53 protein-coding genes are annotated in these 57,671 nt (G+C 64.3%); 11 read left to right on the plus strand and 42 right to left on the minus strand.

Annotation, left to right across the window (positions count from 1 at the left end; translation table 11 throughout):
- Positions 1–163: 163 nt before the first annotated feature.
- From nagA to C1878_RS02420, 5 genes are all read right to left on the minus strand, one after another.
- Complete coding sequence (nagA, locus tag C1878_RS02400; RefSeq protein WP_114600128.1) at positions 164–1,291, minus strand: N-acetylglucosamine-6-phosphate deacetylase; 1,128 nt, start codon at positions 1,289–1,291, stop codon at positions 164–166.
- A gap of 129 nt (positions 1,292–1,420) precedes the next feature.
- Positions 1,421–2,158 (minus strand): glucosamine-6-phosphate deaminase, encoded by a 738-nt coding sequence (nagB, locus tag C1878_RS02405; protein ID WP_114600129.1) that lies wholly within the window; start codon positions 2,156–2,158, stop codon positions 1,421–1,423.
- A 103-nt stretch (positions 2,159–2,261) separates the two neighbouring features.
- Positions 2,262–4,451: a cytochrome C oxidase Cbb3 gene (locus tag C1878_RS02410; RefSeq protein WP_114600130.1), complete on the minus strand. Its 2,190-nt coding sequence runs from the start codon at positions 4,449–4,451 to the stop codon at positions 2,262–2,264.
- A gap of 106 nt (positions 4,452–4,557) precedes the next feature.
- Positions 4,558–5,184 (minus strand): adenylate kinase, encoded by a 627-nt coding sequence (locus tag C1878_RS02415; RefSeq protein ID WP_114600131.1) that lies wholly within the window; start codon positions 5,182–5,184, stop codon positions 4,558–4,560.
- A 312-nt stretch (positions 5,185–5,496) separates the two neighbouring features.
- The gene (locus C1878_RS02420; RefSeq protein ID WP_114600132.1) at positions 5,497–6,927 is read right to left on the minus strand and encodes a helix-turn-helix transcriptional regulator; all 1,431 of its coding nucleotides are present in this window, start codon (positions 6,925–6,927) and stop codon (positions 5,497–5,499) included.
- Positions 6,928–7,247: 320 nt separating this feature from the next.
- On the opposite strand from C1878_RS02420, the gene C1878_RS02425 reads away from it, so the two are divergent.
- The 5 genes from C1878_RS02425 to C1878_RS02445 all read left to right on the plus strand — a co-directional run bounded on the left by C1878_RS02425 (position 7,248) and on the right by C1878_RS02445 (position 13,981).
- Positions 7,248–9,491 (plus strand): molybdopterin-dependent oxidoreductase, encoded by a 2,244-nt coding sequence (locus C1878_RS02425; protein WP_114600447.1) that lies wholly within the window; start codon positions 7,248–7,250, stop codon positions 9,489–9,491.
- A gap of 2 nt (positions 9,492–9,493) precedes the next feature.
- Entirely contained in the window at positions 9,494–9,829 is a 336-nt protein-coding gene (locus tag C1878_RS02430; protein WP_114600133.1) for a 4Fe-4S binding protein, read from the plus strand.
- A gap of 143 nt (positions 9,830–9,972) precedes the next feature.
- Positions 9,973–11,256, plus strand: coding sequence for a CynX/NimT family MFS transporter (locus tag C1878_RS02435; RefSeq protein ID WP_114600134.1), 1,284 nt, complete (start codon positions 9,973–9,975; stop codon positions 11,254–11,256).
- 139 nt (positions 11,257–11,395) lie between these two features.
- A complete protein-coding gene (locus tag C1878_RS02440) occupies positions 11,396–13,645 on the plus strand; it encodes a molybdopterin-dependent oxidoreductase (protein ID WP_114600135.1) in 2,250 nt (749 codons plus the stop codon).
- A 3-nt stretch (positions 13,646–13,648) separates the two neighbouring features.
- Positions 13,649–13,981, plus strand: a complete 333-nt coding sequence (locus C1878_RS02445; protein ID WP_114600136.1) for a 4Fe-4S binding protein — start codon at positions 13,649–13,651, stop codon at positions 13,979–13,981.
- A gap of 187 nt (positions 13,982–14,168) precedes the next feature.
- Here the strand turns inward: C1878_RS02445 and C1878_RS02450 are convergent, their stop codons facing one another.
- The 23 genes from C1878_RS02450 to rplB form a co-directional block, all read right to left on the minus strand.
- Complete coding sequence (locus tag C1878_RS02450; protein ID WP_114600137.1) at positions 14,169–14,357, minus strand: zinc-ribbon domain-containing protein; 189 nt, start codon at positions 14,355–14,357, stop codon at positions 14,169–14,171.
- 12 nt (positions 14,358–14,369) lie between these two features.
- The gene (locus C1878_RS02455) at positions 14,370–15,734 is read right to left on the minus strand and encodes an MFS transporter (protein ID WP_114600138.1); all 1,365 of its coding nucleotides are present in this window, start codon (positions 15,732–15,734) and stop codon (positions 14,370–14,372) included.
- Positions 15,735–16,071: 337 nt separating this feature from the next.
- Positions 16,072–16,440, minus strand: coding sequence for an oxidoreductase (locus tag C1878_RS02460; protein WP_241963580.1), 369 nt, complete (start codon positions 16,438–16,440; stop codon positions 16,072–16,074).
- Positions 16,441–16,456: 16 nt separating this feature from the next.
- Complete coding sequence (locus tag C1878_RS02465; RefSeq protein ID WP_114600140.1) at positions 16,457–18,838, minus strand: molybdopterin-dependent oxidoreductase; 2,382 nt, start codon at positions 18,836–18,838, stop codon at positions 16,457–16,459.
- A 329-nt stretch (positions 18,839–19,167) separates the two neighbouring features.
- Positions 19,168–20,658 (minus strand): response regulator transcription factor, encoded by a 1,491-nt coding sequence (locus C1878_RS02470; protein WP_158539670.1) that lies wholly within the window; start codon positions 20,656–20,658, stop codon positions 19,168–19,170.
- 268 nt (positions 20,659–20,926) lie between these two features.
- Positions 20,927–22,207, minus strand: a complete 1,281-nt coding sequence (gene secY / locus C1878_RS02475) for a preprotein translocase subunit SecY (protein WP_114600142.1) — start codon at positions 22,205–22,207, stop codon at positions 20,927–20,929.
- Complete coding sequence (gene rplO / locus C1878_RS02480; protein WP_114600143.1) at positions 22,201–22,650, minus strand: 50S ribosomal protein L15; 450 nt, start codon at positions 22,648–22,650, stop codon at positions 22,201–22,203. The genes secY and rplO overlap by 7 nt, the downstream gene beginning before the upstream one ends.
- Positions 22,651–22,835: 185 nt before the next feature.
- Positions 22,836–23,027, minus strand: a complete 192-nt coding sequence (rpmD, locus tag C1878_RS02485; RefSeq protein WP_114600144.1) for a 50S ribosomal protein L30 — start codon at positions 23,025–23,027, stop codon at positions 22,836–22,838.
- Entirely contained in the window at positions 23,027–23,554 is a 528-nt protein-coding gene (rpsE, locus tag C1878_RS02490) for a 30S ribosomal protein S5 (protein ID WP_080142451.1), read from the minus strand. Before rpsE ends, rpmD begins: the two co-directional genes overlap by 1 nt.
- Positions 23,555–23,569: 15 nt before the next feature.
- The gene (gene rplR / locus C1878_RS02495) at positions 23,570–23,938 is read right to left on the minus strand and encodes a 50S ribosomal protein L18 (RefSeq protein WP_114600145.1); all 369 of its coding nucleotides are present in this window, start codon (positions 23,936–23,938) and stop codon (positions 23,570–23,572) included.
- Between the two features lie 40 nt (positions 23,939–23,978).
- Positions 23,979–24,521, minus strand: a complete 543-nt coding sequence (gene rplF, locus C1878_RS02500) for a 50S ribosomal protein L6 (protein WP_114600146.1) — start codon at positions 24,519–24,521, stop codon at positions 23,979–23,981.
- A 19-nt stretch (positions 24,522–24,540) separates the two neighbouring features.
- Positions 24,541–24,939, minus strand: coding sequence for a 30S ribosomal protein S8 (gene rpsH / locus C1878_RS02505; protein WP_114600147.1), 399 nt, complete (start codon positions 24,937–24,939; stop codon positions 24,541–24,543).
- Between the two features lie 111 nt (positions 24,940–25,050).
- Positions 25,051–25,236, minus strand: coding sequence for a type Z 30S ribosomal protein S14 (locus C1878_RS02510; RefSeq protein WP_041239446.1), 186 nt, complete (start codon positions 25,234–25,236; stop codon positions 25,051–25,053).
- 71 nt (positions 25,237–25,307) lie between these two features.
- Positions 25,308–25,856, minus strand: a complete 549-nt coding sequence (rplE, locus tag C1878_RS02515; protein WP_114600148.1) for a 50S ribosomal protein L5 — start codon at positions 25,854–25,856, stop codon at positions 25,308–25,310.
- Between the two features lie 162 nt (positions 25,857–26,018).
- Positions 26,019–26,333: a 50S ribosomal protein L24 gene (rplX, locus tag C1878_RS02520; protein WP_199519284.1), complete on the minus strand. Its 315-nt coding sequence runs from the start codon at positions 26,331–26,333 to the stop codon at positions 26,019–26,021.
- A gap of 25 nt (positions 26,334–26,358) precedes the next feature.
- A complete protein-coding gene (gene rplN / locus C1878_RS02525) occupies positions 26,359–26,727 on the minus strand; it encodes a 50S ribosomal protein L14 (RefSeq protein ID WP_015539828.1) in 369 nt (122 codons plus the stop codon).
- A gap of 48 nt (positions 26,728–26,775) precedes the next feature.
- Positions 26,776–27,036, minus strand: coding sequence for a 30S ribosomal protein S17 (gene rpsQ, locus C1878_RS02530; protein WP_114600150.1), 261 nt, complete (start codon positions 27,034–27,036; stop codon positions 26,776–26,778).
- 25 nt (positions 27,037–27,061) lie between these two features.
- Entirely contained in the window at positions 27,062–27,256 is a 195-nt protein-coding gene (rpmC, locus tag C1878_RS02535) for a 50S ribosomal protein L29 (RefSeq protein ID WP_015539830.1), read from the minus strand.
- Positions 27,257–27,679, minus strand: a complete 423-nt coding sequence (rplP, locus tag C1878_RS02540) for a 50S ribosomal protein L16 (protein WP_114600151.1) — start codon at positions 27,677–27,679, stop codon at positions 27,257–27,259.
- On the minus strand, positions 27,680–28,393 hold the full coding sequence (gene rpsC, locus C1878_RS02545) for a 30S ribosomal protein S3 (RefSeq protein ID WP_114600152.1): 714 nt from the start codon (positions 28,391–28,393) through the stop codon (positions 27,680–27,682). It abuts the gene before it with no gap.
- Between the two features lie 5 nt (positions 28,394–28,398).
- Positions 28,399–28,740: a 50S ribosomal protein L22 gene (gene rplV / locus C1878_RS02550; protein ID WP_015539833.1), complete on the minus strand. Its 342-nt coding sequence runs from the start codon at positions 28,738–28,740 to the stop codon at positions 28,399–28,401.
- 15 nt (positions 28,741–28,755) lie between these two features.
- Positions 28,756–29,028 (minus strand): 30S ribosomal protein S19, encoded by a 273-nt coding sequence (rpsS, locus tag C1878_RS02555; protein ID WP_041239448.1) that lies wholly within the window; start codon positions 29,026–29,028, stop codon positions 28,756–28,758.
- A gap of 21 nt (positions 29,029–29,049) precedes the next feature.
- On the minus strand, positions 29,050–29,880 hold the full coding sequence (gene rplB / locus C1878_RS02560) for a 50S ribosomal protein L2 (RefSeq protein ID WP_114600153.1): 831 nt from the start codon (positions 29,878–29,880) through the stop codon (positions 29,050–29,052).
- Positions 29,881–30,201: 321 nt separating this feature from the next.
- On the opposite strand from rplB, the gene C1878_RS02565 reads away from it, so the two are divergent.
- The 3 genes from C1878_RS02565 to C1878_RS02575 all read left to right on the plus strand — a co-directional run bounded on the left by C1878_RS02565 (position 30,202) and on the right by C1878_RS02575 (position 34,408).
- Positions 30,202–31,695, plus strand: a complete 1,494-nt coding sequence (locus tag C1878_RS02565; RefSeq protein ID WP_114600154.1) for a LuxR family transcriptional regulator — start codon at positions 30,202–30,204, stop codon at positions 31,693–31,695.
- A 155-nt stretch (positions 31,696–31,850) separates the two neighbouring features.
- Entirely contained in the window at positions 31,851–33,536 is a 1,686-nt protein-coding gene (locus C1878_RS02570; protein ID WP_114600155.1) for an FAD-dependent oxidoreductase, read from the plus strand.
- Between the two features lie 458 nt (positions 33,537–33,994).
- Positions 33,995–34,408: a response regulator transcription factor gene (locus tag C1878_RS02575; protein ID WP_114600156.1), complete on the plus strand. Its 414-nt coding sequence runs from the start codon at positions 33,995–33,997 to the stop codon at positions 34,406–34,408.
- Positions 34,409–34,611: 203 nt separating this feature from the next.
- Here C1878_RS02575 and C1878_RS02580 read toward each other — a convergent pair whose 3' ends face one another.
- From C1878_RS02580 to C1878_RS02610, 7 genes are all read right to left on the minus strand, one after another.
- Positions 34,612–35,802 carry a nitrate/nitrite transporter gene (locus C1878_RS02580; RefSeq protein WP_158539672.1) on the minus strand — a complete coding sequence of 397 codons (1,191 nt, stop codon included), beginning with the start codon at positions 35,800–35,802 and terminating at the stop codon, positions 34,612–34,614.
- Positions 35,803–36,101: 299 nt separating this feature from the next.
- Entirely contained in the window at positions 36,102–38,675 is a 2,574-nt protein-coding gene (locus tag C1878_RS02585; RefSeq protein WP_147272890.1) for a LuxR C-terminal-related transcriptional regulator, read from the minus strand.
- A 190-nt stretch (positions 38,676–38,865) separates the two neighbouring features.
- The gene (locus C1878_RS02590) at positions 38,866–39,108 is read right to left on the minus strand and encodes a hypothetical protein (RefSeq protein WP_114600159.1); all 243 of its coding nucleotides are present in this window, start codon (positions 39,106–39,108) and stop codon (positions 38,866–38,868) included.
- Between the two features lie 9 nt (positions 39,109–39,117).
- Complete coding sequence (locus tag C1878_RS02595) at positions 39,118–39,555, minus strand: peptidylprolyl isomerase (RefSeq protein WP_158539674.1); 438 nt, start codon at positions 39,553–39,555, stop codon at positions 39,118–39,120.
- A gap of 81 nt (positions 39,556–39,636) precedes the next feature.
- Positions 39,637–40,137, minus strand: coding sequence for an oxidoreductase (locus C1878_RS02600; protein WP_114600161.1), 501 nt, complete (start codon positions 40,135–40,137; stop codon positions 39,637–39,639).
- A complete protein-coding gene (locus tag C1878_RS02605) occupies positions 40,137–42,500 on the minus strand; it encodes a molybdopterin-dependent oxidoreductase (protein WP_199519273.1) in 2,364 nt (787 codons plus the stop codon). The genes C1878_RS02600 and C1878_RS02605 overlap by 1 nt, the downstream gene beginning before the upstream one ends.
- Positions 42,501–42,794: 294 nt before the next feature.
- Entirely contained in the window at positions 42,795–44,873 is a 2,079-nt protein-coding gene (locus tag C1878_RS02610) for a YgiQ family radical SAM protein (protein WP_114600162.1), read from the minus strand.
- 209 nt (positions 44,874–45,082) lie between these two features.
- Here C1878_RS02610 and C1878_RS02615 point away from each other — a divergent pair, with 209 nt between their 5' ends.
- Positions 45,083–45,976: a DUF5996 family protein gene (locus C1878_RS02615; RefSeq protein ID WP_114600163.1), complete on the plus strand. Its 894-nt coding sequence runs from the start codon at positions 45,083–45,085 to the stop codon at positions 45,974–45,976.
- A gap of 13 nt (positions 45,977–45,989) precedes the next feature.
- Here the strand turns inward: C1878_RS02615 and C1878_RS02620 are convergent, their stop codons facing one another.
- Both C1878_RS02620 and C1878_RS02625 read right to left on the minus strand, forming a co-directional pair.
- The gene (locus C1878_RS02620; RefSeq protein WP_114600164.1) at positions 45,990–46,910 is read right to left on the minus strand and encodes a diacylglycerol kinase family protein; all 921 of its coding nucleotides are present in this window, start codon (positions 46,908–46,910) and stop codon (positions 45,990–45,992) included.
- 131 nt (positions 46,911–47,041) lie between these two features.
- Positions 47,042–48,226 (minus strand): FprA family A-type flavoprotein, encoded by a 1,185-nt coding sequence (locus C1878_RS02625; protein ID WP_114600165.1) that lies wholly within the window; start codon positions 48,224–48,226, stop codon positions 47,042–47,044.
- Between the two features lie 261 nt (positions 48,227–48,487).
- Between C1878_RS02625 and C1878_RS02630 the strand changes: the two genes are divergently transcribed.
- On the plus strand, positions 48,488–50,443 hold the full coding sequence (locus C1878_RS02630; protein WP_114600166.1) for an EAL domain-containing protein: 1,956 nt from the start codon (positions 48,488–48,490) through the stop codon (positions 50,441–50,443).
- 98 nt (positions 50,444–50,541) lie between these two features.
- Here the strand turns inward: C1878_RS02630 and C1878_RS02635 are convergent, their stop codons facing one another.
- On the minus strand, positions 50,542–51,246 hold the full coding sequence (locus tag C1878_RS02635) for a DUF5714 domain-containing protein (RefSeq protein WP_114600167.1): 705 nt from the start codon (positions 51,244–51,246) through the stop codon (positions 50,542–50,544).
- Positions 51,247–51,439: 193 nt separating this feature from the next.
- On the opposite strand from C1878_RS02635, the gene C1878_RS02640 reads away from it, so the two are divergent.
- Positions 51,440–53,140 (plus strand): CdaR family transcriptional regulator, encoded by a 1,701-nt coding sequence (locus tag C1878_RS02640; protein ID WP_158539676.1) that lies wholly within the window; start codon positions 51,440–51,442, stop codon positions 53,138–53,140.
- Here C1878_RS02640 and C1878_RS02645 read toward each other — a convergent pair.
- From C1878_RS02645 to C1878_RS02660, 4 genes are all read right to left on the minus strand, one after another.
- Positions 53,137–53,337: a zinc ribbon domain-containing protein gene (locus C1878_RS02645; RefSeq protein ID WP_158539678.1), complete on the minus strand. Its 201-nt coding sequence runs from the start codon at positions 53,335–53,337 to the stop codon at positions 53,137–53,139. The genes C1878_RS02640 and C1878_RS02645 overlap by 4 nt on opposite strands.
- Before the next feature lie 81 nt (positions 53,338–53,418).
- Positions 53,419–54,693 carry a CynX/NimT family MFS transporter gene (locus C1878_RS02650; RefSeq protein WP_114600170.1) on the minus strand — a complete coding sequence of 425 codons (1,275 nt, stop codon included), beginning with the start codon at positions 54,691–54,693 and terminating at the stop codon, positions 53,419–53,421.
- Between the two features lie 134 nt (positions 54,694–54,827).
- Positions 54,828–55,175: an oxidoreductase gene (locus C1878_RS02655; protein ID WP_114600171.1), complete on the minus strand. Its 348-nt coding sequence runs from the start codon at positions 55,173–55,175 to the stop codon at positions 54,828–54,830.
- A gap of 12 nt (positions 55,176–55,187) precedes the next feature.
- Positions 55,188–57,587, minus strand: a complete 2,400-nt coding sequence (locus tag C1878_RS02660; protein WP_114600172.1) for a molybdopterin-dependent oxidoreductase — start codon at positions 57,585–57,587, stop codon at positions 55,188–55,190.
- Between the last annotated feature and the right edge of the window lie 84 nt (positions 57,588–57,671).

Here is a 57,671-nt window from a genome sequence, read left to right on the forward strand (position 1 = left end):
GCAAGGGCGAAGGGCCATCCGGGGCTGGTCGGCCAGCAACCCCGCAGGGTCAACTCCCATCGTAATCCGCACAGGGGATCAAAGGAAAGAGTTAGACCCAGCAAGAGCTGGGTCTAACTGTAATGGGGCGACTCCCGTTCGCTCAGGATGACAGGAGCATTCGCTATGCGAGCGGCTTGCCGCGCAGGACGACCTGCTTGACCTCCAACGTCTCCTGGTCCAGCAGCACGGCGTCGGCCACGCAGCCGGCGTCGAGGGAGCCGTAGCGGCCCTCCAGACCCAGCGCGCGGGCCGGGTTGGCCGACGCGGCCTTCACGGCGCTCGCCAGCGGGATGCCCATGTCGCGCACCGCCACGTACAGGCAGCGCATGAGGTCGCTCACCGAGCCCGCCAGCGCCCCGTTCTCGATGGTGGCCACGGGGCCGCGCACCGTGACGTCCTGGCCGCCCAGGTCGTAGGTGCCGTCCTCGAGCCCGGCGGCGCGCAGCGTGTCGCTGATGAGGATCATGCGGTCGTCGCCGAACATATTGAAGGCCAGGCGCACCATGGCGGGGTGGATGTGCACGCCGTCGGCGATGATCTCGGCCGTCACGTCGTCGCGCTCGGCCGCGGCCGGAATGGGGCCGGGCTTGCGGTGGTGCATGGGGTCCATGGCATTGAACAGATGCGTGAGCTGGCGCGCGCCCAGCTCGAAGGCGCGCGCGGCCGTGTCGTAGTCGGTGCAGGTGTGCGCGAGCGAGATGCGCACCTCCCCGGCCATCTCCTTGATGAACTCGTCGGCCCCCGGCTCCTCGGGAGCGATGTCCACGAGCTTGAACAGGCCGTCGGCGGCCTGCTGCAGGCGGCGGAACTCGTCGACGCCGGGATTGCGCACGTAGTCGGGGTTCTGCGCCCCCACCTTGCTCGGCGAGATGAAGGGGCCCTCCATGTTGATGCCCACGAGGTCCGCCTCGTCCTCGGCGGGCTCGTAGGCCGCCGCCGCCTGCGCCGCGCGCGCAAGGACGTCCTCGGGCAGCGTCATGGTGGCCGGGCACATGGCCGTGACGCCCCGCGACGCCTCGTAAGCGCCCATCTTGTGCAGGCCCGCGAGGTCGCCGTCGCTGATGTCGGCTCCGGCGCTGCCGTGGAAGTGCAGGTCCACCAAGCCGGGGATCACGTAGCAGCCGCTCGCGTCGACGACCTCGTCGCCGCCCGAGGCGTCCTCGCAAGCCGCGAAGACCCCGTTTTCGATTACGATATCGCGCTCGGCGAACCCTTCGCCGTCGAAAGCCTTGCCGCCAACAATGCGCATAGTCCCGTCCTTTCCTTTTTTCAACCATTCTGCCATGTCGCCGGAAGAAGCAGAAGGGCCTCCACCAAGCAAGCAGAGACCCTTTGAGCCGTCGTGCCGATCAGGGCCTCGCGGCCCACCGCCGTGAAGCTACCCGAGGTCGCGACAGAGCTCGCCCGCCGCAGGGTCCACGATGACGGTGGCGTTGGGGTGGAACTGGAGGATGGAAGCCGGCACCTGCGGCGTCACGGGGCCGAAGAACGCCCGCTTCACGATCTCGGCCTTGTGGGAGCCCTCCACCACCACGAGCACGCTGCGCGCCGCCATGATGGTGCCGATGCCCATGGTGTACGCCTGGCGCGGCACGTCGTCGATGGAATCGAACAGGCGGCTGTTGGCCTGGATGGTGCTCTCGGTGAGGTCGACGCAGTGCGTGGTCTTCGGGAACGTGTCCTCGGGCTCGTTGAAGCCGATGTGGCCGTTCGGCCCCAAGCCCAGAAGCTGCAGGTCGATGCCGCCCGCCTCTTCGATGGCCCGCTCGTAGGCGGCGCACACCGCGTCGGCGTCGGGATTCGAGCCCTCGGGCACGTGCGTGCGCTCCTGGTCGATGTCCACGTGGTCGAACAGGTGCTTCTTCATGAAGTAGCGGTAGCTCTGGTCGTGCTCGGGAGCCAAGCCGCGGTACTCGTCCAAATTGAACGTGGTGACGTCGGCGAAGCTGATCCTGCCCTTCGCGCAATCCTCCACGAGGTCGGCGTACAGGCCGATGGGGGTCGTGCCGGTGGCAAGGCCCAGCACGCAGGCGGGATCGGCCTCGACGAACGAGGCGATGCGGTCGGCCGCTTGGCGGCTCATGTCCTCCGTGCTCTCGGCGATGATGAATTCCATGGGACCTCTCTTCTCTTGCGTTCTTACCGTACAAGCCGCGCGCCCTCGGAGGCGCGGCGGCGCGGCCCGCAGGCGCTCGGAGGGCGCCGGGCGGGAGTGAAGCCTATGTCCAGAACTGGGCCGTTTCGATGACGTTCTGGTACGCCCACGGGTACACGTCGGAGTACCAGCCCGTCTCAGGGACGAAGCACAGAAGCACGCTGTACAGCACCGAAACGGCCACCAGCGCGAGCAGCACCTTCATGAACAGGTTCTGCGCGGTGGAGCCCGGCGCGAGGTTCTCGTTCACGATGAACACCAACAGCACCACGGCCGCCAGGAACATGAAGCTGAAATCGGCGAAGTAACGTTGCAGGATGCCGGCCATCTCGGCGTCGAGCAGCGCCACGATCACCCCCGATACGAGCAGCACCACGATCACGCCCATGATGGTGCGTGTGGAGCGCTGGCGCATGCGCAGCGACAAGATGCGCTTCGCGAACGGCAGCACCCACAGCACGGGCAGGCACGCCAAGATGCCGCCGAACGTGACCTCTTTGATGGTCTGCCCCATGTAGGTGGTGTCGAACGGCGCCGGTTGGATGTAGGGGAACACGCCCGTGGCGCTGGGCGGCTGCAGGAAGTAGGCGAACAAGGCCGGAGCGAGGCGCCCCAGCTTCCAGCCGCGCTTCGTCATGTCGTTCACGGTGAGGTTGTAGTTCGCCCCGAAGTCGGTGAGCGAGCCGAAGCGCGCGTAGTTGTACCCCATGAGGCCGGCGGCCACCACCACGTACGGGGCTGCCAGGCAGGCGAACTCGCGCGCGCCGCGCGCCGAGAGCAGGCGCTTCTCCGTGATGTACGTGCGCCAGAACAACGGGAAAGCCAAAAGAGACAGCACGACGAGCTGCGGGCGGCATCCTACCACGAGCGCCATGCAGAGCGAACCGGCCAAGTACCACTTCTCCGGACCGGTGGAACGCGCCGCCGCCGCACGGCCGCGCATCCAGAAGTACAGCCCCCACACCGAGAACGCCAAGCCCAGCATGATGGGCAGCGAGTAGAACGTGGGGAACTTGAGCAGGTACAATATGCCGCAGCAGGTGACCAGCGGTATCTGCAGCAGCAGGTACAGCCCCAAGCTCACCCGCTTGAAATGGTAGCGCGCGAAGCGGTCGAGCAGCGCCGAGCAGCCCAGCACGAAGGCGATGCACGCCAGCAAGACCCCGATGGCCGTGGGGAAGTTCGCCCCCGTGAGCAAGTAGAACGGCAGGTAGAACAGCACGACCGGAACCACCCCGAAGTAGACGTAGTAGTGCCCGTCGTGGTAGGCCACGTCGAACAGGTACGGCTCCCCCGTCTCCTTCTGAGCCTCGTCGCGCGCGCCCTTGTCGTAGGGGTCGGACATGTCCTGCAGCCACTGCGGCGGCTCCTCCTCGAGATAGAGCTGGCCGTGCGCCATGGCCTTGGCGAGCTCCGCGTACTGCTGGGCGTTGTCGCCGCCCACCTCGAACGCGTTCACGATGCTGTGACCGTCCCACGAACCGCTGTTGTAGTTCTGCGTGGCGACGCCCACCAGGTTCGAGCCCATGAACAAGAACGAGGACATGAGGCTCACCTCGATGACCACGGCGGCGATGATGGCCGCTTTCGACTTGCGCGGCTCGTCCACGATATGGATGCGGTAGATGGCCGACCGCGGGCGGAACGCGAACGCCAGCAGGAGGATGCCGGCCGTGGCCAGGAAGCGCCCCCCGTTGAAGTCGAACGGATGGCGCGCGTTGAGGACGACGTCGGTGAGCTTGATGGGGTAGCTCACGTCGTCGCCCGTGATCTCGATCTTCAGGTTGTCCACGAGGCCCGACGTGTTCAGGTTGATGTACTCGCTCTGGTCGCACAGCGTGGACACCGACACGTCGGGCACGCCCACCGTGTACTCGGTCGAATCGAAGTAGGTATGGTGGGCCTCGTCGGTGAACTGGATCTTCACCTTCAATTCCTGCGCGGGCTGCCGGTAGTCGAAGTTGAGCCAGATGTTGTGCACCTCGGTGTTGAGGTTGGAGAACTCCAGCGTGTGGTTAACGGCCGTGAGCTTGTACTGCTCGTCCACCGTCTCCTGCAGGTTGAGCTTGCCGTTCAAATTGATGGGATGGTAGCCCGCCGACGTGAAGTAGTTGATGTTGAACAGGAACGTCTCCAGCAAGAAGGCCAGCGCGAGGATGGCGAGGACGCTCTTCGCCAGGTGGCGCGCCGCCGGCCGATGCGCGCGCATGAAGCTCGTGTAGGCGTAGGATATGTTCTGGCGAACCGTGGGCATACTGGTAACGAATTATACGGCATGGACAGGCCCGGTCCCGCTAGAAAAAAGGAACGGACGAACATGGTGTTCGTCCGTTCCGCGCATGCTTTGCGTGCTCGCCCGATTACAGGTTGAGAGCCTTCTTCACGTCGGCGTACACGACGTCGGGATCGCGGTCGCCGTCGATGGAAACCAGCAGGTCGCAGCCGCGATAGTAGTCGATGAGCGGGGCCGTGGACTTCTCGTACACGTCCAGGCGGTTGCGCACCGTGGCTTCGTTGTCGTCGTCGCGCTGGTACATCTCGCCACCGCACTTCGGGCAGGTCTTGTCGGCAGCGGTGCCGATGTAGTTGCAGTCGCGGCACATGCGGCGCGACGTGAGGCGCTTGACGATGACCTCGGGGTCCACGTCGACCAGCAGCGCCGCGTCCAGCGGGCGCTCCAGCTTCGAGAGCTCGGCGTCGAGCGCGACGGCCTGGGCGGACGTGCGCGGGAACCCGTCGAGGATGAAGCCCTTCTCGGTGTCCGGATCCTGCAGGCGCTCGGTCACGAGGCCGATGATGACATCGTCGGGCACGAGCTCGCCGGCGTCCATGTAGGACTTGGCCTTCTTGCCCAGCGGCGTGCCGGCCTTGACGGCCGCGCGCAGCATGTCGCCCGTCGAGATGTGCGGCGTGGCGAACTCCTCGACCAACTTGGCCGCCTGCGTGCCCTTCCCGGCACCCGGCGCCCCCAACAACACGATATTCATGATGTGATTTCCTTTCGACATACAATCGATGCCCCGTATTGTAGCAAACTGAGAAGCACGCCGATCATATTTCAAGAGAAAGACTGACGAACATCAACGGCTCTTGCCGGTTGAGCCTCGCCCCCACCTGCGAACGATCGTGCTTCGTCCGCCGCAATTCCCGCTTTCGGCGGGAAGTCGAACCCGCACCGCGAGCACACGACGGCATCGGGTCCGTTGTCGAACCCGCACAACGGGCACACGCCGAAGGTGCGGGGCCGCTTCAGCTCGCACTGACCGCAATGGCGACACGGATAGCACACGGAGGACTCCTTACATCTCGTCGCGCTTCTTCAACAGCTCCTGCTTCGAGTTCACGCCCATCTTCTTGTAAATGTGATAGGTGTGGGATTTCACGGTATGGGGCGACACGAACAGTTTCTCTGCAATGGAGTTCGTGTCGTAGCCGCGCATGAGCAGGATCAAAACGTCGAGCTCCCTTCGCGACAAATCGTAGTCCTCGGCCAAAACCGTACATTTTGCAAGATCATCGTCGACGTGACCTTCCTCGGAAGAGGCTGCAGTGGCCAATCCCAGCCCATCGGGCAGCGCCTTGATTTCACCGCTCGCCGCCACCATGATGAACAAGAACACCACCAACACCAGCGGAACTAAGAACAAGTTGTCTTGGGACAAATCAAGGAAGTCGGCCAGCACCAGGTTCGCCGTACCTGCCAGCGCCATGCCCAACTGAATGCGTATCCTGCCGCGCGCAATACTCTTGATGGGCGTCAATCGCAACCTGTTTGTAAGCTCGAACAGAAAGCAGAAACCCGACACGTCGAACACGGTTAGAAACATCAACAACATCAGGTACAGTACCCATCGCCCCATCCCCGTGACGAACGTGAGTAGCGTCAACACGACGGCGATAACCGGCAATAGCGCCATAACGAGCTCGTTAAAGGAGAAAGACCGCTCCGTGAGCACGTTCACCAACAGCAGAACCCCCACTCCTAAACCCAAAGCAAGCCCCGTCAGCGGATAGCTTAGATACACTGGCAGGTCGGGCGCCATGCAGGCGTAGATTCCCACGCCGAACACCGCGCCGTAGATGACCAAAACAATGCTGCTTTTGTGCAGCAACTTGGAAAGCTTGCGTGACAAGGGCTGGTCTCCCAACGTGCGCGCAGGCCAGAACTGATGGGTGAACACGTAGCATACCAACGAGAGAAAGGCAAGTAGCAAAGCCATGTACAACCCCGCTGAGCCGGCCACCAACGTCGTGACCACAAACACCGCCGCTCCGACGACGACCGACATTTGCATGCATCGTTTGGCGCTGTCCATGTCTAGATAGACGCACGCTTCCGACCAGAGAATGTGAAATACGCCCTGCCACAAGCCAGCAGCGAGCATCAACACCGAACGCACCCATCCGTTCAGCCCGGCTCCCGTCGCGCACACCACCACCAACGCAACCAATACGACGTACGCCGCTACCGCCAAGGGCACCCGAAACCGAAATGAGCGCACCCTGTCATACAAAGCGTAAATGAGCACTTCGAACAACACGACGCCCCAGAGATAGCACATGCGCCCGACATCGCGCTGAGCGACGGTGAGTTCGTCGAGCGGTGTGAAGATGAAGCTGTAGGCGAATATGTAGGTTACCGCCCAGCACAGCGCGAAACCAACCACGACAAAAGGCATAAACTGGCCGTATAAGGTCTCTTCGGCGCCTGATTCTGCCTTCCCCTTCATGAAGCCCCCTTGGCATCAACGGAGATTCGATTATATCCAAAACCGGAAAAAGGCCAGCTGACATACATCAGACGAATCGTATGAATTGCCGAAGTTGCCGATATGAATTCTTCCTTATCCTCGTTTGGCTATAAATAAAAACGCTTGAAAACCCGGTTCACCCGCAAAGTAAGTAGACGCTTGCCAACGGCGCCGCATACACTCGATGCGCTTCATCTCCTGTTCGGACGGGAGAAAGGAGGGAAGCGCATCCGATCGAGGAGAAGCATCGCACGGGCGCAGGCGACGCGCCAAAGAGGACGAAACGAGGGGATGTGAACGTGGACGAGAAGAGAGCATACGTATTCGTGGACCACGACAAGCCATGGCGCTACGAGGAGGACGGCTTGACGGTGACGCGCGGAAGCGCTTGGTCCGGCCCCGGATGCCACCTCGGGTGCGGCGTGAAGCTGTACACCGACGAGGAGGGAGCGCTCGTGAAAGTGGAGGGCGACCGGGAGAACCCCTTCAACCAAGGCAGGCTCTGCATTCGCTGCCTCGACCTTCCCGAAGTCGTGTACAGCGACCGCAGGCTGCTCCATCCTATGAAGCGCGATCGCGCGGATCGCGGGAAGGACGTGTGGCAGCGCATTTCCTGGGACGAGGCCTACGACGAGATCGAAGCGCGGCTGAAGGACATCCGCGAGCGTTACGGGGCCGAATCGGTGCTGTTCATGCAGGGCACCGGGCGCGACATCGCCACGTGGATATCCCGCCTTGCCTGGTCGTACGGCAGCCCGAACTACGGGTTCCCGCTCTCCGGGCTGGCATGCTATCTGCCCCGCGTGTCGGGCATGTACTCCACGACGGGGTCGTTCTGGGTGTGCGACTGCTCGCAGGAGTTCCCCGACCGCTACGACAACCCCGAATACGAGGTTCCCGAGGTCATGGTGCTGTGGGGCAACAACCCCATCGTCTCGAACTCCGACGGGTTCTTCGGTCATTGGGTCGTCGACCTGATGAAGCGGGGCATGGAGATCATGGTCGTCGACCCGCGCATGACCTGGCTCGGACGCCGTGCGGCCCTGCAGCTGCCTATCCGCCCCGGCACGGACGCCGCGCTGGCGCTCGGCATGCTCAACGTCATCGTGAACGAGGACCTGTACGACCACGATTTCGTGGACAAATGGACTTACGGCTTCGACAAGCTGGCCGAGCGGGTGCAGGACTATCCGCCCGGCAAAGTGGCGAACATCACCTGGATCCCCGAAGAGAAAATCGTCCAGGCGGCACGACGGTTCGCCACAGCTGAGCGCGCGTGCATCCAGTGGGGTCTCGCCGTCGACATGACGCGCGAAGCGCTGCCTGCCATCCAGGCCATCGCCGCCCTCACCCAGATCACCGGCAACATCGACCGTCCCGGCGGCATGATCATCCCGCCCGAGATCCTGTTCTACGGCGGCGGTTTCGGCGCCGATCTGCTGAGCGACGAGCAGACGGCCAAGCGCATCGGGCTCGAGAAGTACCCGCTGCTCAAGTTCGGGTTCGCAACGCTGCAGCCCGACGAGATGGTCAAGCAGATGGAAACGGGAGACCCGTACGCGCTGCACGGCATGTGGATGCAGACCACGAACCCCTTGGCCTGCATGGGCGCCGACCCGGACCGTTTCTACAACGCGGCCAAGGACTTGGACTTCATCGTGGGCGTCGACCTGTTCGTGACCCCCACCATCATGGCGTTGGCGGACTACGTGCTGCCCGCCGCCACCTACCCCGAGCGCGACGGCCTGCGCATCGGCGACGGCCCGCAGCGCGGGGAGACCATCAACAAGGTGTGCCAGGTCGGGGAATGCAAATCCGACATGGAGATCAACCTCGAACTGGGACGCCGCCTCAACCCCGACGCCTGGCCCTGGGCCGACGTCAAGGAGATGTTCTCCAGCATCATCGGAGAAACCGGGTACTCGTTCGACGAGCTGCGCGAGATCGCGCCAGCGTATCCCCAGTACGTGTACCGCAAGCACGAGAAGGGCCTGATGCGCCCCGACGGGCAGCCCGGCTTCAACACGCCGACCGGCCGCATAGAGCTGTGGTCGACCCAGTACGCGGGCGCCGGCCTCGACCCCCTGCCCTACTTCGAGGAACCGGAGCCCGGCCCCGGTTCGACCCCCGAACTCTTGGACGAGTACCCGCTCGTGCTCACCACGGGCGCCCGCAACTGGGGTATGTTCCACTCCGAGCATCGCAACATACCGCGCTTGCGCGCCCTGCGCCCCGACCCGATCATCGAGGTGCATCCCGACACGGCCCTCGACCTGGAACTGCGCGACGGCGATTGGGTGTGGGTCGAGAATCAGCGCGGACGTGCGAAACGACGCGTTCAGGTGACCCCGGTGCTCTTGGACCCGCGGTTCTGCTCGACCGACCACGCCTGGTGGCTGCCCGAGGAGGACCCCGAGGACCTGTTCGGCGTGCGCGATTTGGCCATCAACAACCTGGTTCCCTGGGCATGTGGCAAAAGCGGGTTCGGATCGAACTACAAGTGCATGCTGGTGAAGCTCTACAAAGTGGAGGACGGTGAGTAGCCATGGACGGGAAATACGGGATATTGGTCGATTACGACTGGTGCACCGGATGCCACAGCTGCGAGATGGCCTGCCAGATGGAGCACGGCTTTCCCATCGGGCAGAGCGGCGTCCAAGTGTGCACGATGGGCCCTTGGCTCATCGAAGGGGAAACCTGGCAGTACGACTTCGCGCCGATATTCGGCGACCAATGCGACCTGTGCGCCGATCGCACGGCGAAAGGGGAACTTCCGACCTGTGTGCACCACTGCCAGGCGAACTGCATGACCTACGGACCGCTTGACGAACTGAGCGCCCTGCTGGCCGACCATCGCAAGCAGACGCTCTACGCCTTGTAGCCGATCAGCGGTGCAAGCTCGATGCATCCCGTGCATCCGAGCTTGCACCGAAATTTCAAACGGATCATTTGTTGGAAACGCGGCGTCGAACGCCGTGCAAGCGAGACGCTGTCTCGAAATCAGACAACAAGGAGGGAAATCGCATGGCTCAAACAGGCATTGCCGCCTTCGGCGTGCAGAACCGCCAGCTGACGCAGACCGAAAGGTGGATCTGTTTCAGCGCCCTGTTCTTCTTCGGTTTCACCGCAGCCTTCAACCTGTTCAAGGCGGCTCCGGCTATCGCCTTCATCGGCGCCGACCTCGGGTTCGACGAGGCGGGGCTGGGCTACATCATGTCGTCCTATGCCATCGCCGCGCTCGTGCTCGCCTATCCCGGCATGCTCATCATGCAGAAGATCGGCGTGAAAGCCTCAGTGCTCATCTCTTGCGTGCTCATGCTGATAGGATCGGTTATCGGATCCTTCGCGCCAAACGCGGCGCTGTTCTTGGTGGGCCGCGCCATCGAAGGCTGCGCCTACGGCCTCATATGCGTTATCGGACCCAACATCATGCCGCGGTTGTTCCCGTTAAAGAATCAGGGCCTCGTCATGGGCATCTGGTCGCTGTGGATTCCCGTGGGCACCATCATTGCCTTTTTCTTGGCTCCCGTCATCTTCGAATCCGCCGGCTGGCGTCCCATCTGGTATGTGTCGCTCATCATGGAGGTTGTGTCTCTGGTTTGGATGTTCGTCAGCGTGAAGATGCCCCAAGTGCCCGAGAACGAGCTCGTTGACGGCGATGTGACGCGGCGCAAGAAGCCAGGCAAGTGCTTTATGTTCGCCGCCATCATGATGTCCGTGGCATTCCTCGCCTGGGTTTACGTGTACGTCGACAACATTAACACGTTGTACCCGACCTTCTTGCAGCAAACTAAGGGCATGTCGGTGTTCGACTCGTCCATGCTGCCCAACTGGATCGCCATCATCACCATCCCCGTGGGCATTTTGTTCGGCGTACTGTCGGACAAGTGGAACGCGCGCAAATACTTCGTCGCCGTCCCCTACCTGGTAGTAGCGCTGCTCATGTTCTTCTGCGCCTTCACGCCAGGCGAGGATCTGGTGGGCCCCTGGACGTTCTGCATCCTCATGGGCGTATGCGCGGCCGGCATTCCCATGGGAACGCGCGCCATCATACCCGTGCTGGTGCCCGATCCCAAGAAAACCGATTTCGCGCTCGCGACGATGGCGTTCGCAACCGGCCTCGCCCAGTGCATGGGATCGCTGGCCTCGCTCTCGATCGCCGAAATAGGTTGGACGGCGAACGGGCAGTTCATCCTTGCCCCGTTGGCGCTGATAGCGTCGCTCATCGTGTTCATCTGCGTCAAATCCGACCGCAAGGTACTAGCCATCCGCAAGCAGGAAGAGGCCGACGAAGCGGCCGCGAACTAAGTCCGCCCGGCGCTCCGCCATGGCGGAGCGTGAACCCATCTCGAACCGCAGTGCGCAGACCGCGAGCTTGTTCTCGCACTGCGGTTCGGCACAGCGGGTTATAGACGAAGCGGAAGCAGACGAGTGAGAGGAAGAGAGCATGACCGAAAACGGATACCATCTGGTAGAGCACGAGAAGCCGTTCCGGTACGACGAGAACGGCCTGCACGTCACGCGCGGCAGCGCGTGGTCGGGGCCCGGCTGCCACATCGGATGCGGCGTGCTGCTGTACACCGACGACGACGGCAAGCTGGTCAAGGTGGAAGGAGACCCGGAGAACCCCTACAACAAGGGGCGCCTGTGCAACCGATGCCTCGCGCTCACCGAGGTCGTGTACAACCCCGACCGCATCACCACGCCGATGAAGCGCGACCCCGCGCATCGCGGCGAGGACAAGTGGGAGCACATCACCTGGGACGAGGCGCTCGACCTCGTGTACGAGAGGTTCACCGAGATAAAGGAGAAGCACGGGGCGTGGTCCATCCCGTTCGTGCAGGGCACGGGCCGCGACATCGCCGCCTGGATCACGCGCCTGGCCTGGTCGTTTGGAAGCCCCAACTACATGTTCAACATGTCGGGCATGGCGTGCTACCTGCCGCGCGTGGCCGGCTGCGCCGCCACGACGGGCAACTTCTGGGTGGGCGACTTCTCCCAGCAGTACCCCGACCGCTACGACAACCCGGAATGGGAGCCCGCCGAGTACGTCATGGTGTGGGGCAACAACCCCCTCATTGCGAACTCGGACGGCTTCTACGGCCACTGGATGGTCGACGTCATGAAGCGCGGCTCGAAGCTCATCGTGGTCGACCCGCGCCTGACGTGGCTCGCCTACAAGGCGGAGTATTGGCTGCAGATCCGCCCCGGCACCGACGCCGCGCTGGCGCTGGGCATGCTCAACGTCATCATCTCCGAGGACCTGTACGACCACGACTTCGTGGACCGCTGGTGCTACGGCTTCGACGAGCTGGCGCAGACCGCGGCCGCCTACCCCGTCGACAAAGTGGCCTCCATCACCTGGGTGCCCGAGGAGAAGATCGTCGGCGCGGCCCGCACGTGGGCCAACGCCCGCTGCGGCATCGTGCAGTGGGGCCTGGCCGTGGACACCACGAAGGAGTCCCTGCCGGCCGCCCAGGCCATCGGCGCGCTGTGGCAGATCTGCGGCTTCTGCGAGAAGCCGGGCTGCATGATCGTGCCGCCCGAGATCCTGGCCTACTCCGGCGGGTTCGGCGGCGAGCTGGTCACGCCCGAGATGGACGCGCACCGCATCGGCTTGGACAAGTACTCGCTGTTGAAGTTCGGGTTCCAGGTGGCCTCCTCCGACGAGGTCATGAAGACGCTCGAGACGGAGAAGCCCTACAAGCTCCACGGCGCCTGGCTGCAGACGACGAACTTCCTCACCTGCACGGCCCCCGACCCCGAGCGTTCCATGAAGGCCTGGCGCACGCTTGACTTCATCGTGGTGGTGGACATGTTCATGACGCCCACGGCCATGGCGCTGGCCGACGTGTTCCTGCCGGCCTGCACCTACGCCGAGCGCGACGGCATCCGCGTGGGCGACGGCGCGCAGCGCGGCGAGACCATCAACAAGGTGTGCCAGGTGGGCGAATGCAAATCCGACATGCAGATCAACCTCGAACTGGGCCGGCGCTTCAACCCCGAGGCGTGGCCGTGGAAAGACGACAAGGAGATGTTCAGCTACGTCATCGAGTGCACCGGCTACACGTTCGAAGAGCTGCAGCAGGCCGCGCCCGCCTACATCCCCTTCGAGTACCATCGCCACGAGAAGGGCTTGCTGCGCCCCGACGGCCAGCCCGGCTTCAACACGCAGACCGGGCGCATCGAGCTGTGGTCGACGTTCTACAACAACGCGGGCCTGAGCCCGGTGCCCTACTTCGAGGAACCCACCGAGAGCCCCGAGTCCACGCCGGACCTTTACGAGGAGTACCCGTTCGTGCTCACCACCGGCGCCCGCAACTGGTTCATGTTCCACTCAGAACATCGCCAGGTTCCCCACCTGCGCGCCGGCCGCCCCTGGCCCATCGTGCAGATAAACCCGAAGGCCGCCGAAAGGGTCGGCGTGCACGACGGCGAGTGGGTGTGGCTCGAGAACGAGCGCGGCCGCTGCAAGCGCGTGGTGGAGTGCACCGAGATCATGAACGAGCGCGTGATCATGTCCGACCACGCCTGGTGGTTCCCCGAGGCGCCGGGCGAGGAGAAGGACGGCCTGTTCGGCATGCTCGACCTGAACGTGAACAAGCTGCTCAACTCGTACCTGCCGGGCAAGTCGGGCTTCGGCGCGAACTACAAGTCCATGCTGTGCAAGGTATACCCCGTGAAGGACGGTGAATAGACCATGGCTGATTACGGAATCCTCGTCGACTACGAGTGGTGCACCGGTTGCCACACCTGCGAGACGGCCTGCCAGATGGAGCACCATCTGCCGGTGGGGCAGTTCGGCATCAAGCTGAACGAGGTCGGCCCCTACGAGTACGCCCCCGACCGCTGGCAGCTGGCGTACATCCCCGTGCCCACCGACCAGTGCGACTTCTGCGCGGAGCGGCTGGGGCAGGGAAAGCTCCCCACCTGCCAGCACCATTGCCAGGCGCAGTGCATCGAGGTCGGCCCCATCGAGGAGCTGGCGAAGAAGGCGACGTCGAAGAAGAAGCTCGTGCTGTTCCACAACTAGGAGCGCGCACGGGCGAAACGACGGGAGGGCCGGCGCCGCGAACGGCGCCGGCCCTCCCTTTACCGAAAGGAGCGGATCATGTCATGCGGATACGCCTGCGTGGGATGCGGCCGCTGCCGGGGCAAGCCGCGCGAGCTGAACATCACCTCGACCTGCTTCCGCTGCGGGCACGAGAACCCTCCGGGGGCTAGCGCGTGCGAGCGCTGCGGCCTCGAGCTGCCCCGGCTGCCGGGGCCAACGGCGAGCCGCACTTCGAGCACGTGCGGCTCTCGGGCGGATTCGCCTCATGGCACACCGGGCACTCCCCCGGCTTCATGAGCGGGCGCGACTCGCCCTTGCACTTGCCGCAGTTGACGCATGCGTACCCGCAACTCATAGCGGCCCTCCCCTACGCCTTGCTCGCAACGGCGCCGTCCGGTGCGGACGCCGGGGAAGGCACGCGATCCGATGCGGGCTCGGGGTCGACGGCGACGCCGGCCTCGACGAGGTTCAACCGATCCTCCTCGGCGCGCAGCGCCACGACCTTGCGGTCGTCCTTGACGAGGACCAGCACGCAGAACGCCGCCACGAGGGCCAAGGGAGCGCACACGTACTGGGCGTTGGCGAACCAGCCGATGCTCGCCACGCTCATGGAGGCCACGACCGCCGCCACCTGCGCAAGGCCCGTGACGAACGCCATGGTGCCCAGCGCCATGTCGCACTTGAACGAGTTCGTGCAGAACACCGGCACGATGCCCCTGGTGTACGTGGGCACGAACGAGGCGCACAGGCCCATGATGACGCAGAAGGCCCACGAGCTGGCAGCGTCGGTCCCCGGTGTGAAGGCCAGGAAGAAGAAGATCGCGCCCACCACGACGTAAGCGACCACCAACGTCCACTTGCGGATGGGGAAGCGGCCGGAGATCACGCCCGCGAAGATGCCCACGGGTATGGTGATGATGGCGAGCCAGTTGGGAAGCATGGACGAGTCGAACACCGACATGCCCTTCACTTCCTGCAAGAACGTCGGGTACATGCCGTTGATGTTGACGAGGTACAGATAGCACCAGAACATGAACACGATGCACACGGCCAGCGCGGAGCCGAAGAACTGCTTGCCGTGCTTGACCACGACGTCGGCGTTGCCGTCGACGATCTCGTTCTCGTTGACCTTCGGCATCTTCACCAAAACGATCAGCAGGATGAGCGCGAGCACGCCGAGCGCGAGGGACACGTACCAGACGCCGCGCCAGTCGCCCGTCGCGTCGAAGATCATCGGAGCGAGGAAGAAGGCGATGATCGTGCCGCAGGGAATCCACTGCGACCAAACGCCAACGGCGATGCCCATCTGCTTGCGCGGGAACAACCGAGGAAGGATGTTGGGACCGCAAACGCAGATAAGACCGTAGGCGACGCCCTCGACGGCACGACCGAACAGGAACATTCCGGAGCCGCTCGACAGCGCGCTGACGGCCGTTCCCAGCACCATGATCGCGCACGAGGCGACGACCATGGCCTTGACGCCCACCTTGCGCATGATGAGCGCGCCGGGATACGCCATGACGAGCGCGCAGATGGAGTAGAACGTCATGATGAGGCCCAGGCCGCCTGCGTCCAAACCGAGGTCGGCGCCGATGTAGCTGAGCGTCGGCGAGGCTTTGAACAGGTTGCACGAGGCTGTGAAGCCGAACAAGAACAGCGCCGCGAACGTCATCCACCGTTCCCTGTTGGTGGTCTGACGGTCGAGGACGCCGAATTGAGCTATTGAAGCCATAAACACCCCTTTTACCCTATGTGATTATCAAGAGAAGAAGCCCCGACGGGCCCGCAACGGCGAAGGCGGGTTTCGGTTCGCTCGGAGCGAGGGGATCGGCCGTTTCGGCCGCAGTCGACTCGCCACCTGCACGCCGTTCGGCGGGCATACGGGCGCCTCTTTGAAAACATCCCCTTTGGCATACAGCAGATGCCGATGCATGTCCTATCATGAACGGCATCCTTTGTCTCGCATCCTCACCAAGACGCGAAGCAAAGGGCTTGACGGCGAGGAGGCCGAGTTAAGGTTCGCGAGACCCTCGGCCTCCTCGCTTTTCCGCAATTCGATGCGCGCCGCGCTACTTCTCCGCCAGTGTGAACACCGTCTGGTACTCGTGGTCGGCCTTCTTGAGCATCTCGTCAAGCGGACCGAACTCCAGGCATTGGGCCTGGCAGTGCTGCACGCAGGTCGGGACCTTGCCCAGACCGCGGCGCTCCGCGCAGGTGTCGCACATCTTCGTGGGGGCGGCCAGGTACCCGAACTGCCAGGTGTCGCCCTCGATGGGCCAGTGGCCCATGTCGTGGATGAGGATTCCGCTCTGCCCCACGGGCATGCCGTGCTCCATCTGGCAGGCGATCTCGCAGGAGTGGCAGCCGGTGCACCAGTCGTAGTTGACCAGCAGTCCGAAGCTCGCTTCGACCGGGTTTATCATATCGGCAGTAGACATCTCGTTCGACCTCCTTCTATTTGTTCTTCGTCGCGGCGACGGCCTCGGCAACCCGGTCGGTCAGCGCCTGGCCGACGTAGTTGTCCCTCTGGAACGGGCCGTTGGTGTCGTCCTCCGGCGTGACCTTGTACAGCTTGACGAGCGTGGTCTTGTAGTTCGACCCGAAGCCGGACTTGCCGGGAATGCCGGGCAGCAGGTTGTTGACGTTGAGGTCGTGGGAGTCGTAGAGCTTCTCCGGGTCGCCCTCGGGATGCCACCACGCGTGGTCGCAGGCGATGACGCGCGGATCTTGGTACAGGTTCGTCACCTCGACCTTGGACTTGCAGCGGCCGTAGATGTTCTCGACCCACACCCAGTCGCCGTCCACCAGGCCGTACTTCTCGGCCGTCTCGGCGTTCAGGTACACGTTGCACTCCTTCTTCAGGTCGCGCATGCGCTGCACCTGGCGATGCTCGGAGTGGAACAGGCTCCAAGGACGGGCGCCGGTGGTCAGCACCAACGGGTACTCGTCGAGCAGCTCGGGCGTCGAACCCGGGCCGGGAACGGGCTCTTCGAAGTACGGCAGCGGGTCCATGCCGGCGTTGTTGTAGAACGTCGACCACAGCTCGATGCGGCCCGTGGGCGTGTTGAAGCCCGGCTGCCCGTCGCCGCGCAAAAGGCCGGTCTCGTAGCGCCGATAGCTGAACGGCAGGTACACGGGGTGCTTCTCGCGCAGCTCCTTGAACGTGAACGGCGTCTGGGCCGTCAGCATGGCGCTGAACATGTCGTCGACGTTGTCCCACGGCCACGCCTCGGGGTTGAAGCGCTTGCCCACCATGAGGTTGATCTCCATGTCGGACTTGCACTCGCCCACCTGGCACACCTTGTTGATGACCTCGCCACGCTGGCAGCCGTCGCCCACGCGGATGCCGTCGCGCTCGGTGAACGTTGCGGCCGGCAGCACGAGGTCGGACGTCGCCATGATGGTGGGCGTCATGAACAGGTCGACGCTCACGTTGAAGTCGCAGTTCATCAGGCCGATGTACTGCTCGGTGGGGTCGGCGCCCATGCAGGACAGCACGTTGTTCTGCTGCAGCCAGGTCGCGTGGATCTTGTAGGGCTTGCCGGTGGCCATGGCATGGCGCAGCTCGTCGGGCTGGGCGATCTGGAAGCCGAAGTTGAGCAGCGGGTACTTGTCTAAGCCGATGCGCTTCTTCCACGTTTCCTCCGGGCACAGCTCGCGGCCCCAGCCGCCGGCGTAGTTGAGGATCTCGGGCGGGGCGATGATGCCGCCGGGCACGTCCACGTTGCCGGTGATCTGGAAGCAGGCGGCGATGGCCTGGGAAGCGGGCAGCGCCTCCTTGGTCATGTCGACCGCCACGCCCCACTGCATGGTGCAGGGCTTGCTCTCGGCCAGGATGTGGGCCGCAGCGCGGATCTTCTCCTCGGGAATCCAAGTGACTTCGGCGATGCGCTCGGGGGTGTACTCCTGCACGCGCTCGGCGAGCTCGTCGAAGCCGTACGTCCAGCGATCGACGAAGTCGTGGTCGTACAGGTCCTCGTTGATGATGATGTTCAGGAAGCCGAGCGCCAACGCGGCGTCGGTGCCGGGGCGGATGGCAAGGTGCAGCTTGGAGTGGGTCGACATCCACGTGACCTTCGGGTCGATGACCACCAGCTCCATGCCGCGCTTCATGAGGTCGATGACCCAGTGGCCGTAGAAGCCGTCCGAGTTGGCGCGCAGCGGGTAGTTGCCCCACACGAACATGGTCTCGGGAACCTGGTACTGGGGGTTGTCGTAGCGGTCGGCGAACTCCTGCGAGCAGTCGGCCACCCAGAACGACCCGGCCGTGGCCGCGAAGCCGGCCACGCGGGGCAGGTAGCACGCGCAGCCGGACAGGAACAGCACGTAGTTCGGGCTGCCGAACGACCAGCACAGGCGCGTGATGTAGGCGGCGATGTCGCGGCCCGTGCCCTGGCCGAACACCACGGCCTCGGCGCCGTACTTCTCCTTGATATCCATGAACTTGTCAACGACCAAGTCCACGGCCTCTTCCCAAGAGATGCGCTCCCACTTGTCCTTGCCGCGGTCCTTCGGATCGCGCTTCATGGGGTAGAGCAGACGGTCCTTGTGGTACACGACCTCGGGAACGTCCAAGCACCTCACGCACAAACGGCCGCCGTTGTACGGGTTCTCCGGGTCGCCCTCGCATTTGACCAGCTTGCCGTCCTTGTCGGTGTACAACAGAACGCCGCAACCGTCATGGCATCCCGGACCCGACCATGCGCTGCCGCGCGTCACGGTCAGATCCCCCTCTTGGTACCTCCATGGTTTCTCGTGGTCGACGAACTGATAGTCGCCGACCAGCTGCGTGGACACGCCGCTGTTGTTGTACCCCTCTATGCCGTGATCTGCCATGTAAGTCACTCCTCTCGTACCTCGCCTTTGCCTTCCAAGCCGTTCGCTTCACCCGAACGCCTGGCTCGAAACGCCCTTTGCATTTCGCTGCGGCAAACGTAAACCCGCTGGGAAAATCCGAACATCGGCTCGAGGGTTGACTGGGCGATGAAAACGCGATGACGCATATCAGCCCGACCGGCTGATGTTTTGACCTGGCAATATACAAAAGAATGCAAAAAAACCGATTGCCAGAGCACTTCGAGCAATCGGTTTCACGACGGCGAAACCTGTCGACTATTCGGCCAAGGGCCGCTTCGATGGAGCGAGAGGTCCAAACGATCCGGCAATCACCCCTTGGACTCTTGGGAAGCCCCCTTCTTGAGATCCTCCGCCCTTTGCTCGACCATGCTGATGAGTTCTTGCTGGGAATGGATGTCCATCTTGTTGTAGATATGGTATACGTGGCTTTTCACCGTGTGCGCCGATATGTAGAGGGCGCTGCAGATGTAAGCCGAGTCGCGGCCCTTCGCGCAGAGCGCGAACACCTCTCGCTCGCGCGACGAAAGGCCGAACGCGTCGCACAAATCCTCGCAGCTGCGCCGCCACACCCCGACGGAATCGACGGCGGCCGCGTCCTTGCCCGCCTTTCCCGATCCCCACTGCCCCCAGTACGAGCAAACCATGACGAGCACCGTCAGCACCACTATCAGCACGAGCGGCAGCGCCTGCGCGACGAGTTGGTTCTCAAGCAGGCTGGTTGCGGCGAGCGAGGCGGCGGCGAGCGCCCATCCGGCAAAAACGCCGAACGCGTTGCCGAAGCGCCCCAAAACGAAGTATCGCGTGAACGAGACGTCCTGAGCCGAAATGGTCGAGAGCAAGTGAGACAACCCCAGCATGTCGTAACTGGTGAACCCCAGCATAAGCAGCACGCAGCTCGCGTATCGCACCTCGGCTGGAAGCACGTTCGCCAAGGCGAAGGGGGCAAGGCCCACAACCGCAACGCCCAGCAGGATCAGCTGCATCAAATCGACCTTGACGCGACGATGAAACCACATGCCGTAGAACATCACCACGATGCCCGCCAGGAAAACGCCGAACCATACGTACATCGAAGACATGTCGCCGCTGCTCGAGTACAAACCCGTCAGCAACGCGAACGAGAAGGCCATGCTGTAGAAGAACATCTGAACCAGCGACACGAAGAACGACCGACGCGACGGAGAATCGCCCTCGAACACGCGGCTCTTCGATTCCGGCGCATCGATGTCGTCGAGCTCGTCGGTCGCACTCGGAACGCGCTTCCTCACTTGGACGAACGAGAACGACGCCACCGGTAGCAGCGCCATCGTCACCGCTGCCCCAACCGACGATATCGGCATCTGCGAAGCGAACACCGCCACCAGGCAGCTGACGAACAACATGACGAACATGACGACGGACGTGTTCTCTTGCCCCTCCCTGAACATCAGATGCGACACGCGAACCAAGATGAAGGCGGCGCCGAAGCCGGCAAGGAACCAAAGAACCAGCAGCAGCGCCAAGGGCAGCGGTCCCGCAAGCGCGTTGACGAGCGCGCCGAGGCCGGCAAGCGGTGTCAGCACGAACGGCAGCATCCGGCTGAAAACGCGGTCGAACAGCGAGCGCCTGCCCGCGCGAACGACGACGAACCATATGAAAAACGCCGTTGCGGAGCCGAGAAACGCCGCCCCTTTCGCATAAAGGGACTCCCAACCCGAACCCAGCAGCAGCGGGCTCCAATACAGAAGGAAAATCCATGCCCAGTACAACGCCGACGACATGACTATCCGCAGAGTCTGCGGTTTGATGGCTGAAGCCACGCTCTCCCCCTCGCTTTTCATCCCCAACGTCGTCGCGATTGCCGCACCCCCGGCATTGAATGCCGCGCGCAATTCGCAACCGATCAACCGCTCGCGCTCGTGCGATCGCGCCTCGTTCGTTTGCATGGGCCCCTGAGCGCCCGATGAATCCTTTTGCCTCTGACCTTACCACACTGCCGCAGTGGGGAAAAGCAACGCTTATGAAAACGAAAAGCCTTCCGCAAGGAAGGCTTTTCGTTTTATCGATCGATCGTACAGCACTCGAAACCTACTTGAAGAACCCGTCGTAATTGTGCATCTTCAGTTGGCTCTCCACCTTGCTCATGGTGTCGAGGGCCACGCCGATCATGATGAGGATCGAAGTGCCGCCAAACGCCTGGATGAGCGTGTTGCCGGTGAAGAAGAAGACGATGGACGGGATGACCGCGATGGCGGCGATGAAGATGCCGCCGGGCAGCGTCACGCGATGCAGCACGTTCTTGATGTAGGTGACCGTGGCCGTGCCCGGGCGCACGCCGGGGATGAAGCCGCCCTGCTTGCGCAGGTTGTCGGCCGTCTCCTCCGGATTGAACACCATGGAGGTGTAGAAGTACGCGAAGAACACGATCAGCAGCACCGTGAGGATCCAGTTGATCCAGCCCGTGGACATGGCGTTGGCCACGTTCGTGAGCCAATCGATGTTGAACAGGGCCGCGATCTGCGCCGGGAAGTATATCAGGCAGCTGGCGAAGATGATGGGGATGACGCCTGCGGCGTTCACCTTCAACGGGATGTAGGTGGACTGGCCGCCCATCATCTTGCGACCCTGAACCCGCTTCGCGTAGTTCACGGGAATGCGGCGCTGCGCGCGCTCCACGAAGATGATCGCGGGAATGCACGCGACGACCACGATGACGATGAGCGCCGTGATGGCGATGCCCATGCCGAGGTCGGCCGTCAGGTTCACCGACGAGAAGATGGCGCTCGGCACGCGCGACACGATGCTCACGAAGATGATGAGCGACATGCCGTTGCCGATGCCGCGCTGCGTGATGAGCTCGCCCATCCACATGATGAACGCAGTGCCCGCCACGAGCGTGAACACAACGATGACGTCCGTCAAGAGCTCGGGGACGGCCGTGCTGAACACGACGCCGTAGGCCGGCGACTTGAACAGGAACAGGTAGCCCACCGCGTTGATGAGGCCCAAGCCCAGCGTGAGGTAACGCGTCACCTGCGTGATCTTCTTGCGGCCCGCGTCGCCCTCCTTCGCCCAGCGGCCCACGGCGGGGATGACGCCCTGCATGAGCTGCATGATGATGGAGGCCGTGATGTAAGGCATGATGCCCAGCGAGAACACGGAGAAGTTCGACAGCGCGCCGCCCGTGAACAGGTCGAGCATCGTCATGGACACGCCCGAGTCCTGGAACGAATTCGCGAACTCGTTGAACGGGATGCCGGGCACCGGCACGTACGCGCCGAAGCGGTACAGCGCGAGAATAGCTAGCGTGAAGAGGATCTTCTTACGCAGCTCCGGTACCTTGAACGCATCGATGATCGAGCTTAGCAAGGCTCTTCGACCTTTCCTCCAGCTGCTTCGATCTTGGTTTTGGCCGAAGCAGAAACCTTGTCGACCTTGACCGTGAGCGCCTTGGTCAGGTCGCCGTCGCCGAGCACCTTAACGAGCGCGTCGGCGTGCTTGATGATGCCCTTGGCCTTGAGGCTCTCGCCATCGACCACGTCGCCGGCCTCGAACTTCTCGTCGAGACGGCTCACATTGACGGGCAGGTACTCCACATGGTTGATGTTCTTGAAGCCGGGGAGCTTCGGCAGACGACGCGCAAGCGGGGTCTGGCCGCCCTCGAAGCCGGCGCCCTTGCCGCCGCCAGCGCGGGACTTCTGGCCGTTCATGCCGCGGCCGGACGTCTTGCCCGTGCCCGCGCCGTTGCCGCGTCCCACGCGCTTGCGGGAATGCGTCGAACCCTCGGCCGGCTTGAGATCCTTCAATTCCATGGTGTGACTCCTTCTCAGTCGCAAACGGGCCCTCGGCCCGCGCTGGCAGCTCGCCGCCAGCTAACTTCCTTAGGCGCCCCGCCTCTACGCGGCGGAAACGCGATCACGCCGCATAGGCGGCGATGATTCTCAGTCGAGTATGATAACACGCGCCGCCCGAAGGCGGCGCATATATCTTGACTATTTTACAGCTCTTCGACTTGCACGAGATGCTTGACCTTGAAGATCATGCCCCGCACACAGTCGTTGTCCACCTGGTCGACCGAACGGCCGATCTTGCCCAGGCCGAGCGCGCGCAGCGTCTGGCCCTGGTCGGCCTTGCAGCCGACGGAGCTCTTCACCTGGGTAACGCGCAGCGTCTTCTTCGCGTCTGCCATTACTCCTTCTCCTTCCAGCCGTAGATCTGCGCGACGGACATGTCGCGGCGCGCAGCCACCTGCTCGGGGCTTTCCATGTTCTTGAGCCCCTCGGCGGCGGCCTTCACGATGTTCATGGCGTTGTTCGTGCCAAGCGATTTCGTGAGCACGTCGGTCACGCCGGCGAGCTCCATGATGGCGCGCACCGGGCCGCCGGCGATAACGCCGGTACCGGGCGTGGCCGGCTTGATGAGCACGCGGCCGGCGCCGAAGATGCCCATGATCTCATGCGGCAGCGTCTTCTCGGGCGTCAGCGGCACGGTGAACATGTTCTTCTTCGCGTCCTCGGTGCCCTTCTTGATGGCGATGGGCACCTCCTGGGACTTGCCCATGCCCACGCCGACGCGGCCGTTGCCGTCGCCGACGACCACGAGCGCGGTGAGCGCGAAGCGGCGGCCGCCCTTGACGACCTTGGACACGCGGTTGATGTAGACGACGCGCTCCTGGAGCTCGGGAACCCCGGCGTCGTTTTGCTGTTTACGAGCCATAAGCTATAACCCCTTCTAGAATTTCAGGCCGGCTTCGCGAGCCGCATCGGCCAGAGCCTGCACGCGCCCGTGATACAGATGACCGCCACGGTCGAACACGACCTCCGTGACGCCGTTTTCCTGCGCCTTCTTGCCCACGATCTCGCCGAGGGCGGCAGCGCCCTCGACCGTCGCGCCCTTCTTGCCCGTGGCCTTGAAGTCGGCGCCGAGCGTGGACACGCCGCAGATGGTCTTGCGGGCGACGTCGTCGACGAGCTGAACGTACATGTTGCTGTTGCTGCGCGTAACGCACAGGCGCGGGCGAGCCGCCGTGCCGGACACCTTGCCGCGCACGCGACGGTGGCGACGAGCCAACCCGGCTTGTTTTTTCTGAAGCTTGTTCATGATTATCCCTTCGATCTCAAACCGTGTAGAGGCTCATACGTTAGTCGCTCTTGGCGGCCTTACCCAGCTTGCGGCGGACGTGCTCGCCCTCGTAGCGGATGCCCTTGCCCTTGTAGGGTTCCGGCTTGCGCCACTTGCGGATGTTCGCCGCCACCTGGCCGACCTGCTCTTTGCTGGGGCCGGAAACGATGATCTCGGTTTGGCTCGGGACCTCGAACGTAATGTTCTCCGGTGCCTGCACGAGCACGGGGTGCGAGAAGCCGAGCTGCATCTCCAGGTCCTTGCCCTTGAGCGCGGCACGGTAGCCGACGCCCACGAGCTGGAGCTTCTTGGAGAAGCCGTTCGAAGTGCCCTCGACCATGTTCGCGATGAGCGTGCGGACGAGGCCGTGATAAGCCTTGGCCTCGCGGCTGTCGTCCGGGCGCTCGACGATGACGTCGTCGCCCTCGCGCTTGATGATCATGATCTCGGGGAAGCTGCGGGTGAGCTCGCCCTTCGGGCCCTTGACCGTCACGGTGTTGCCGTCGATGGTCACATCGACGCCGGCAGGAACGGTGATGGGCTGTTTGCCGATACGAGACATATCTACCTACCTCCCTTTCCTACCACACGTACGCGATGACCTCGCCGCCAACGCCCTTTTTGCGGGCGTCGCGGTCGGTCATCACGCCGAGGCTCGTCGAAATGATTGCGGTGCCCAAGCCACCGAGCACGCGGGGCAGCTCGTCCTTGCCGGCGTAGATACGCAGGCCGGGCTTCGAGATGCGCTTGATGCCGCGGATGGTCTTGGCCTTCTTGTCGCCGTACTTCAGCACGATCTCGAGCGTCGCGCGGGGCTCGCCCTCGACGACGTCGTAGCGCTGGATGTAGCCCTCTTCCTGCATGATGCGGGCTATCTCGACAAGCTTCTTGCTCGACGGCATGGAAACCGTCGGCTTGCCGGCAGAATGAGCGTTACGCACGCGCGTAAGCATGTCTGCGATGGGGTCGGTCATGGTCATGGTTCTGTTCTCCTTTGGTCCGTGATGAGCCGCACGCACGGTTCGTCGGCGCCCATAACGCCTCCGCCTGATACGCGGGCACACCCTTGAACGTGACTTGAGTCTGGCGGCTTACCACGAAGACTTGGTCACGCCGGGCAGTTCGCCTTTGTTGGCCAGTTCGCGCAGGCACACGCGGCACAGGCCGAACTTGCGGTAGTAAGCGCGGGGGCGTCCGCAACGCGTGCAGCGGTTGTGCTGGCGCGTCGAGAACTTGGGCTCGCGCTTCGCCTTGGCGATCATCGATTTCTTAGCCATGCAATTCCTTCTTTCCTATCCTCGACCCGCGCGCGAGCGCGGGTGCAAGTGCAATCCTGGCGGTCGAGCGGTTACTTGTCCTTGAAGGGGAAGCCCAAGGCGCTCAGCAGCGCGAAGGCGTCCTCGTTGTTGTCCGCGGTCGTGACGACCGTGATGTCCATGCCGCGCGTGCGGTCGATCTTGTCGTAGTCGATCTCCGGGAAGATCAGCTGCTCGGTGACGCCCATGGTGTAGTTGCCGCGGCCGTCGAAGCTCTTCGGCGAGATGCCGCGGAAGTCGCGCACGCGGGGCAGCGCCGTGGCCAGCAGGCGGTCCAGGAACTCCCACATGCGGTCGCCGCGCAGCGTGACCTTGCAGCCGATGGCCTGGCCCTCGCGCAGGTGGAAGCCGGCGATGGACTTCTTGGCGCGCGTGATGCAGGGCTGCTGGCCCGTGATGACGCGCAGATCGGCTATGGCGGCGTCGAGCAGCTTCGAGTCGGAGGCGGCAGCGCCCACGCCCATGTTCACGACGATCTTCTCGAGGCGCGGGACCTCGTTGATGTTCTTGATGCCGAGTTCCTGCTCGAGCTTCGGCACGATCTCGGTTTTGTACTGTTCCTTCAAGCGAGGAGCGGTCATTTCGGTTCCTTTCGATGAATTAAACGCAGGATTTCCGACCCTGCGTCCCTCGCCGCCGAAGCGGCAGGGGTCATTGTACTTCATCCGACGCCATAGGTTGCTGAAAAGTCAGCAGGAACGGCTACGGCGTCGGCCCGTTCCGTCGATCGGAGATCGGCGGAACTACTTGTCGATGTCCTTGCCGCACTTCTTGCAGACGCGGATCTTCTTGCCGTTCTCGTCGCGCTTCTTGCCCGTACGCGTGGGCTGCTTGCACTCGGGGCAGATGACCATGACGTTGGACACGTGGATCGGCGCCTCGATCGTGGAGATGCCGCCCTGCGGGTTTTGCTGCGTGGGGCGCATGGCCTTCTTGATCATGTTGACCTTCTCCACCACCACGCGCTCCTTCTGCGGAAGCGCGCGCAGCACGACGCCCTCCTTGCCCTTGTCCTTGCCGGACAGGACCTTGACCTTGTCGCCCTTTTTGATGTTCATACTGTTCATATTACGCACACCTCCCCTACAGCGTTTCCGGTGCCAGAGACACGATCTTCATATACTTCTTGTCGCGCAGCTCGCGTGCGACGGGCCCGAAGATGCGGGTGCCGCGCGGCGCGCCGTCGTTGTTGATGAGCACAGCGGCGTTCTGGTCGAACTTGATGTAGCTGCCGTCGGGGCGACGCACTTCCTTCTTCACGCGCACGACGACGCAGCGCACGACTTCGCCCTTTTTGACGTTGCCGTTGGGCGCCGCTTCCTTCACGCTGCAGATGATCACGTCACCGAGGCCCGCGTAACGGCGCTTGGAGCCGCCCAGGACCTTGATGCACTGCACCTTGCGAGCGCCGGAGTTGTCGGCCACTGCGAGCATGGTTTGCATCTGAATCATTGCTGTAACCTAACTTTCCTCTTACGAGCATGCATGCGAACACGCAGGCTATTTGGCCTTTTCCACGATCTCGATCAGACGCCAGCGCTTCATTTTTGACAGCGGGCGGCATTCCATGATGCGCACCGTGTCGCCGACGCCGGCCTCGTTCTTCTCGTCGTGGGCGTGGAACTTCTTCGTGACGGTCATCATCTTGCCGTACACGGGGTGCGGCTTGCGCTCCTTGACCTGCACGACGCACGTCTTGTCGTTGACGGCGCTCACCACGGTGCCCTGGCGGACCTTGCGGGAGTTACGATCTTCACTCATGTATATAACCTTCCTTATCCGCGCTCTAGGCGTTCAGCTCGCGGGCACGCATCTCGGTCTGGATGCGAGCGATGTCCTTTTTGACCTGACCCACGCGGGCGGTGTTGTCGAGCTGGCTCGTGGCCATCTGGAAGCGCAGATTGAAAAGCTCCGCGCGAGCTTCTTTGAGTTTCGCCTGCAAATCGTCGGCAGAAAGCTCACGGATCTCTGCTGCTTTCATTTACTCCTGCCCTTCCGTTTCCTTGGAAACAATCTTGCACTTGATGGGCAACTTGTTAACGGCGAGACGGAGCGCCTCCCTGGCGGTCTCCTCGTCGACGCCGTCGATCTCGAACATGATGCGGCCGGGCTTGACGACGGCGACCCATGCCTCGGGGTTGCCCTTGCCGGAACCCATGCGGGTTTCGGCCGGCTTCTGCGTGATGGGCTTGTCGGGGAAGATCGTGATCCACACCTTGCCACCGCGCTTCATGTGGCGGGTCATGGCGATACGAGCGGCCTCGATCTGGCGGTTCGTGATCCAATGGGCTTCGAGCGCCTGGATGCCCCACGTGCCGTGGTTCAGCCGGGTGCCGCCCTTTGCCTGGCCCTTCATGGAGCCACGCTGCACCTTGCGGTGCTTGACGCGCTTAGGTACGAGCATTTACTTCGCCCCCCTCTCGTTGCGGTCGTTGCGACGGGAACGGTTCGGACGGGAGCTGCCCTCGAGCGCCGGCTGCGGAGCCTTCTGGCCGGGGAGCATCTCGCCGTGGTACACCCACACCTGCACGCCGATGGAGCCCATCGTCGTGGCGGCGGTGCAGAAACCGTAGTCGATCTTCGCGCGCAGCGTATGCAGCGGCACGCGGCCTTCGCGATACCACTCGCGACGGCTCATCTCCGCGCCGCCCAGGCGGCCGGAGCACTGGATGCGGATGCCCTTGGCACCGCTCTTGCGGGCGGACTGGACCGCCTTGCGCATGGCGCGGCGGAAGGCCACGCGGCCCTCGAGCTGCTCGGCCACGGACTGCGCGATGAGCGCGGCATCGAGTTCGGGGCGCTTGACCTCGACGACTTCGATGGACACCGGGCCGCTGGCAACCTTCTCCAGCTTTTTGCGCAGCGAGTCGATCTCGGCGCCCTTCTTGCCGATCACGACGCCCGGGCGGGCCGTGGTGATGATGACCTTGATCTTGTCGCCGGCGCGCTCGATCTCAACCTTGGAGACGGCGGCGCGGGCGAGGTACTTGTCCAAGAACTTCCTGATGGCCAAGTCGTTTTCCAGGTTCTTGGCGTAGTCCTTGTCGGAGTACCAACGGCTGCGCCAATCTTCGGTGATGCCAAGGCGGAACCCGGTGGGGCTAACTTTCTGACCCATACGGCTTATGCCTCCTCTCGCGGTGCAACGATGATCGTGATGTGGCTCGTGCGCTTGCGGATGCGCGACGCGGAGCCCTTGGCGCGCGGACGGATGCGCTTCAGCGTGGGGCCCTCGTCGACGAAGGCCGTCTTCACGATGAGCGATTCCGGACGCACGTGGTGCTGGTGCTCGGCGTTGGCCACGGCGGAGTTCAGCGTCTTCTCGACGGCTTCCGCCACACCGCGGTTCGTGAACGCGAGGATCTCGCGGGCCTGGATAACGGACTTGCCGCGGACCAGGTCTACTACGATGCGCGCCTTGCGGGGCGAAACGCGGACATAGCGTGCTACAGCTTTAGCTTCCATTGTTTTCACCCCTTCTTATCGCTTGCCCTTGTCGGCGGAGTGACCCTTGAACGTGCGGGTCGGGGCGAATTCGCCCAGTTTGTGGCCGACCATGGATTCGGTAACGTAGACCGGCACGTGCTTGCGGCCATCGTGCACGGCGATGGTGTGGCCCACCATCTCCGGGAAGATGGTGCTCGAGCGAGACCAGGTCTTGACGACGTTCTTCTCGCCCGCCGCATTCATCTTCTCGATGCGATCAAGAAGGCGCGGTTCGACGAAAGGACCTTTTTTCAAACTTCTACTCACTATTACTCCTTAGAGCTCGCGCTACTTCTTGCGACGGCGGATGATCAAGCGGCTCGACGCCTTCTTCTTGTTGCGGGTGCGATGGCCCTTCGTGGGAACGCCCCACGGGGTGACCGGGTGACGACCGGCGGACTTGTTCTTGCCCTCGCCGCCGCCGTGCGGGTGGTCGACCGGGTTCATGACGGTGCCGCGGACGCTGGGGCGGATGCCCTTCCAGCGGTTGCGGCCGGCCTTGCCGATCTTGATGTTGGCGTGCTCGGCGTTGCCGACCTCGCCCACCGTGGCGCGGCAGGTGATGAGCACGCGGCGCATCTCGGAGGACGGCATGCGCAGGATGGCGTAGTCGCCTTCCTTGCCCATGAGCTGGATGCTCGTGCCGGCGGAACGCGCGATAGCGGCGCCCTTGCCCGGCTGGAGCTCCACGGCGTGCACGAGCGTGCCGACGGGGATGTTGGCCAGCGGAAGCGCGTTGCCCGGCTTGATGTCGGCCTCGACGCCGCTCATGACGGTGTCGCCCACGCGCAGGCCCTTCGGATGCAGGATGTAGCGCTTTTCGCCGTCGACGTAGTGCAGAAGGGCGATGCGGGCGCTGCGGTTCGGGTCGTACTCGATGGTAGCGACCTTCGCGGGCACGCCGTCCTTCTGGCGTTTGAAGTCGATGATGCGGTAGCGGCGCTTGTTGCCGCCACCCTGATGGCGCGTCGTGATGCGGCCGTTGTTGTTACGGCCCGCCTTGTTCGACAGCGGCGCAAGCAGGGACTTCTCCGGCTTCGACGTCGTGATCTCGGCAAAATCCGAGACGGTTTGGAAACGTCGGCCGGGGCTCGTCGGCTTGTACTGTTTGACTCCCATTACTGTCCTTTCTTCGGACCTTTGCTCGCACGCCTCTCCGTACCCCAAAGATCCCTTGTCGCTTCGTGGGCTCCGATTGCCGCTGCGCCCTGGGGAGGCTTGGCACACGCGACTCCGGTTTACCACGCGTCCGGGTGTATCTATCAAAGACCAGACGCAACCGAGAATTATAAACCCCTCGGGGTCATGGATCAAGAGTGGATTTGCGCACACAACTTGAGCACAAGTTCGAGGGGCGGACAGGAGGCCTTGCGGAAACCATAGGCGCGGCAGAGGAACAAGGTTGCTGGTATAATCCCCCGCCAAGGGAGGGAATTTCATATGAAACTGCTGGATCGGGTTCGCGGCACGGCCGGCATCAGGATCATCGTGGGGTCGGCGTTTTTCTGGGCATGGCTCGACGCGCTGTTCATGAGCGCGTTCTTCGTGCGGCCGGAGAGCTTCGGGCTCATGTCGGAGCTGGCCGCGGCCGCCGTGTTCGGGCTGAGCGCGCCGGGGTTCGTATGGGCGCTGAGGAGGCCGACCGCGGTCAACCGCCTGCTCGCCGGCAAGCGCCTGCCGCTGGCCGCGGCGGCGCTCGGCACCGCGGGATCGCTGCTGTTCCTGTTGGCGGGCCTCAACCTGGGATGGGCTCCCCTCGTGGCGGGCGGCGTGTGCGGCGGCGCGTTCATGGCCGTGTTCCAAATGGCCTGGGGCGCCGCGTACTGCCACGACGGCGCGCGCAGCGCCACGCCCTACGTGGCGGGCGGGTTCGCATGCGCCGTCGTCATCGACGCGCCGCTTCTGTTCATGATACCCGAGGCGTCGGCCGTGTTCTTCGCGCTGCTGCCGCTGGCCTCCGGGGCGCTTCTCGTCTCGCTCGAGCCCGGCTTGCGCACCTACGCGCAGCCCCGGGACGACGCCCCGCGCGCGACCAAGGGCGTGCGCGCGCACCTGAAGACCCACCTGGGCGCCACCATGACGCTTCTGTGCGCCGTGATGCTGGTCATGGGCGGCTTCGGCTACATGCAGCACCTCGTGTCGTTCTCGTCGTTCGCCGGCAACGAGGCGAGCGGCATCCTGGTGCAGGTGGTGCGCGGCGTTGCGGCGGTGCTCATGTTCGCCCTCGTCGTGGTGGCGGCGCGGCGCGCGAGCGCCGTGTACCGGGTGGGCCTTCTGGCCATGATCGCCGGGTTCATGATGATGCCCTTCCTGTACGGCAGCGACCTGTTCTGGATTTCGGGCGCCATCATCATCAGCGGCTACACCGCGTTCGACCTGCTGATCTGGGTGGCGTTCTCTCAAATCGCCCACGCGCAGTCGCGCGAGCCCCTGAAGACCATCGCCCTCATGCGCCTGCTGAGCGTGCTGTGCACCGTGGCGGGCTTCGTCGCGGGCATCGCGCTCGTGGGCAGCGGAGACTTGGAGGGCGGGTTCGTGGCCGCGGAGACGACGGCGGTGGGCTACCTCGTGGTCATCGCCACCGTGCTCCTGCTGAGCAGCGAGGACATATGGACGCTGTTCGGCCGAGTGCCCTTGGCGACGGAGGGCGACCCGCGCGGCCAGCAGGAGCTGCTCGACGAGCGCTTCGAGGCGTTCGGCCTGACGGCCCGCGAGCGCGAGATAGCCGCGCTGCTGGCGTACGGGCGCACGCAGCCATGGATCGCGGAGCGCCTGAGGATATCGGAGAACACGGTGGGCACGCACGTGCGCCACATCTACCAGAAGGCCGAGGTGCACGACCGCCAGCAGTTCATCGACGCCGTGTTTCCCCCGGCAGGACGCATGTCACCCGATTCGCGTGATGACGGCGACGCCGTCACGGAAGTCGCCTGATTTCCGAAAATACGGTCTTTCGCGCGTTGCGCCCCTTTCCCTGCCGCCCGCATGATGGAACCGTGCGGGCACGAGCCCCGCGCGTCCCGTGCGGCGCGTTCGGCAATGCGCGGCCCACGGGGGACCTGAGGGTACCAAGGGAAGGGGATATCGTCATGGATATCAATCGCAGGAGCTTTTTGAAGGGCGCGTTCGCCACGGGCGCCGTGGCGGCGGCCGCGGTGGCGCTGCCGGGCTGCAGCCCGTCCAGCTCCAAGGAGCAGGCGCCCAGCGCGTCGGGCGAAGCGGCGACCGGCAAGCACACGTGGGAGGTGGCGCCCGCCGCCATCGCCGACGTGGCCGAAACGCAGGACTTCGACGTGGTCGTCGTGGGCGCGGGCCTCGCGGGCATCAACGCCGCCGAAGCCGCAGCCCGCAACGGCGCGAAGACGGTGGTCATCGAGCGCAACACCACGTTCTCCGTGCGCGGCGTGGACGTGGGCCACATCGGCAGCAAGTTCCACAAGGAGAACGGCTTCGACCTCGACCCCCGCGTCGCAGCCCGCTTCCTGCACCAGGCGTCGCACCAGACCACGAACTACGACCTTATCTACGTGTGGGCGTCGCGCTCCGGCGAGGTGTTCGACTACATCGAGGACCTGGGCTCCAAGAACGGCGTGAGCATGGTGCCCGCGCTGTCCGGCACCGCCAAGTACGGCAACTGGGCCACGCTGCCCGACCAGTGGCGCGTCTACCCCGACGCCGTGTCGTTCGTGCGCGGCGGCGAGAAGTACGACGCCCGCGACGACGGCCAGCCCGTCAACGTGACGCTGGGCGAGCTCGTGTACAACTCGGCCGTGGACAACGGCGCCGAGTTCGTGTTCGAGGCGCGCGCCGAGCAGCTGGTGGGCGACGCGGCAAGCGGCGTCACCGGCGTCGTCGTCACCACGAAGGACGGCAAGCACGTGCAGTACAACGCCAAGAAAGGCGTGATCCTGGCCACGGGCGACATCGGCGGCAACCAGGAGATGGTCGACGCGTTCTGCCCCATCTCGAACCGCTCGGACTCCAACTGCTACGCGCCGGCCGGGTTCAACAACGGCGACGGCCTGCTCATGGGCATGTGGGCCGGCGCCGCCATGTCGAAGAGCGAAGCCGCTCCGATGATCCACCAGTTCACGCTGGACACGCTCGAGTTCAACCTGACCTCGTTCATCATGAGCTGGCTCGCCGTGAACGCCAACGGCGAGCGCTACGGCGCCGAGATGCCCTTCGAGCCCATGCTGACGAACGCCCGCATGAACACCCCGGGCAACGTGGCGTGGTCCGTCTTCGACGCGGACTACGAAACCTACCTCATGCAGCAGCAGCCCGAGCGCTTCGACCGCTTCATGGACGGCTTGGACGCCGTGATGGAGAAGTGGCTGGGCAACGGCAAGCTGGTGAAGGCCGACACGCTTGACGATCTGGCCAAGCAGATCGACGTGCCCGCCGACGCCCTCAAGGCCACCGTGGAGCGCTACAACAGCATGGCCGAAGCCGGCGAGGACGTCGACTTCAACGTGCCCGCGCAGTGGCTCGCGCCGGTGAAGACCCCGCCGTTCTACGCCACGAAGAACGTGTGCTCGACGCTCACCATCCCCTTCGGCCTGCACGTGAACGCCGATTCCCAGGTGCTCACCGCCGAGGACGAGCCTATTGGCGGCCTGTTCGCCATCGGCAACGTGCAGGGCGACTTCTTCGGCAAGGACTACCCGGTGCACTGCCCCGGCGTCAGCCATGGCCGCTGCGTGACGTTCGGCCAGCTGGTCGGCGAGGCGTGCGCCAAGGACACGACCATCGGCGAGCTCGACTTCGCTTAGGTTCGCTTCCCGGCCGGCGGGCGGATATGCGCTTGCGCGCACCCTCCCTCCCCTCCCAGCCCGCCGACAGGAATCCGCACTTCGCTGAAAGGGCCGCCTAGGCGGCCCTTTCGCATGGCGTCTGAAACCGCTTTCTCCCACCCGCTGGGCGAACAGGCAATTCCATCCTAGGAAATAACCTTCTTTTAATCCTCGACCCTGACCGAGCAGCAGGAGGTCAACGGTGGTTTGCCATGGACAGCCCTTTGCGCCGCCTCACTTGGAATCGACATCGAGATATCCCCCTAAGTTATCGGCGCCGCGTTGTGGGAAGCCTTGATTTTTGGTAAAATCCAGAGGTCTTGGCCATTCTTTGGCATTCATGCTGCAACGGTTGAAACCCCATCGCTTCGCACCGGGCACACGCGGGTCGTCTGCGCTTTCGGCATCAACAATTCGCCATCTCCAAGGAGGCTCCCATGTTCGTTTTGGAATTGATGCTGCTTGCTTCCTGCATTGCACTAGCCCTGCTCTGCTACAAAGCAACAAGGACGCTTGACGCGATAAGGCGAAACGTCGAAGACATCGCGCTCGCGTTCCGCACTGAACCCGACGAAGAGGCCCCTCGTGCGGAGAGCTTTACGGAGGAGTCAGAATCCCTCGTGCTCCTCAAGGACGCCTGCCGCGATATCGCGCGTTCGTTCGCCCTCTCGAAGCGAGAGGAGGAGGTGCTGTCCTATTTCGCACGGGGGAAGAGCAACATAGCCATTGCGGAAGAGCTCCATATTGGAAGCGCCACCGTCAAGACCCACTCCTTCAACATATACCAGAAGCTGGGGATTCACTCGCGTGACGAGCTCATAAGCATCGTGGAGGAGCGGCTGAACAAGTAGGCGCGTTCGAGGCCGACCAAGCCGCCGGCCGGACGCGCCCTGGCGCCACGGGCCCCAATGCGCTTGCCCGATCGAAGATCCGCAATGCCGTGCGTCGAGCTTTTGGGACGCAAGACCGAAGGACTCCGGCAGGCGGGCAGGCCCTTGCAAGGCCAAACCCTCCCGTCGGAGTCCTTCGCTGCAGCGAGAACCTCTCGCGTTCCCTACTTCAACTTTCCGCGCAAGCCGAAGATCACGGCCAGAAGGCCGATGGCGAAGCACGGAACCAGCACGCACCAGCCGGCCATTGTGTAGCCCACGGCGTTGATGACGTTGCCCATGAACATCGAGCCGAGGAACATGCCCGTGCTCTGGCTGCAGGCGAGCGCCGCCGTGGCCCCGGAGATGAGATGGGAGGGCACGACCTCGGAGCTGGACGCCCACAGCATGGCCGCCACGCCGCCGCCCGTGAAACCGTTGAGGACGATGACGAGAACGTACACGCGCAGGTCGGTGACCCAGAACACGAGCAAGCCGAACAGCACGGCGCTGGCCATGCAGAATATCAGCACCTTGCGCCGCGACCCTATGGCGTCGGAAATCTTGCCGGCGATGGGGCTGAAGCACGCTCCCCAGATAGCGCCCGCGCTGACCAGGGCGGTGCCCACCATCAGCGGCGCGTCGATGCTGGTGGTCACGTAGGACGAAAGGAAGCCCTGGCTCGCGATGAACGCCCCCTCCTCGACGAAGAACACGAAGGCGAGCACCCACACGACCTTGTTGCTGAACAGCTCCTTGTACGAGAACTTCACTTCGCCGGCCTTCTCGGCCGCATCGATGTAGGGCTCCGACGGATCACGGTAGATCACCAGGAACAAGACGAGCACGATAACGTCGAAAACGAGGAGGAACTGCCAGACGCTCAGATAGCTCCCCGTGGCCTCGGCGATGGCCGCGTCGAGCATCGGGGTTATGGCGTTGGCCGCAGCGACCCACATGCCCCACACGCCCAAGGGCAGGCCTCGCCGCCCCTTGGGGAACCACGGCGTGATGGCGGTGACGCCGATGACGCCCATGAGGCCGAAGCCCGCGCCCTCCACGATTCGAGACGCCATGAGCACCATGACCGAAGTGCCCGAAAGCAAGCCGATCAGGTTGCCGACGACGGCACAGGCCATGGCGATGACGACGGAGCTTCTAACGCCGATCCGGCGCACGAACGATGCCGCGGGGAACGCGATAAGCGCTCCCAGGATGTAGAACACCCCGTTGACCCATCCGAGGATATCCGGTCCGAACCCGTAAGACTCCATGACCAGAGGCGCCAACCACATGGTCTTGCCCATGTTCGCCGGCATGCAGAAACCCGCGAGGAACACCACCGCGACGACCGCCCAGGCACGGCCCGATGTCATGTTCCCTTTCTTAGAAGACCCTTGAATTGCTTCAGGCATGACGCAATCACCCCTTGTTTCATGTTGGTCGATTGCGGCGGGGCTCCCCTTTTGCAGCATTCGCCTGAACGCACTCGTCGTGGCGGGCGAGCCCGCCTGCCCCAGGAGACGCCTCTGGAAATTCCCCGATCCGCACGCGCTTTCCCCAAGCGCTGGCACCATGATAGAAAGTCCCGCCCCCCGGAAGCAGACCCACCCCGTAGGATTTTACGGGGTGGGAACGGGTGATATGAGGGTGATATTCGTACGGTCGAACAGGCCTACTCGTCGCCTCCCATGCCGCCGTACTCGCGCTCGCTGGCCTTGTACGCCTCGGAGCGCGTGCGAACGCCCAGTTTGGAGTAGATGTTCTTCAAATGCGACTTCACCGTGTTCTGGGATATCCCGAACGACACGGCTATCTCTCCGCGCGACATGCCGGAGTTCAGCTTGTGCAGGATCTCGCGCTCGCGCTCGGTCAGCGCGTAATAGCCCTGCACGCCGCCGCTCTTCAGGGCGATGCTCTCGTCGAGCTCGACCTCGCCCCCGAACAAAAGCAAGGCCTCCTTGGCGTAGGCGCGCACCGCGAAAGATATCTTGCGCCCGACGACCAGCTTCAGCAGCAGCTCGCGCACGCAGGTTTTCCCCTCGAGGAAAACGCTCATGTAGTCGTTCTGCATGGCCAGCTCGAGCGCTTGGTTGAGGTCGACCATGGCCCGCGTCTCGTCGCCCTCCTCGGCGCGATACGAACTGCGCAAGATGAAGAACTGCGCGAGCAGGTACGCGCTGCCGCTTCCCGCCACGCGCCCCTGGTTCGCATCGAGCAGCGCGAGGCACTCCTCCCGCCGGTCGAGGGCCCACAGCACGCGCGCCTTCGCGAACACGCACGGCAGGGAGCGGAACAGGTCGGGATCGTCGAGGAACCCGTCTATCGCGCGCTCGCTCGACCGAGCGGCCGACATCTCGCCGAACTCCACGGCCAGCGCCGCCTTCAGGGCATGCGCCCGCATGCCCATGTTGCGGGGCACGCACTTCCCGTCGATGAAATCGACCAGGTCGGTCATGACGCCCAGCGCCTCGATGCCGTTGCCCCGCACGCGCTCCATACGCGCGCGCACCAGGCAGACGTCGACGTACATGTCGACGTTGGCGCTGCGCGACACGCTTTGCAGGGCTCGCTCCATCAGCTCGGCCGCCTCTTCCAGCTCGTGCCGCTCGACGCGTATGGAGGCCTGCACGGCCAGGAAGGCCCCATGCAAGGGAGCGCTCTGACGCACCGACGCCAACGCCTTGCAGGCGGTGGTCTCGGCCCCTTCGAAATCGCCCAGGCTGAGGTAATACTGTGCCAGCAGGTACAGGTCGAACAGCTTGTAGAACGAGCTGTCGGCCCGCTCGGCCAGGGAATACGCCTTCAGGTACAGGTCGCGCGCCTGCTTCACCTGGCCCAGGCGCTCGCAGTTCTCTCCCTCCATGTGCATGAGCAGGCACTGGAACTGGCGCGGGACGGAAACGGAGCCTTCTCCTAGAAGCTCGCGAATGATGGCGAGCGAACCGGCGCTGTCGCCCTCGAGCGCCAGGCACAGCGCTCCGATGAACCGGGAAGCCGTTTTCGCGCCCTCGTCTTCCCCCAGATCGAGGGCGACGGCCACCCAGCCTCTGGCCTCGCCCACCAGCCCCGCCGAAAGGCAGTCCCATGCCGCGACCCAAGCGAGGTAGGGGTCGGTCTCGAACTCCGCCGCGGGGCGGGCGAGCAAATGCTCGACGAGGCTTTCCTGCGCATCGTCGCGGACAAGCCCTACGGAGCTGGCGATGGTCCCTTCCGCGTAGTACGGATCGCAGGTGATGGCCAGGCATCTGGCATGATCGCACGTCCGCCCGCGCTCGGCGAACCACTCTCCGGCCCTGCTGGCAAGCTTCTCTATCTGGCTTCGATGCAGGCAGAGGAGCTTACTTTGCAGGTAATCGCGAAACAACGGCGCGTAGCGCCACACGCGCCCTTCGGCGCGGTAGTTCACGAACAGGTTTTTCGCCTCCAACTGCTCGAGCATGACGACGGCGTCGTTGCGGCCGGTCACATGGTTGCACAGCTCGGGGTCCAGATCCTCGAGAAGCGAGGTCTCGATGACGAACTCGCAGGTCGCGGCATCCAAGCGCGCCATGACCTCCCTTTCGAAGAAGCGTCTGCAGTATCCTTGCACCCGACGCCGCATATCCTGCGGGGTTCGCGCGCGCTTGCGGGCCAGCCCGGCGAACACGAGCAGCAGCGGCCAGCGGCCGCCCTCCTCCACCAAGGCCCGATAATCGCCCTCCTCCAATCCCGGAAGAAGCGCCGACGCCAACGCGCGGAAGCGACCGTCGTCGAACAGCATGTCGGCGGCGCCGAATTCGATGACCGGGGAGTCGAGCAGCAGATCGTCGATTCGAGGGGACAGGTACCTGCCCGCCACCACGAAGCGCACGTTGGAGCCCATGTTGCGGTTCAGGAACACCAGCGTTTCGTCGAAATCGACCGACAAGGCGGTGTCGTAGGCATCCAGAAACACCACGTAGTCCGTTTCGGGCGGACACGCCTCGTCGGCGAGGTTGACGAACTCCACGGCCAGCGCCTCGACCCCCGACACGAGCGCTTCGGCTTCCGCCAAGCGGGCGAACCGTCCATCGACGTCGGCGAAGCAATAGGCGAGCGACTGAAGGAACCGATCGGCGCGCGCGTCGTGGGCGTCGAGCGTAACCCAGAGCGGCACCGTCGAATCGCACTCTCGGAACATGCGGAACCACTGCGCCAGCAGCGCGGTCTTCCCGTAACCGGCCGGGGCGGAAAGCAGGCACGCGCGCCACGTCGACGCGTCCCTCACCCGTTCGGTGATCGCCTTTTCGTCTACGTACGGCAACGGAGCGGAGGGCGCTTGGAACTTCCTTTTCAAGAAACCGTCCGGCACCTTGCGATCAGACGCATTCGGAACCGATTCAAACCGCATCGCACATCCCCCGTTCCGCCACTCGGACACGCCGTCTATTATACGGGGCCTTGCCGCATCCGTTCAATCAAGCTTCCCGATCATGTTTGCTCTCGACTTGGAACACGCCGGGCAGCTCGCTTGCCGCGGACGACTGGCCGGGAGGGGCCAGCACGGCCCGCCCGCATTCCAAGCACGTGCCCGAGAACAGGTCCACCCGCCCGCCGCACGAGGCGCAGCGGGCGGAGTTGTTGCGAGCGACCAGGTTGTTCGTACGGTCGAACTTCCCGCAGCTGTTGCATGCGGGGCCGCGGCAGGGAAAGCAGTTCACCGCCGCGCCTTAATCGACGATCTTTTCGACCTTCAACCAGTATTCCAGCGTCTTGCCGGCGAAAGGATGGTTGAAGTCGACGCGCACGGCATGCTCGTGAGCCTCGACGACGCGCACGGGAATAGGCAGGCCGGAAGCGGGGTTCTTCCATTGGAACACGTCGCCCTCCTCGAGTTCGGCGCCGAACGAGAACATCGTGCGCGGGTAGGTCTGCAGGCCGTCGGGATCGTAGGCGCCGTATGCCTCCTCGGGAGGGACGCGCACCACGCGCTCCTCCCCCGGAGCCATTTCGCTCAACGCGTCCTCGATGCCGGGGACCACGCTCCCCGCGCCAAGGACGATCTTCACCGGGTCGCCCTGCGAGCGATCGTCGGTTGCCGGCTCGCCCGCCACGCCGCCGCGATAGCGGACGTACGCGCACGCGCCGAATCGCTGGTTGTTCCTCATCGGATGCTCCTTGCCTCGAGGACGGCCGGCATGACCGACGAAAGCGGTCGAAGCCATGCCGGCCAATGATAGGTCTCGCAGTTACTCAACCAGGCCCAGCTCGAAGTGGTCGTCGTCGGAACGGCGATGCGCCGCCGTCGACCATGCGTCGTTGGACTCGATCTCAACCGGCGCCGCCACCTCCGCGGGCCTGTTCTTCTTCGTGGCCACGAACTCGCCCTTGGCTTCGAGCGGCTTGTACTGCGGCACCCAGAGCACTTGCTTGCCCTTCGCCGCCGCCTTCTTAGCCAAGTCCTCGATCCGTCCGTACGTGATGACGTTCGCCAGGCAATGGTGCACGCACATGGGCTCGCGCCCCTTGCCCGTGCGGTCGGCGCACAGGTCGCACAGGTCGGTCGGCACCGGCACGTAGTTGTAGTTGAACACCCCCTTGCCGTCTTCGATCTCCCAAGGACCCTCCTCGAGCACGTGGATGCCCCATTTCCCCACGGGATAGCCGTGCTCTTCCTTGCAGGTCACCTCGCACGACTGGCAGCCCGTGCAGTATTCGTAGTCGATCAGCAGTCCTACTTGAGCTTCCATTACTGGTCCTCCCTCTTGAACTTGTTCCAAACGAGGTCCATATCGGTGTCCAGGCACTCGTCGATGGGTTTCACGTTGCACAGCAGGCACTTGAACGGCGCGCCGAAGCCCAGCTTGCCGAAGTGGAAGTTCGGCACCAGGTTGTTCACGTTCGACCGGAAGTTGCCGTAGAGGTTGGGCTCGCTCCCCTCCTCCTCGGGGAACCACCAGGCGTGCTGCGCGTGGATGGTCTGCTCGTCCACGGTTTCGGTCAGTTTCGCCTTCTGCTTGCAGCTGCCGAACTGGTTCCACAGCTCGACCCACTGGCCGTTGGCGATGCCCAGCTTCTTGGCCGTCCTCGGGTTGATCTCCACGATGGGGTCGGGGTTCAACTCGCGGCAGAACGGGATCTGGCGGTTCTCGGAATGGAAGAACGCGTAGGGGCGCGCGCCGGTCGTCAGCACGAACGGGTACTCGCCCAAAAGCTCGGGCGTGGCGGCCGGGCTGTACTGGGGCTCCTCGTAATACGGCAGCGGATCGTCGTCGAACTGCTGGAAGATGGTCGAGTACAGCTCGATGCGGCCCGTCGGGGTGTTGAAGCCCACCTTGCCGTCGCCGCGCAAACGTCCGCACTCGTTCTTGCGGTAGAGCACCTCGTCTTGCACGTACACGCTCTTCGCCACGTCGCGGAAGTCGAACTTCTTGCTCAAGCGCAGGTGGTTGATGAAGTCGTCCACCGTCTCGTAGTCCTCCCACCAATGGGGGTTCAGGCGCTTGCCGATCTTGAAGCACGCCTCGGCGTCGGTGAGCGCCTCGCCCGTGCGGGTTGCCGCCTGCGAGAAGCCCTTGATGCCCATGGACGCGCCGTAATGCGTGAACGTGGTGCCGTCGCGCTCGGCGGAGGCGGCCAGCGGAAGGAACACGTCGCACGACGCCTGCGCCGAAGGGGTCATGAACGTGTCGATGGTGAAGCAGAACTCGAGCGACTTGAGGATGGCGTCATGCCAGCGCTTCGGTTCCGCCGACGTGCACGACATGAGGTTGTTTCCGCAGTACATTCCGAACTTGATGGGGTACGGCTCGCCCGTCTCCATCGCCTTCAGCATCATGTCGGCGTGCGCGTTCATGATGAGGTTGCAGTAGGCCGGGTACTCGGTGAGGCCCACCATCTTGCTCGCCAGGTCGCCGACGCCCTTCTCGAAGCCGAATCCAACCTCGTTCAGGCCCGTGGTCGCATCGCCCAAAAGGTTGCCGCCCGGCACGTCGATGTTGCCCGTGATGGCCATGAGGTCCAGGATGCACTGGCCGGCCTGCATGCCGTTGGCCTTCTGGTCGATGGCCAGGCCCCAGGAGATGCTGGCGGGCTTGGCTTGCGCGTACATGCGCGCCGCAGCGACGATCTTCTCTTCGGGGATGCCGCACACCTCCGCCGCCTTGGCGGGCGTCATGCCCTTCTCCGGATCGTTGACGCGCGCCTTCAGCTCGTCGAAGCCGTAGCACCAGCAATCGACGTACTGCTGGTCGTACAGGCCCTCGTTGATGATGACGTTGAGCATGGCCATGGCCAGCGCCGCGTCGGTGCCGGCGCGCAGGCGCAGGTGGATGTCGGCGCGGCTGGCGAGCCAGTTCATGCGCGGATCGACCATGATCAAGCGGGTGCCGCGGCGCATCATGTCCACGACGGCATGTCCGAACAGGCCGTCGCCGTTCGAGGAAAGCGGCATCTTGCCCCACATGATCAGGCACTCGGGCAGCTCGTAGGCCGGGTCGTCGAAGCGCTCCGGCAACGCGCAGGCGTAGTCGATCTCCGGATACGCGGCGCCTATGATGTAGCTGGAGGCGGCCAGGCGCGGGATGTAGCAGGCGTAGCCCGACTGCGTGTAGCAGTAGTTCGGGGTGCCCAGCATGACGCTGCCGTACGGGTTGAACGTGCCGCCCTCGCGCCCGGTTCCCGTGAAGCACACGCAGCTTTCGCGGCCGAACTCCTTGGTGATGCGGTCGTAGTTCTCCTGGATGATGTCCAGCGCCTCTTCCCAGGTGCAACGCTCCCACTTCTCGGCGTTGCCGCGGTCTTTCGGATCGCGCTTCATCGGATGGATGATGCGCGAGGGGTTGTACAGGTAGTCCATGAGCGTGATGCAGCGCACGCAAAGGCGGCCCTGCGTAACGGGATGGTTCTCGTCGCCTTCGACGCGCACGACCTTCTGGTTCTCATCGGTGTACACCTTCAGGCCGCACCCCGTCGGGTGGCAGCCCGGAGCGGACCACGGGGACAGGCGGGTGACGGTGAGCCCATCCTCCTCGTATCGCCACGGCTTGCCGAGGTCGTTCACGTCGGACAGCGTATCGAGCTTCACCGCAGGCGCGGCTTTCATCTCATCCATTGACCCCTACCTTTCTTCTCGTTTCAGCGAAACAACTCGTCTGTGGGGAAGCCGCAGCCGACGAGAACCGCGAGCTTCTGGAGAAGATTCTAAGAAGAGGGCCGGGGCGGGTCATGCCCCCTCGGGCGGGGTTATGGGGGTGAGAAGATGGGGTGAGATCAAAAAAGACGGGTGAGGCGACGTGTTTGCCCGACGTGCGCGAACCGCACGGGGCGCGCGCCGCGCGGTTCGTCTTTCTTCGACGGCATCGCGTCGGACGGGCGGCAGCCCGCCCCTGCGGATGCGTCCCGGCGGCTATCGCCGGCCTTTGCGCGGCTTGTCCGCTTGGCCGCGCGGGGCCGAGCCTTTCGCCTGCGAGCGTCCTGCCGGCCCCTTCGAGCCTTTTGACCCCCTGCGCGCGTCCATGCCCTTCTTGCCGCCCTTGCCGGCGGGCTTCGGCGCTACGGCCTTGCCGCTCCCCTTCTTCGGGGCGGAGCTCGACGAGGCGCCGCGCGACGCCCTGCCGTCGGCTTTCCGCAGCGTGGAGGAGCTCGACGCCTTGCCGCGCGCGCCCTTGGCGTCCGAGGCGGCCTTCTCGGGGCGCACGAGGCACTTCGGACCGTAGCCCACCAGGTCCATGCGGCCGGCCTTGCGCAGCGCCTCGAGCACGAGAGGTCGGTTCTTCGGATCGCGATACTGGATGAGGGCGCGCTGGAGCGCCTTCTCGCGCGGGGATTTCGGCACGTAGACGGGCTGCATGGTGCGCGGGTCCACGCCGGTGTAGTACATGGCCGTGGACATGGTGGACGGCGTGGGGTAGAAGTCCTGAACCTGCTCGGGGTTGTAGCCCAAATCGCGGCAGTACTCGGCCAGCTCTACCGCCTCGTCGAGCGTGGAGCCGGGGTGCGACGACATGAGGTAGGGCACGAGGTACTGCTTCTTGCCCAGCTCGTCGTTCACCTGCTCGTAGCGCTTCGCGAAGCGCTGGTACACCAGGTTGCGCGGCTTGCCCATGTGGGCGAGCACGGCGTCGGACACGTGCTCGGGCGCCACCTTCAGCTGGCCGCTCACGTGGTGCTCGCAGAGCTCGCGGACGAACTCGTCGCCGTGCTTCTTGTCGGCCATCACGTAGTCGAAGCGGATGCCCGAGCGCACGAACACCTTCTTCACGCCGGGCAGCTTGCGCAGGCGGCGCAGGAGCTTCAGGTAGTCAGCGTGGTCGGCCTCGAGGCGCTTGCACGGGTCGGGGAACAGGCAGCGCTGGTGCGGGCACGCGCCCGCCTTGAGCTGCTTGGAGCAGGCGGGGGCGCGAAAGTTCGCCGTGGGGCCGCCCACGTCGTGGATGTAGCCCTTGAAGTCGGGTTCGGCCGCGATGAGCTCGGCCTCGGCCACGAGCGAGTCGTGGCTGCGCGTCTGCACGATGCGCCCCTGGTGGAACGTGAGCGCGCAGAACGAGCATTCGCCGAAGCAGCCGCGGTTGCTGGTCAGGCTGAACCTCACTTCCTTGATGGCGGGCACGCCGCCGGCCTGCTCGTACATGGGATGGCACGTGCGCGCGTAGGGCAGGCGGTAGACGGCGTCCATCTCCTCTTGGGACAGGGGCGCCGACGGCGGGTTCTGCACGACGAACTCGTGGTCGGAGTACGGCTCCACCAAGCGCTTGCCGGTGAAGGGGTCGCTGTTGGCGTACTGCACGGCGAACGAGCGCGCGTAGGCCAGCTTGTCGGCCTGCATCTCGGGGTACGACGGCAGCGTCTCCGCGTCGTAGACGTGCTCGAGGGAACTCGCCCGATAGACCGTGCCGTCGATGAACGTGATGTCGTCGATGGAGAGCCCGGCGGCGAGCGCGTCGGCGATCTCCACGATGGAATGCTCCCCCATGCCGTAGGACACGAGGTCGGCGCCGGAATCAAGCAGGATGGAGCGCTTGAGCTTGTCGGACCAGTAGTCGTAGTGCGCAAGCCGCCGCAGGCTGGCCTCGATGCCGCCCAACACGATGGGCGTGCTCTTGAACGTGCGGCGTATGAGGTTGGAGTACACGACGGCCGCATGGTTCGGCCGCAGGTTCGCCGCGCCGCCCGGCGAGTACGCGTCCTCGCGACGGCGCTTGCGGGCCACGGTGTAGTGGTTCACCATGGAGTCCATGTTGCCGGCCGACACGAGGAAGGCCAGCCGCGGCTCGCCGAGCGCGGCCACTGACGCCGGGTCGTTCCAGTCGGGCTGGGCGATGACGCCCACCTTGTAGCCGTGCGCCTCGAGCAGGCGCGTGATGATGGCCATGCCGAACGAGGGGTGGTCGACGTACGCGTCGCCCGACACGAACGCGAAGTCGACCTGGTCCCAGCCCCGCTCGACCATGTCTTGGCGGTTGACCGGGAGGAATTGTGCGCTCATGGGACTCCTTGTCGGCGCGCACGGGGGCGCGGCATCGATTCGATTACCCCGCCATCCTAGCGGAAATGCGAGGCGTCCGCCACCCGCGTAACCCCTTCCCCACGACCCGATGACGCCTTCGGGCCATCGTCGCAGGCGGACGGGGACACCGCTAGACTGTATCGGTCGAAATCCCCACAACCCCCGACCCCGACCGCAAGGAGAAGGCCATGCACCTGCAAACGTACAGCCAATGGCGCGAGACGTGCATCGCGCTGCACATGGTGGCCCAGATGATGGGAAAAGTGAAGCTGGAACTCATGGAGCCGCAGCCCGAGTGGGGCCATGTGCTGCTCGACGCCACGCCCGACGGGTTCGCCACCGGGTTCGTGCCGCACGGCGCGGGCGGGTTCGAGATCCAGCTGCGTCTGGACGAACCGGAAATGAGGACCGTGTCCACGTCCGGCCAGGAAGCCTCCTTCCCCTTGGAAAGCGGGGCCTCCGTCGCCGACTACTACGAGCGGTTCACGCTCATGCTCGAAGCCGCAGGGCACACGGTGCCCATCTACCCGGTTCCGCAGGAGATGTTCACGCAAGAACCCTTCTACGCGCTCACCGAACCGCTCGCCTTCGACGCGCGGGCCGCGAGGCGCTACTTCGAGCAGTGCCTGTTCGCGCGAGGCGCCCTGACGGACTTCTCGTCGGGCTTTCGCGGGAAGAAGACGCCGCCGTCGCTGTTCTGGGGCACGCTCGACATGACCTGCGTGCTGTTCTCGGGCAAGCCCTGCCCCTTCCCCGCCGACGGCGGCATCGTGGAGCGCGTGGCGTTCGACGAGCAGTTCGCCGAGTTCGGCTTCTGGCCGGGCGACGAGAAGGCCGACGACCCCGCGTTCTTCGTGCTGGCCTACCCCTTCCTCGAGGGGCCCATGCCCGACGTGGCCGTTCCCGGCGCGTACTACGACCCCGCGAGCGCCGAGTACTTCCTGAAGCTGGAGGACGTGCTGCGCGCCGACGACCCGCATGCCGCCGTCGTGCGGTTCTGCCGCGAGGCGTTCGTGAACATCGCCGCGCGCCAGCGTTGGGAGCGCTTCGACTGGCTCACCAGGCCGCTGCTGGTGCCGTAGCGGAGCGCGCCCCTCAGCAGGGCACGAGCACGTCGAGCGCGTGCGGAACGACGTCGACGGCGTACTCGTCGGCCACGAGCGGCTCGCCGTCGATCTGCACGGGAGGGCGCTCGTCGAACCGCACGCTGAGCGTGCGGACGCGGCGCAGCTCTATCTGCTCGAAGCCCGTGTGGCGGCCCCCTTTCGCCAGCAGGAACACGAGCACGGCCCGGCCCAAACCGAACGGCGGATGCGCGATGCACACGTCGAGCAGACCGTCGTCGATGCGCGCGTCGGGGCAGATGCGGAAGCCGCCGCCGTAGGTGGAACCCACCTGCACGGCGAACGTGAACGATTCGCCGTCGACGGGCGCGCCGCCGTCGAACGAGGCCGTGTAGCGGCGGCGGTCCAGGTGGTGCAGCAGCTGGTCCATGCCGCTGGCCAGATAGAGGGCCGTGCCGGTCTTGCCCGTGCGCTTGCGCCGCTCCACCGTGTCGAGCGCGATGGCCGCGTCCACGCCGAACGAAAGCGTTTCCACGAAGAACTCCCCGTTGCACCGACCCACGTCGGCAGGTTGCTTTGACGCCGCGAGCAGCTGGGCCGCGGCCTCGTCCACCGAGCGGGCCGACATGCCCAGCGTGCGCGCGTAGTCGTTGCCCGAGCCAACGGGCACGATGCCGAACGCCGGCCTATCCTCCCGCGGCAGGCGCATGAGCCCGTTCGCCGCCTCGTGGATGACGCCGTCGCCGCCGAGGGCGAGCACCGTGTCGTACGAACCCGCGCCCGCCGCCAGGTCGACCGCCCGCCCGGGCGCCTCGGTGAGCGCCACGTCGAGCGCGCCGTGGCCCAGAGCGGCGCCCAAGAGCTCGCCGGCGCGCCGCGCCGCGGCGGCCCCGTTGCCGTTCTGCGCCGTGGGGTTGGCTATGAGCAGCGTCTTTCCCAATGGGGTTGGCATGGCGGTCCTTTCGCTTCGCTCGACGGCGTCCGCGTTCTCGAGAAAGGGGCGGAGATCGCTGTGCGGATCGGCGTAATTATACCGTCTTATACCGCCCGGCACGGCGAACCCGCGCCAGACGCCCGGCGAGTTTACGCCCTCACGCCGCTCACGACAGCCTTTTGCAGCTCTTCGAGGCTGGCCGCGTCCTCGGTCCACTGGTGCGAGAGCGTGCCGAGGGCGAGGTCGAAACCGCACTTCCCCAGGACCTCGGCCACCTCGTCGGGACCGTTCGAGCCCCAACCGTACGAGCCGAACGGGATGCCCACGCGGCCCTCCCAGCCGGACTTCGGCGAAAGGCCCTTCAGGTAGCACAAAAACGCCGCCACCGTGGGCATCATGCCGTTGTTCAGCGTGGGCGAACCCACGGCCACGTACTTCGCCGACAGCACCTCGGTCATGATGTCGGATATGTGGTTCGCCTTGAGATCGAACATGCGCGCGGACACGCCGCACTCGATGAACGCTTCAAGTATCTCGTGGGCCATGGCCTCGGTGGTGTGCCACATGGAGTCGTAGACGACCACGGCGTAGTCGTCGGGGGAAAGCGAGCTCCAGCGCGCGTACGTTTCGAGTATCTCGGGCACGTGGCTGCGCCAGATCACGCCGTGGCTGGGCGCGATCATGTCGACGTCCAGGCCGCCGAGCGCCCCCAGCGCGCGCTGCACGTGGCGCGAGTAGGGCATGACGATGTTCGCGTAGTACTTCTTCGCCTGCGCGAGCACCTCGGGCAGGCCCACCTCGTCGTCGAAGTGCTTCGACGAGGCGTAGTGCTGGCCGAAGGCGTCGTTGGAGAACAGGATGCGGTCGGCGTCGGAGTACGTGACCATGTTGTCGGGCCAGTGCACCATGACGGTCTGGGTGAACGTGAGCGTGCGCTTGCCGATGTCGAGCGTGTCGCCCGTCTTGACGGGCACGTAGCCGCGGTCGCCGTAGTGGGCCGCGAGGCCGTTCACCCCGTGCGGGGCGCTCGCGTAGATGCGCGCGTTCGGTGCGAGCTCGCAGACGGCGGGGATGGCGCCGGAGTGGTCCTGCTCCACGTGGTTCGCGATCACGTACTCGATGCGCGCCGGATCCACCACCTCGCGCACGCGCTCGACAAGCTCGTCGGCGAACGCGGGCTTGCACGTGTCGATGAGCGTGGGATGCTCGTCCATGATGAGGTAGGCGTTGTACGTAGATCCCCTATCCGTCGTGTAGCCGTGGAAGTTCCGCTCGTTCCAATCGACGCCTCCGACCCAGTAGACGTCGGGCCTCACCTCAACCGCATGCAGCATGATGCGCTCCTTCCTCGTGTTTCGGCCCAGTATAGCCGACGCGCACGGTCAGCCGGAAGCTGCGCGGGCAAATGATAGCGAAAGAACCGCATTAGAGCGGCAGCGTCCCTCGTGCACGCATCGACGCTTCGACGATCCCCCCCCCCCCGAGGTTCAACCGACGCTCAACCCCGGCGGAATTGTCCAAGGCAATGGCACCGAGAGGGGTACAATGCGGGATGACGAGGGGAAACCAAGCGGAAGGCTCGACGGCTATCGACCATGGAATGGAACGTATCGGCTGAAGTTATCGCCTTCATCATCGTGCTCATCATCTCCGTGTACTCGCGCAAGAGTCATGCGGTGCCCTCGCTGAAGAACCGCGTGTTCCGGCTGTGCCTGACCACCACGCTGGGGGCCATCGGCACGAACCTGGCCTCCACGCTCATGATCGCCTACGCGCCGTCCGAGCTGCTGCCGCTCACGTACTTCGTGACCTTGCTGTACTTCGCACTGACGCCGCTGCTGGGCGCCGCGTACTTCTACTACGCCGTTGCCGTGGTGAGCGAGGCGCGGCCCGTGGGGCGCCTCTTCTCCGTCTTGAGCGCGCTGCCGTGCGCCGCGTACTTCCTGTTGGTGTTGGCGAACGTGCCCACAGGCTGCCTGTTCTCCTTCGGCGCGGCAGGCGCCTACCTGCAAGGGCCGTTCATCATCACCACGTACCTGGTGTTCTACTTCTACTGCGTGGCCTGCTTCGCGCTGGTCGTGTTCACGCGCGCGCCCATCGACCCCGTCATCAAGCGCATTCTGGCCGTGTTCCCGCTCATCGCCGTGGTCGTGATAGCCGTGCAGCAGCTGTTCCCCACCTACCTGCTCTCGGGGTCGGCGGCGGCGTGCTCGCTGCTTATCATCTACCTGTACCTGCAGAACAAGCGTCTTTCAGTGGACCAGCTTACGGGCGCCTCGAACCGCCAGGAGTTCCTATCAATGGTGTCCATCATGGACGAGAAGGCCCAGCCGTTCACCGCGGCGCTCGTGTCGGTGTCGAACTTCAAGTTCATCAACGACAAGTTCGGCCACGAGAACGGCGACCGGTTCCTGCGCGAGTTCTCATCGTATCTCGAGTCGATGGGCGAAGCGCGGCTCTACCGCTACAGCGGCGACCAGTTCGCCCTCATCGTGAACGACGCCGGCGACGCCGCCGGTCGGAGCGAGAACGACGGCACCGCGGCCTTGCTTGCGCCGCTCAGGCAGCGCCTCGAGGAGCCTTGGCACATCGGCGGGCACTCCTACACGGTAGGGGCCGCCATCGGAGCCGTGAGCTATCCCGCCATCGCGCGCACGCCCGGCGACGTGGTGGCCGCGCTGGAGTACGCCACGGTGAAGTCGAAAAGCCTGGGACCGAACATGCCGTGCATCTGCACGCCCGGCATGATGGAGGCCATCCACCGGCGTAGCGCCATCGCCGACGTCGTTCGCCGAGCGACGGAAAGCGGCGGGTTCTCCATGAACCTGCAACCCGTCTGGTCCGAAAGCGAGCAGCGGTTCGTGGCAGCCGAGGCGCTGTGCCGTCTGACAGACGACGAGATGGGGTCCATCCCTCCCGACGAGTTCATTCCCATCGCCGAGCAGATCGGCGTCATCGCGGACATCACCCACTTCATGCTCGACCAAACCTGCGCGTTCATCCGCTCCTATCGCGACGAGCACCCGAGCACGGCGTTCCGCGGCGTGTCGGTGAACTTCTCGTCGGTGCAGTTCATCCAAGACGACCTGGCTGAATCGGTGTTGGCCGTGGTGGAGCGGCACGGCATTCCCGCATCGTGTTTGCGCATCGAGGTAACGGAAAGTGCCATCATCGCCAACCCCGACGCCGTGCGCGCCTTCATGGAAGACATGCACGCCCACGGGGTGCGCTTCTATCTGGACGACTTCGGCACCGGGTACTCGAACATCTCCATGATGCTGGAGCTGCCGTTCGACGTGGTGAAGCTGGACAAGAGCATTCTGTGGTCCGTAACGGAAGACGAGCACCTCACCGAGTTCTTCGGGCTGCTCACGTCCGGCTTCGCCGCCATGGGCTCGCAGGTGCTCTCCGAAGGCGTGGAAACGCAGGAACAGCGCGTCTTCCTGAACGAATGCGGGTGCGACCTCATGCAGGGCTACCTGTTCTCGCGCCCGCTGGCTCCGGAGAAGGCCGCCGCCGTCATCGCCGCGAGCGAGGAGAAGGCGCGCTGACGAGCGACGCCGAGACGAAGCCCCTCCTGCCTGGTTCCACGACCTGACGCGCACCCCGTGCCGACCCTATCCGCGCAGCGCCCCTCCGCCGCATCGTCCTACGCCCCGCGCGAGTAAGGGCAGCGGGCGCCGATGCATTCGGCGTTGCGGGCGGCGAACGCGCAGACGATGCGCTCGGGCAGCTCCATGCGCACGCCCAGCACCTCGGCGGTGTAGCCCACGCTTGTCTGGATGGCCGCGAACGACGTGCGCTTGCAGCAGCGCGGGCCGCCGATCTCGGCCAAGCATCCCAGGATGCGGGCCGTGAGCCCCTGCGCCTGCGCCCATGGCTCCGCGGTCAGGGGCGTCGAGCCCGTGACGATGCTCAGGTACATGCCGGCGCTCACGGCCGCGCCGCACGCGCCCCAGAAGCCGCAGACGCCGCCGGGCACGTTCAGGCTGCGCTCGCGTAGCTCGGCGAGCGCGCGGTCGAGGTCGATCTCGCCGCCGGCGTTGCGGTACGCGGCGAGCAGCGCCGCGCCCACCAGCGTGTGGTGCTCGGGGCCGTTGGGGTAGATCGCCTTGTCGGCCATGAGGTCCTGCGCGATTTCGATAGGGTTGCGGGAGTCCGTGGAAGCGCAGCGGGCCATGACCAGGTCGACGCCCTCTTTGCGATGGCAGGCGTCGCACACGTAGTGGCCCTCCCGGCAGACCGCGTGCGCCGCCTCGCGCTTGCCGCAGATGGCGCAAGCCACCTCCCGAGCCTCCTCGAAGTACTGCAGCGGCTCTCCGCAGACCAGGCACGACGCCTTAACGGTGGACATGGGACCTCTCCTTTTCCCGAACAGTCAGTCACCCTGCTTGTCCATGAAGCTTCCCCTCATGATTAATATAGTTTATCACCATGTAAGAAGCATCAAACAGGAAGGACCGGGCGCGAAGGCTTCTCCTGCTATACTATCGGGTATATCCGAAGCCCGACGCGGCTCCGATCGTCACATTTGAATGGGGGTTCATGTGGCATCCCAAGATTTTGGAGAAAGCGTTTTCCTAGCGCCCACTGGCGGAAGCAGCCTACCGTCGGTCACGCTGCCCATGCTGGTTGATTTTCTGGCCGATTGCGAGGTGCTGCATCGACCAGCTGCAGTGCGGCGCACGTTCCGCTGGTTCGCTGCCGTTTCTCGCGAAAGCTCGACGAGTTCCGCACCCGAAGACGTGGGCGACGCCCACCTTCTTTTCGTGTGCCGCGCCGGCAACGCGGCCGACCTGCTTCGTGACAAGCCGGCCGCTTTTGCCGTCGTGCTCGTGGCGGACGACGAAAAGCTCCCTTTGGATATAGAAGACGTGGCGGATCGCCTGATAGCCGTGCGTCAGCGCGACCGGTTCTCCTACTTCATCTTTCTGCTGCAGTCGTATTTCATGCACCTATTGGTTTGGGAGAACGAGCTCGACCGCATAGTCATGCGCCAGGGCACGCTCACCGAGCTGCTGGACGCGAGCACGCCAGTCATGAAGAACTTCCTCTTCGTAAGCGACAACTCCTTCAACGTCATCGCCCGCACGACCTCTGTCGAACCGCCCGATGACCTGCACCGCCGCATCATGGACACCGGCTGCCTCACCCCGCAGATGATAGCCGAGAAGCGCCAGCGCCTGCCCGAGAAGAAGTTTTACGCCAAAGAACCCTCTGACCTCACGCCGTATGCGCGTCTTTCCCACCCCATATACCTGAACCACACGTACTTCGGATCGCTGTCCATGTCGTGCTGCAACCTTCCGCTCACCGAAGGGCTCAAGGACCTGTTCTCCATCCTCATGCGGCACGCCATGCCGATGTTCGAGCGCCTGTGGCGCTCCCAGGTGAAGCTGAACATCCCCCACTACTTCTTCTTCGCGAAGATGCTCGAGCATGCGCCCGCGACGGACGAGTACGTGCGCGCGCAGCTCGCCCTGGCGGCGCTCGACGAGCAAACCCAGTTCAAACTCGTCGTGCTCGAGATCGACGAGGGCACCGAACCCGAGCGCGCGGCGCTCGTCACCCGGGCGGCCGCCTTCCTCAACCAAGGCTGCGCGTTCTGCTTCGCCTACCAGACCGACGTGCTCGCACTGCTCTACGCACCGCCGAGCGACGCCCGGCTCTCGCATCGAAAAACCGTCGACGAATTGGAAGAGCGCGTGTTCGAACCCTACGGAGTGGTGAGCGGCGTCTCCGGCATATTCGAGCGCATCACCGACCTCGACCTGGCCTACCGGCAGGCGAAGCTGGCGCTGGGTCTGAAGAACACCATCGAAAGCGAGCTGTTCGCCGCCGACGAGGGAACGTGCAAGGGCGTGTACCTGTTCGACGACGCGTTGCTGTACTTCCTCGTGGACCCCACCGGCAAGGACGAGCGCTTCATGCGCTTCTGCTTCGCGCACACCATGCTGCAGAAGATATACCGCGAAGACCAAGAGAACGACACGAACTACCTCGCGCTGTTCTGGTTCTACCTGCATAGCGAGCGCAACGCGACGGCGGTGGCGCAACGGCTGCACATGCACCGCAACACCGTGCTCTACCACATCGACAAGATACAGAAGCGGTTCGATTTCGATTTGTCCACGAAAAGCGCTCGCGACCGCATGCTGCTCGATTTCAAGGTGTTCTTCCTCACCACCAGCCATGAGTCCATCGAGCAGGTGTTCGCCGAGGCGCACGGCGGCGCCAAAGGCGACTAACGGCGTTTTCGCAAGACCGCTCCCGGAGCAAGCCCCTCCCCGCCCGTCTGCAACGCGAGCGAGGCGCCGCAGTCCGCACAGGCGTTTGAGCCCGGCTCGTTCACGTGGCCGCAGGAAGGGCAGCGGCGCACGAGGATGGCGGGGGGCTTCTCGCCGCGACAGCGGCCGCAGTTCATGCAGTAGTGGCAGTTCCCCATGCGCAAGCCCTCTTTCATTTCCGATTCAACCCATAGGCAAGGGGCCGTACCACCCTTGGCACGGCCCCTTGAAACGAACGGCTACTTCGCAGGCTTCGCCCGGGAAGCGGCCGTCCCCTCGTCGGCTATCTTCCTGCCGACGGAGCTGCGCACGTTCGGAAACAGGAACAACGACAGCACAGCCACGACGCACAGCACGGCCGTCGCAACGTAGACGCCCTGGTAGTACGGCACGCCGTCCACCGCGCCCGTAGCCGCAATGGCGATAGGCGAGATGATGTAGGACGCGATGAGGAACATGCCGAAGTTCTGGAACGTCGCCTGGATGCCGCCCACCACGCCGTAGTGCTCGGGCTTCACGCTGGGAAGCAACGTGGGGAGCATCTTCGTGAACGGCATGACCGACGCCATGAGGACGGGTTGGATACAGAACAGCACCCACGTGATCGGCCCGTACGGCAGGAAGAACGCGACCGCGAAACACACGGCCGTGCCCGCCAGGCAGATGATGAAGGGGGCACGCAGGTTCTTGAACAGCTTCGCGAACACCACGGGCAGCGCCATAGAGGCGACGCAGGCGATGACCGTGTTCAACGTGGACAAATCGCCCGCCACGGCCGTGAGGCTCGGGTCGCCCATGAGCGTGGTGACGGCGGCCACCATGTAGGAGCCGTTCACATTCGTCATGCCGAACACGAGGAACGCCACGATGGCGACGGCCCACACGTGCCAGTTCCTCACCACCACGCGCAGGTACTGGCCCACCGGCTCGCTCGACCGATGCTCGCCGTCGGGATGCTTGCGGTACACCGCGAACCACGCGATAACGCCCACGCACATGAGGCCGAAGCTGAACCACCAAGCGTCCTGGATAGCGCTCACGCGGGACCCGAACCAGATGGCCAGCGCGGCGCCGGCCGACATGCCGGCGGTGTACACGCCCATGGCGAACGAGTTCGCCGTACCGGGGAACCACAGGCGCAGCAGCTTGGCGGAGTTGGCGTTGAGCGCCGCCACGCCCATGCCCATGAAGAAGCTCGAGGCGAACAGCATCCAGTAATCGCCCGAGAAGCAACGCGCAAGCGCGCCCAGAAGCGAGACGATGAAGGCCGCCGCGAACACCTTGCCCAAGCCGATGCGATCCGCGAACACGCCGCCGGCCATGCAGAACAGCACACCCGAGAAATACGGGATGGACATGATCATGGAGAACATCATGGGCTCGCACTGGTACTCCTGCATCACGAGTATGGCCGCCCCGCCTGGCACGATAAACGAGAACTGCAAGCTCACGAGCAAGACGGTCATGCCGATAAGGATGGCCCACCGCCATGGGTAAAGCTTTTCCTCTTGCATTGGATACCTCCTTGTTTGCAAATCCCCTGAAATCCGCGCAAACGGCTCCAGCCGACCTCGCCGGGCCAGCCTGAACCGAGAACGCGGAACATCCGCGCTCCCCGGACCCAACAGCCCAGGGAGCTCGGAACATGTTACTTAGCGAAGATCACCATCTTGTCCTTCGCGGCCAGCTTGGCCTTCGCGGCCAACTCCTCGAGCGGACCGTAGACCATGACGCCTGCCTGGCAATGGTGCACGCAGGTGGGCAGCTTGCCGGCCTCCACGCGCGCGGCGCACAGGTCGCACAGGTGCGTGGGCACGGGCAGATAGTCGTACTCCCACACGCCGTCCGAACACGCGCGCGGGCCGTCCTGCAGGATCTTGATGCCGAAGTCGCCCTTGGGCAGGTCGTGCTCCTTCTTGCAGGCCACCTCGCAGGCATGGCAGCCCGAGCAGTACTGGTAGTCGATCAGAAGACCGTATTGTCCCTTTTCAGTCATTGGTTTCCCCCTTTACTCGGCGCGATAGTCGTAGAAGCTGGGCTCGTCGCTCTTGTGCGACGGGCCGTGCGTGTAGCCGTTGGTGGCCGTCACCTGGTAGGTGGGCATGTCCTCGGGCTTGGTGTTGTCGGGCGTGCAAGGGTACACCTTCGCCATGCCGCACTTGATGGGCGCGCCGTAGCCCGAGTCCCCGTTCTCGCACATGGGGATGAGGTTGTTCGGGTTGCAGTCGAACACGCCGAAGAGGCTTGGCTCGGCGGCTTCCTGCTCGGGGAACCACCAACCGTGCTCGGTGGACACGACGCGCGGATCAAGCGTCGCGTTCAAACGCACGACCTGGCGGCACTTGCCCATCTGGTTCTCGATCCAAGCCCACTCGCCCTCGTGCAGCCCGTACTTCGCCGCCGTTTCCGGATGGATGTCGAAGTACGGCACCGGGTGCAGCTCGCGGCTCGTGGTGTTCGCCTGGCGCCATTCGGAGTGGAAGAACTCGAACGAGCGCTTGCCGGTGGTGAGCACGAGCGGGTACTCCTCGGCCAGCTCGGGCGTGGCGACCGGGCTGGTGGGCGGCTCCTCGTAGTACGGCAGCGCGTCCACGCCCCAGCTGTCGAACAGGCTGATGTAGAACTCGTAGCGGCCCGTGGGCGTCATGAAGCCGGGCTGGCCGTCGGGGCGCAGCAGGCCCTTCTCGTACTTGTAGTAGCGGAAGTCGTTGTAGATCATACCGCCCTGGTCTTCCAGCTCCTCCATGGTGAAGCCGCAGTTGCCAACCTGAAGACGCCAGTTCATGTAATCGCGAGGTTCCTTGACCCACTCGGGCCATGCGTCGGGGTTCAGACGGTGGCCCAGATCGATCATGATCTGCTCGTCCTCCTTCGCCTCGTAGAAGCTGGAGCACTTCGTGAGCGAGCGGACCGGATCGAACCACACGCGGATGCAGTCGCGCTCGTTGGACATGGCGCAAGGCAGGAGCAAGTCGGCGCAGGCCACGGCGAACGGGGTCTTGAACAGATCGACCACGCAGATGAACGGCACGTTTTTCATGGCGCGGTAGATACGCGGGGCGTCCTGGCCCATGTTGGTGATGGGGTTGGCCGACTGGATCCACAGCATGTTGACGGGGCGCGGGTCGCCCTTCTCGTCCAGACCGGTCTCGCACGCCACGAGGATGCAGTCGGACTGGGACGACGCCGTGAAGCCGTATTTCTTCAAGTTGTACTTGGAGTTGCCCAAACGCTTCTCGACCATGCCCTCCTTCAGGTACTCGATGCCGGAGTTGTAGCCGAACTCCAGACCGCATGCCTGGTCGATGAGGATGTTGCCGCCCGGGTTGTCGATGTTGCCCGTGATGCCGGCCAGACATGCGATGGCGTGGGCCGTAGGCGTGCCGATCTTCGACATGTCCACGGCGAGGCCCCACTGGATGGTGGACGGGTGCGCACCGGCGTAGAAACGCGCGGCCTCCACGATGAGCTCGGGCTCGACCCAGCATATCTCGGCTACCTTCTCAACCGGGTAGTCCTTCACGCGTTCGGCCAGCGCCTCGTAGCCGTACGTCCACTTGTCGATGAAGTCGTGGTCAACCAGGTCCTCGCCGATGATGACGTTCATCATGCCGAGCGCCAGCGCGGCGTCGGTGCCGGGGCGCAGGCGCAGCCAGTACTTCGACTTCGAGGCGATCCACGTGAGCTGCGGGTCGATGGTAACGAGCTCGCTGCCGCGCTTCATGGCCTCGACGATCCAGTGGCCGAGGAATGCGTCGGAGTTGCACACGACCGGGTTCGTGCCCCAGATGACGACGCACTCGGGAATCTGCCACTCGGGGTCGTTCTCGTAGCGCTCGGGACGGAACTGGCTCATGTCGGCCACCCACTGGTTGCCCATGACCACGTAGCAGAGCGCCGTGCGGGGCAGCATGCACGAGTCGCCCGAGAGGAAGCACAGAGTGAGGTCGGGACCGCCGAAGTTCGCGTACTGGTTGTGTGCAATGACTTGCGACACGTTGCGGCCGGTGCCGATCATGGAGATGATGGACTCGGGTCCGTCCTTCTCCTGGAACTCGCGCACCTTCTGCTCGATGAGGTCGTACGCCTCGTCCCAGCTCACGCGCTCCCACTTGTCCTCGCCGCGCTCTCCCGCCCGCTTCATGGGATGGCGCAGGCGCTCCTCATGGTTCACGAGCTCGGGTAGCTCGAGACAGCGCATGCACAAACGGCCCTGGTTGAACGGGCTGTTCGGATCGCCCTCCACCTTCACCAGCTTGCCGTCGTCATCGGTGTAGAAGATAACCTGGCAGCCCTCGTGGCAGCCCGGGCCCGACCACATGGTCGTGCGCGTGGCGGTGAGGTCGCCCTCCTTCCAGTGCAGCTTCTTCGGGTACAGGTCCATGTTGTACTCGTTGTTGTACTCCATACCTTGTCCTCTCTTCCCTCGTCTTGTGGGGATCGCCGAACGCCTAGCGAATGCGACCGTTCGTCGAATAGCGCCATTCTAGGG

It is taken from the genome of Gordonibacter sp. 28C, assembly GCF_003339845.1.
In the GTDB taxonomy this organism is placed as follows: domain Bacteria; phylum Actinomycetota; class Coriobacteriia; order Coriobacteriales; family Eggerthellaceae; genus Gordonibacter.

Excerpts from the sequence above, each read along its gene's own strand:
- nagA (WP_114600128.1), bottom strand. The coding sequence starts at position 1,291 with ATGCGCATTGTTGGCGGCAAGGCTTTCGACGGCGAAGGGTTCGCCGAG.
- nagB (WP_114600129.1), bottom strand. The coding sequence starts at position 2,158 with ATGGAATTCATCATCGCCGAGAGCACGGAGGACATGAGCCGCCAAGCG.
- C1878_RS02410 (WP_114600130.1), bottom strand. The coding sequence starts at position 4,451 with ATGCCCACGGTTCGCCAGAACATATCCTACGCCTACACGAGCTTCATG.
- C1878_RS02415 (WP_114600131.1), bottom strand. The coding sequence starts at position 5,184 with ATGAATATCGTGTTGTTGGGGGCGCCGGGTGCCGGGAAGGGCACGCAG.
- C1878_RS02420 (WP_114600132.1), bottom strand. The coding sequence starts at position 6,927 with ATGAAGGGGAAGGCAGAATCAGGCGCCGAAGAGACCTTATACGGCCAG.
- C1878_RS02430 (WP_114600133.1), top strand. The coding sequence starts at position 9,494 with ATGGACGGGAAATACGGGATATTGGTCGATTACGACTGGTGCACCGGA.
- C1878_RS02435 (WP_114600134.1), top strand. The coding sequence starts at position 9,973 with ATGGCTCAAACAGGCATTGCCGCCTTCGGCGTGCAGAACCGCCAGCTG.
- C1878_RS02440 (WP_114600135.1), top strand. The coding sequence starts at position 11,396 with ATGACCGAAAACGGATACCATCTGGTAGAGCACGAGAAGCCGTTCCGG.
- C1878_RS02445 (WP_114600136.1), top strand. The coding sequence starts at position 13,649 with ATGGCTGATTACGGAATCCTCGTCGACTACGAGTGGTGCACCGGTTGC.
- C1878_RS02450 (WP_114600137.1), bottom strand. The coding sequence starts at position 14,357 with ATGAGTTGCGGGTACGCATGCGTCAACTGCGGCAAGTGCAAGGGCGAG.
- C1878_RS02455 (WP_114600138.1), bottom strand. The coding sequence starts at position 15,734 with ATGGCTTCAATAGCTCAATTCGGCGTCCTCGACCGTCAGACCACCAAC.
- C1878_RS02460 (WP_241963580.1), bottom strand. The coding sequence starts at position 16,440 with ATGTCTACTGCCGATATGATAAACCCGGTCGAAGCGAGCTTCGGACTG.
- C1878_RS02465 (WP_114600140.1), bottom strand. The coding sequence starts at position 18,838 with ATGGCAGATCACGGCATAGAGGGGTACAACAACAGCGGCGTGTCCACG.
- rplO (WP_114600143.1), bottom strand. The coding sequence starts at position 22,650 with ATGGAATTGAAGGATCTCAAGCCGGCCGAGGGTTCGACGCATTCCCGC.
- rpmD (WP_114600144.1), bottom strand. The coding sequence starts at position 23,027 with ATGGCAGACGCGAAGAAGACGCTGCGCGTTACCCAGGTGAAGAGCTCC.
- rpsE (WP_080142451.1), bottom strand. The coding sequence starts at position 23,554 with ATGGCTCGTAAACAGCAAAACGACGCCGGGGTTCCCGAGCTCCAGGAG.
- rplR (WP_114600145.1), bottom strand. The coding sequence starts at position 23,938 with ATGAACAAGCTTCAGAAAAAACAAGCCGGGTTGGCTCGTCGCCACCGT.
- rplF (WP_114600146.1), bottom strand. The coding sequence starts at position 24,521 with ATGTCTCGTATCGGCAAACAGCCCATCACCGTTCCTGCCGGCGTCGAT.
- rpsH (WP_114600147.1), bottom strand. The coding sequence starts at position 24,939 with ATGACCATGACCGACCCCATCGCAGACATGCTTACGCGCGTGCGTAAC.
- C1878_RS02510 (WP_041239446.1), bottom strand. The coding sequence starts at position 25,236 with ATGGCTAAGAAATCGATGATCGCCAAGGCGAAGCGCGAGCCCAAGTTC.
- rplE (WP_114600148.1), bottom strand. The coding sequence starts at position 25,856 with ATGACCGCTCCTCGCTTGAAGGAACAGTACAAAACCGAGATCGTGCCG.
- rplX (WP_199519284.1), bottom strand. The coding sequence starts at position 26,333 with ATGAACATCAAAAAGGGCGACAAGGTCAAGGTCCTGTCCGGCAAGGAC.
- rplN (WP_015539828.1), bottom strand. The coding sequence starts at position 26,727 with ATGATTCAGATGCAAACCATGCTCGCAGTGGCCGACAACTCCGGCGCT.
- rpsQ (WP_114600150.1), bottom strand. The coding sequence starts at position 27,036 with ATGAGTGAAGATCGTAACTCCCGCAAGGTCCGCCAGGGCACCGTGGTG.
- rpmC (WP_015539830.1), bottom strand. The coding sequence starts at position 27,256 with ATGAAAGCAGCAGAGATCCGTGAGCTTTCTGCCGACGATTTGCAGGCG.
- rplP (WP_114600151.1), bottom strand. The coding sequence starts at position 27,679 with ATGCTCGTACCTAAGCGCGTCAAGCACCGCAAGGTGCAGCGTGGCTCC.
- rpsC (WP_114600152.1), bottom strand. The coding sequence starts at position 28,393 with ATGGGTCAGAAAGTTAGCCCCACCGGGTTCCGCCTTGGCATCACCGAA.
- rplV (WP_015539833.1), bottom strand. The coding sequence starts at position 28,740 with ATGGAAGCTAAAGCTGTAGCACGCTATGTCCGCGTTTCGCCCCGCAAG.
- rplB (WP_114600153.1), bottom strand. The coding sequence starts at position 29,880 with ATGGGAGTCAAACAGTACAAGCCGACGAGCCCCGGCCGACGTTTCCAA.
- C1878_RS02565 (WP_114600154.1), top strand. The coding sequence starts at position 30,202 with ATGAAACTGCTGGATCGGGTTCGCGGCACGGCCGGCATCAGGATCATC.
- C1878_RS02570 (WP_114600155.1), top strand. The coding sequence starts at position 31,851 with ATGGATATCAATCGCAGGAGCTTTTTGAAGGGCGCGTTCGCCACGGGC.
- C1878_RS02575 (WP_114600156.1), top strand. The coding sequence starts at position 33,995 with ATGTTCGTTTTGGAATTGATGCTGCTTGCTTCCTGCATTGCACTAGCC.
- C1878_RS02580 (WP_158539672.1), bottom strand. The coding sequence starts at position 35,802 with ATGACATCGGGCCGTGCCTGGGCGGTCGTCGCGGTGGTGTTCCTCGCG.
- C1878_RS02595 (WP_158539674.1), bottom strand. The coding sequence starts at position 39,555 with ATGAGGAACAACCAGCGATTCGGCGCGTGCGCGTACGTCCGCTATCGC.
- C1878_RS02600 (WP_114600161.1), bottom strand. The coding sequence starts at position 40,137 with ATGGAAGCTCAAGTAGGACTGCTGATCGACTACGAATACTGCACGGGC.
- C1878_RS02605 (WP_199519273.1), bottom strand. The coding sequence starts at position 42,500 with ATGGATGAGATGAAAGCCGCGCCTGCGGTGAAGCTCGATACGCTGTCC.
- C1878_RS02610 (WP_114600162.1), bottom strand. The coding sequence starts at position 44,873 with ATGAGCGCACAATTCCTCCCGGTCAACCGCCAAGACATGGTCGAGCGG.
- C1878_RS02615 (WP_114600163.1), top strand. The coding sequence starts at position 45,083 with ATGCACCTGCAAACGTACAGCCAATGGCGCGAGACGTGCATCGCGCTG.
- C1878_RS02620 (WP_114600164.1), bottom strand. The coding sequence starts at position 46,910 with ATGCCAACCCCATTGGGAAAGACGCTGCTCATAGCCAACCCCACGGCG.
- C1878_RS02625 (WP_114600165.1), bottom strand. The coding sequence starts at position 48,226 with ATGCTGCATGCGGTTGAGGTGAGGCCCGACGTCTACTGGGTCGGAGGC.
- C1878_RS02630 (WP_114600166.1), top strand. The coding sequence starts at position 48,488 with ATGGAATGGAACGTATCGGCTGAAGTTATCGCCTTCATCATCGTGCTC.
- C1878_RS02635 (WP_114600167.1), bottom strand. The coding sequence starts at position 51,246 with ATGTCCACCGTTAAGGCGTCGTGCCTGGTCTGCGGAGAGCCGCTGCAG.
- C1878_RS02645 (WP_158539678.1), bottom strand. The coding sequence starts at position 53,337 with ATGGGGAACTGCCACTACTGCATGAACTGCGGCCGCTGTCGCGGCGAG.
- C1878_RS02650 (WP_114600170.1), bottom strand. The coding sequence starts at position 54,693 with ATGCAAGAGGAAAAGCTTTACCCATGGCGGTGGGCCATCCTTATCGGC.
- C1878_RS02655 (WP_114600171.1), bottom strand. The coding sequence starts at position 55,175 with ATGACTGAAAAGGGACAATACGGTCTTCTGATCGACTACCAGTACTGC.
- C1878_RS02660 (WP_114600172.1), bottom strand. The coding sequence starts at position 57,587 with ATGGAGTACAACAACGAGTACAACATGGACCTGTACCCGAAGAAGCTG.